At 51.9% G+C, this 57671-nt stretch carries 55 protein-coding genes and 2 tRNA genes (1 of these 57 cut by a window edge); 24 read left to right on the top strand and 33 right to left on the bottom strand.

The annotated features are described in order from the left end of the window. From prmA to BM091_RS05835, 24 genes are all read right to left on the bottom strand, one after another. On the bottom strand, nt 1–203 hold the 5' end (the start) of the coding sequence (prmA, locus tag BM091_RS05940) for a 50S ribosomal protein L11 methyltransferase (RefSeq protein WP_177193543.1). It extends 679 nt beyond the left edge of the window; only the first 203 of its 882 coding nucleotides appear in the window; it begins with the start codon at nt 201–203; its stop codon lies off the left edge, out of view. Next, nucleotides 187–807, bottom strand: coding sequence for a hypothetical protein (locus BM091_RS05935; protein ID WP_093394204.1), 621 nt, complete (start codon nt 805–807; stop codon nt 187–189). The genes prmA and BM091_RS05935 overlap by 17 nt, the downstream gene beginning before the upstream one ends. Before the next feature lie 112 nt (nt 808–919). Further along, nucleotides 920–995: transfer RNA gene (locus tag BM091_RS05930), tRNA-Phe, on the bottom strand. Nucleotides 996–1305: 310 nt separating this feature from the next. Then, nucleotides 1306–1524, bottom strand: coding sequence for a hypothetical protein (locus BM091_RS05925; protein ID WP_093394203.1), 219 nt, complete (start codon nt 1522–1524; stop codon nt 1306–1308). Then, nucleotides 1524–1829, bottom strand: coding sequence for a hypothetical protein (locus BM091_RS05920; protein WP_093394201.1), 306 nt, complete (start codon nt 1827–1829; stop codon nt 1524–1526). The genes BM091_RS05925 and BM091_RS05920 overlap by 1 nt, the downstream gene beginning before the upstream one ends. After that, entirely contained in the window at nt 1826–2431 is a 606-nt protein-coding gene (locus BM091_RS13725; RefSeq protein ID WP_143083108.1) for a hypothetical protein, read from the bottom strand. The genes BM091_RS05920 and BM091_RS13725 overlap by 4 nt, the downstream gene beginning before the upstream one ends. Nucleotides 2432–2580: 149 nt before the next feature. Further along, nucleotides 2581–2730, bottom strand: a complete 150-nt coding sequence (locus BM091_RS13885) for a hypothetical protein (protein WP_177193542.1) — start codon at nt 2728–2730, stop codon at nt 2581–2583. A gap of 144 nt (nt 2731–2874) precedes the next feature. Further along, on the bottom strand, nt 2875–3846 hold the full coding sequence (locus BM091_RS05910; RefSeq protein WP_143083107.1) for a hypothetical protein: 972 nt from the start codon (nt 3844–3846) through the stop codon (nt 2875–2877). A gap of 200 nt (nt 3847–4046) precedes the next feature. Next, nucleotides 4047–4286 (bottom strand): hypothetical protein, encoded by a 240-nt coding sequence (locus tag BM091_RS13720; RefSeq protein ID WP_143083106.1) that lies wholly within the window; start codon nt 4284–4286, stop codon nt 4047–4049. A gap of 716 nt (nt 4287–5002) precedes the next feature. Beyond that, on the bottom strand, nt 5003–5740 hold the full coding sequence (locus BM091_RS05900; RefSeq protein ID WP_093394196.1) for a carbohydrate-binding protein: 738 nt from the start codon (nt 5738–5740) through the stop codon (nt 5003–5005). Continuing rightward, nucleotides 5725–6804 carry a hypothetical protein gene (locus BM091_RS05895; protein ID WP_093394194.1) on the bottom strand — a complete coding sequence of 360 codons (1080 nt, stop codon included), beginning with the start codon at nt 6802–6804 and terminating at the stop codon, nt 5725–5727. The genes BM091_RS05900 and BM091_RS05895 overlap by 16 nt, the downstream gene beginning before the upstream one ends. Beyond that, on the bottom strand, nt 6801–7649 hold the full coding sequence (locus tag BM091_RS05890; protein ID WP_093394193.1) for a hypothetical protein: 849 nt from the start codon (nt 7647–7649) through the stop codon (nt 6801–6803). The genes BM091_RS05895 and BM091_RS05890 overlap by 4 nt, the downstream gene beginning before the upstream one ends. Beyond that, nucleotides 7649–11413 (bottom strand): hypothetical protein, encoded by a 3765-nt coding sequence (locus tag BM091_RS05885; RefSeq protein WP_093394191.1) that lies wholly within the window; start codon nt 11411–11413, stop codon nt 7649–7651. Before BM091_RS05885 ends, BM091_RS05890 begins: the two co-directional genes overlap by 1 nt. Before the next feature lie 2 nt (nt 11414–11415). Beyond that, on the bottom strand, nt 11416–11781 hold the full coding sequence (locus BM091_RS05880) for a hypothetical protein (protein WP_093394190.1): 366 nt from the start codon (nt 11779–11781) through the stop codon (nt 11416–11418). After that, on the bottom strand, nt 11781–15434 hold the full coding sequence (locus BM091_RS05875) for a phage tail tape measure protein (protein WP_093394188.1): 3654 nt from the start codon (nt 15432–15434) through the stop codon (nt 11781–11783). The genes BM091_RS05880 and BM091_RS05875 overlap by 1 nt, the downstream gene beginning before the upstream one ends. A gap of 1 nt (nt 15435) precedes the next feature. Continuing rightward, nucleotides 15436–16164 carry a phage tail tube protein gene (locus tag BM091_RS05870; protein WP_093394187.1) on the bottom strand — a complete coding sequence of 243 codons (729 nt, stop codon included), beginning with the start codon at nt 16162–16164 and terminating at the stop codon, nt 15436–15438. Nucleotides 16165–16176: 12 nt separating this feature from the next. Further along, entirely contained in the window at nt 16177–16599 is a 423-nt protein-coding gene (locus tag BM091_RS05865) for a phage protein Gp37 (RefSeq protein WP_093394185.1), read from the bottom strand. Beyond that, nucleotides 16599–17003, bottom strand: coding sequence for a gp436 family protein (locus tag BM091_RS05860; RefSeq protein WP_093394184.1), 405 nt, complete (start codon nt 17001–17003; stop codon nt 16599–16601). Before BM091_RS05860 ends, BM091_RS05865 begins: the two co-directional genes overlap by 1 nt. A 1-nt stretch (nt 17004) precedes the next feature. Further along, nucleotides 17005–17481, bottom strand: a complete 477-nt coding sequence (locus BM091_RS13880) for a cell wall hydrolase (RefSeq protein ID WP_177193541.1) — start codon at nt 17479–17481, stop codon at nt 17005–17007. Next, a complete protein-coding gene (locus tag BM091_RS13875) occupies nt 17460–17747 on the bottom strand; it encodes a hypothetical protein (RefSeq protein ID WP_177193540.1) in 288 nt (95 codons plus the stop codon). The genes BM091_RS13880 and BM091_RS13875 overlap by 22 nt, the downstream gene beginning before the upstream one ends. A gap of 62 nt (nt 17748–17809) precedes the next feature. Continuing rightward, nucleotides 17810–18082: a hypothetical protein gene (locus tag BM091_RS13870; protein ID WP_093394181.1), complete on the bottom strand. Its 273-nt coding sequence runs from the start codon at nt 18080–18082 to the stop codon at nt 17810–17812. Between the two features lie 11 nt (nt 18083–18093). Next, nucleotides 18094–18969: a Mu-like prophage major head subunit gpT family protein gene (locus BM091_RS05845; RefSeq protein ID WP_093394179.1), complete on the bottom strand. Its 876-nt coding sequence runs from the start codon at nt 18967–18969 to the stop codon at nt 18094–18096. 12 nt (nt 18970–18981) lie between these two features. Next, on the bottom strand, nt 18982–19398 hold the full coding sequence (locus tag BM091_RS05840; RefSeq protein WP_093394177.1) for a hypothetical protein: 417 nt from the start codon (nt 19396–19398) through the stop codon (nt 18982–18984). Nucleotides 19399–19410: 12 nt separating this feature from the next. Continuing rightward, on the bottom strand, nt 19411–20613 hold the full coding sequence (locus BM091_RS05835) for a phage protease (protein ID WP_177193539.1): 1203 nt from the start codon (nt 20611–20613) through the stop codon (nt 19411–19413). Nucleotides 20614–20772: 159 nt separating this feature from the next. On the opposite strand from BM091_RS05835, the gene BM091_RS05830 reads away from it, so the two are divergent. The 7 genes from BM091_RS05830 (at nt 20773) to BM091_RS14530 (ending at nt 26873) form a co-directional block, all read left to right on the top strand. Further along, nucleotides 20773–20985: a hypothetical protein gene (locus BM091_RS05830; protein WP_093394174.1), complete on the top strand. Its 213-nt coding sequence runs from the start codon at nt 20773–20775 to the stop codon at nt 20983–20985. Between the two features lie 5 nt (nt 20986–20990). Beyond that, on the top strand, nt 20991–21467 hold the full coding sequence (locus BM091_RS05825; RefSeq protein ID WP_093394172.1) for a DUF1804 family protein: 477 nt from the start codon (nt 20991–20993) through the stop codon (nt 21465–21467). Further along, nucleotides 21464–23026: a phage terminase large subunit gene (gene terL / locus BM091_RS05820; protein WP_093394171.1), complete on the top strand. Its 1563-nt coding sequence runs from the start codon at nt 21464–21466 to the stop codon at nt 23024–23026. Before BM091_RS05825 ends, terL begins: the two co-directional genes overlap by 4 nt. Continuing rightward, the gene (locus BM091_RS05815; RefSeq protein WP_093394170.1) at nt 23027–24622 is read left to right on the top strand and encodes a DUF935 domain-containing protein; all 1596 of its coding nucleotides are present in this window, start codon (nt 23027–23029) and stop codon (nt 24620–24622) included. Next, a complete protein-coding gene (locus BM091_RS05810) occupies nt 24606–25775 on the top strand; it encodes a phage minor head protein (RefSeq protein ID WP_093394168.1) in 1170 nt (389 codons plus the stop codon). Before BM091_RS05815 ends, BM091_RS05810 begins: the two co-directional genes overlap by 17 nt. Before the next feature lie 162 nt (nt 25776–25937). Beyond that, on the top strand, nt 25938–26414 hold the full coding sequence (locus BM091_RS05805; protein WP_093394167.1) for a phage virion morphogenesis protein: 477 nt from the start codon (nt 25938–25940) through the stop codon (nt 26412–26414). Nucleotides 26415–26546: 132 nt separating this feature from the next. Beyond that, on the top strand, nt 26547–26873 hold the full coding sequence (locus BM091_RS14530; RefSeq protein ID WP_143083103.1) for a S24 family peptidase: 327 nt from the start codon (nt 26547–26549) through the stop codon (nt 26871–26873). 240 nt (nt 26874–27113) lie between these two features. Here BM091_RS14530 and BM091_RS05795 read toward each other — a convergent pair whose 3' ends face one another. The 4 genes from BM091_RS05795 to BM091_RS05785 all read right to left on the bottom strand — a co-directional run bounded on the left by BM091_RS05795 (nt 27114) and on the right by BM091_RS05785 (nt 30227). Beyond that, nucleotides 27114–27695: an ABC transporter permease gene (locus tag BM091_RS05795; protein ID WP_218148816.1), complete on the bottom strand. Its 582-nt coding sequence runs from the start codon at nt 27693–27695 to the stop codon at nt 27114–27116. Between the two features lie 107 nt (nt 27696–27802). Continuing rightward, nucleotides 27803–27973 (bottom strand): hypothetical protein, encoded by a 171-nt coding sequence (locus BM091_RS14090; protein WP_218148815.1) that lies wholly within the window; start codon nt 27971–27973, stop codon nt 27803–27805. Between the two features lie 23 nt (nt 27974–27996). Beyond that, nucleotides 27997–29172: a quaternary amine ABC transporter ATP-binding protein gene (locus tag BM091_RS05790; RefSeq protein ID WP_093394164.1), complete on the bottom strand. Its 1176-nt coding sequence runs from the start codon at nt 29170–29172 to the stop codon at nt 27997–27999. 83 nt (nt 29173–29255) lie between these two features. Further along, nucleotides 29256–30227, bottom strand: coding sequence for a glycine betaine ABC transporter substrate-binding protein (locus tag BM091_RS05785; protein ID WP_093394162.1), 972 nt, complete (start codon nt 30225–30227; stop codon nt 29256–29258). Nucleotides 30228–31089: 862 nt separating this feature from the next. Between BM091_RS05785 and BM091_RS05780 the strand changes: the two genes are divergently transcribed. After that, a tRNA-Leu gene (locus BM091_RS05780) sits at nt 31090–31177 on the top strand. 75 nt (nt 31178–31252) lie between these two features. Continuing rightward, nucleotides 31253–31663, top strand: a complete 411-nt coding sequence (locus BM091_RS05775) for a hypothetical protein (protein WP_093394161.1) — start codon at nt 31253–31255, stop codon at nt 31661–31663. A gap of 49 nt (nt 31664–31712) precedes the next feature. Here BM091_RS05775 and ade read toward each other — a convergent pair whose 3' ends face one another. The 5 genes from ade to BM091_RS05750 all read right to left on the bottom strand — a co-directional run bounded on the left by ade (nt 31713) and on the right by BM091_RS05750 (nt 37669). Further along, the gene (gene ade, locus BM091_RS05770) at nt 31713–33446 is read right to left on the bottom strand and encodes an adenine deaminase (protein WP_093394159.1); all 1734 of its coding nucleotides are present in this window, start codon (nt 33444–33446) and stop codon (nt 31713–31715) included. A 71-nt stretch (nt 33447–33517) separates the two neighbouring features. Continuing rightward, nucleotides 33518–35398 (bottom strand): anaerobic carbon-monoxide dehydrogenase catalytic subunit, encoded by a 1881-nt coding sequence (gene cooS, locus BM091_RS05765; RefSeq protein ID WP_093394158.1) that lies wholly within the window; start codon nt 35396–35398, stop codon nt 33518–33520. Between the two features lie 108 nt (nt 35399–35506). Further along, nucleotides 35507–36007 carry a bifunctional nuclease family protein gene (locus BM091_RS05760; RefSeq protein ID WP_093394156.1) on the bottom strand — a complete coding sequence of 167 codons (501 nt, stop codon included), beginning with the start codon at nt 36005–36007 and terminating at the stop codon, nt 35507–35509. Between the two features lie 8 nt (nt 36008–36015). Further along, nucleotides 36016–37407: a tRNA (N6-isopentenyl adenosine(37)-C2)-methylthiotransferase MiaB gene (miaB, locus tag BM091_RS05755; protein ID WP_093394155.1), complete on the bottom strand. Its 1392-nt coding sequence runs from the start codon at nt 37405–37407 to the stop codon at nt 36016–36018. Further along, on the bottom strand, nt 37388–37669 hold the full coding sequence (locus tag BM091_RS05750; protein ID WP_093394153.1) for a DUF4911 domain-containing protein: 282 nt from the start codon (nt 37667–37669) through the stop codon (nt 37388–37390). The genes miaB and BM091_RS05750 overlap by 20 nt, the downstream gene beginning before the upstream one ends. 105 nt (nt 37670–37774) lie before the next feature. Here BM091_RS05750 and BM091_RS05745 point away from each other — a divergent pair, with 105 nt between their 5' ends. The 15 genes from BM091_RS05745 (at nt 37775) to BM091_RS05675 (ending at nt 56872) form a co-directional block, all read left to right on the top strand. After that, the gene (locus BM091_RS05745; RefSeq protein ID WP_093394152.1) at nt 37775–38911 is read left to right on the top strand and encodes a hypothetical protein; all 1137 of its coding nucleotides are present in this window, start codon (nt 37775–37777) and stop codon (nt 38909–38911) included. Nucleotides 38912–38914: 3 nt separating this feature from the next. Next, a complete protein-coding gene (locus tag BM091_RS05740) occupies nt 38915–39463 on the top strand; it encodes a CDP-alcohol phosphatidyltransferase family protein (protein WP_093394151.1) in 549 nt (182 codons plus the stop codon). Then, nucleotides 39460–40554 carry a tetraacyldisaccharide 4'-kinase gene (gene lpxK, locus BM091_RS05735; RefSeq protein WP_093394149.1) on the top strand — a complete coding sequence of 365 codons (1095 nt, stop codon included), beginning with the start codon at nt 39460–39462 and terminating at the stop codon, nt 40552–40554. The genes BM091_RS05740 and lpxK overlap by 4 nt, the downstream gene beginning before the upstream one ends. Beyond that, complete coding sequence (locus BM091_RS05730) at nt 40533–41822, top strand: DUF401 family protein (RefSeq protein ID WP_093394148.1); 1290 nt, start codon at nt 40533–40535, stop codon at nt 41820–41822. The genes lpxK and BM091_RS05730 overlap by 22 nt, the downstream gene beginning before the upstream one ends. A 97-nt stretch (nt 41823–41919) precedes the next feature. Next, on the top strand, nt 41920–42774 hold the full coding sequence (locus tag BM091_RS05725; protein ID WP_093394146.1) for a DUF2760 domain-containing protein: 855 nt from the start codon (nt 41920–41922) through the stop codon (nt 42772–42774). Then, nucleotides 42761–44596 (top strand): Hsp70 family protein, encoded by a 1836-nt coding sequence (locus tag BM091_RS05720; protein WP_093394145.1) that lies wholly within the window; start codon nt 42761–42763, stop codon nt 44594–44596. Before BM091_RS05725 ends, BM091_RS05720 begins: the two co-directional genes overlap by 14 nt. Then, nucleotides 44544–47429: an Hsp70 family protein gene (locus tag BM091_RS05715; RefSeq protein WP_143083102.1), complete on the top strand. Its 2886-nt coding sequence runs from the start codon at nt 44544–44546 to the stop codon at nt 47427–47429. Before BM091_RS05720 ends, BM091_RS05715 begins: the two co-directional genes overlap by 53 nt. Nucleotides 47430–47444: 15 nt before the next feature. Then, nucleotides 47445–47636: a CooT family nickel-binding protein gene (locus BM091_RS05710; protein ID WP_093394142.1), complete on the top strand. Its 192-nt coding sequence runs from the start codon at nt 47445–47447 to the stop codon at nt 47634–47636. A 64-nt stretch (nt 47637–47700) separates the two neighbouring features. Further along, nucleotides 47701–50058, top strand: coding sequence for a penicillin-binding protein 1A (locus BM091_RS05705; RefSeq protein ID WP_093394140.1), 2358 nt, complete (start codon nt 47701–47703; stop codon nt 50056–50058). 2 nt (nt 50059–50060) lie between these two features. Further along, a complete protein-coding gene (locus BM091_RS05700) occupies nt 50061–52043 on the top strand; it encodes an ATP-dependent DNA helicase (RefSeq protein ID WP_093394139.1) in 1983 nt (660 codons plus the stop codon). Further along, a complete protein-coding gene (locus BM091_RS05695) occupies nt 52040–52663 on the top strand; it encodes a hypothetical protein (RefSeq protein ID WP_093394138.1) in 624 nt (207 codons plus the stop codon). The genes BM091_RS05700 and BM091_RS05695 overlap by 4 nt, the downstream gene beginning before the upstream one ends. A 21-nt stretch (nt 52664–52684) precedes the next feature. Then, a complete protein-coding gene (locus tag BM091_RS05690) occupies nt 52685–53821 on the top strand; it encodes a glycosyltransferase (RefSeq protein WP_093394137.1) in 1137 nt (378 codons plus the stop codon). After that, the gene (locus tag BM091_RS05685; protein ID WP_093394136.1) at nt 53805–54494 is read left to right on the top strand and encodes a glycosyltransferase family 2 protein; all 690 of its coding nucleotides are present in this window, start codon (nt 53805–53807) and stop codon (nt 54492–54494) included. The genes BM091_RS05690 and BM091_RS05685 overlap by 17 nt, the downstream gene beginning before the upstream one ends. A 3-nt stretch (nt 54495–54497) precedes the next feature. Next, nucleotides 54498–54866, top strand: coding sequence for a DUF2304 domain-containing protein (locus BM091_RS05680; protein ID WP_093394135.1), 369 nt, complete (start codon nt 54498–54500; stop codon nt 54864–54866). Further along, nucleotides 54827–56872, top strand: a complete 2046-nt coding sequence (locus tag BM091_RS05675) for an STT3 domain-containing protein (protein ID WP_093394134.1) — start codon at nt 54827–54829, stop codon at nt 56870–56872. Before BM091_RS05680 ends, BM091_RS05675 begins: the two co-directional genes overlap by 40 nt. Nucleotides 56873–57671 lie beyond the last annotated feature (799 nt).

The following is a 57671-nucleotide window of genomic DNA, read 5'->3' as shown; positions in this document are numbered from 1 at the left end:
CCCAGGCTTTTTAAAGCAGCTTTCAGCCGGGAAAGTCCAATCGAATCATCTGACTCCTCGTAGACCCTTATAATCCTTCCTCTCTGCTCAGCGGGTTTTTGAAAGAAATCGGCAACGAAACCCGCCACCTCATCAACAGTGAGATCTCCGGAGTTCAATATGTCTATTTTTATTTCAAGCCAGGACCTATTCTTTCCGCCCATCTCGGTAAAATCTTCCTCTGGGAGCACCCACATTTGAAAAAGCCGAGTTGAAATTCCTGTAAAGGGAATGATAATCGCGGATTCTGTGCCATTTTTTTATGTAGCCTTCGGGAAGCTCATCAATGAGGTCAATTCCATCCCACTGAAAAGGGTTGGGGTAGGCATAGTAAGGGTATTCTTTGGGAACACCCCTTATAAAGACCACCTGAGGGATAATCCATTGGCGATGAGCCAGGTAAAGCCTATGCATGCCGTCATTTATAAGGACCACGACTCTTCCGTCCCTTTCAATTGATTCTTCCACAACCGGAGGGAGAAGCGTAATGGGATCAGTACTATCGTCAATCCAGATATTCAGATATCCGTTGAGCTGAAACATGTCATAACCGTGTTCTTGCAGAGCCCATTGGAGCTCCCGCACCTTTGTAAGTTCCTGTAAAAGTACGTAGCGTTGAGTGGGATAAATAGAGGAAGTCGATATTTTTTCCAGAGATATTGTGCAGCTTTCGTAAATCCGTACTTCGGGTCTTTTTAAGAGCGTAACCTTTCTGAGTCTGGTAATAAGCTCTTCAGCGCCGTGGTGTTCAATATGCCGTATTTTCACCCCAAGCCTCTAGCGATCGATGTTAAAAAAACAAAACCCGCTGTTTGCGGGTTTTGTTTCAGCCGGATGCCTTTTGGGCTTCCGGCGACCGTATTAGTTTGTCGGAAGTTCCTGGTGGCGGGGCCCAGAATCGAACTGGGGACACGAGGATTTTCAGTCCACTGCTCTACCGACTGAGCTACCCCGCCATGCGCAGATCTGTATAAGGCAACCCCGTGAGTTCTGTCAAGCGTTTTTGTAACGTGACACATAAAATGCGAAAATGTGACACGTAAAATGCAAAGCACTAAAGGTCGGGGGCGAGAGGGTTGGTCTGATCAAGTGGCAATGTGTTGCCAAATACACCGTAATATGACACGTAAAATGCGAAAAACCGTCACACCTCATCCCGTTTTCCTCGAATATCCGGGGAACGTGCGGGTTCACGTCGTAGCCGGTGACGTCGAAACCGGCTGTAACGTGACACGTAAAATGCAAAGCATAAAGGTCCTGAGGCGGTTACAAATCAACTGAATACACGGGGAGGGCAGGGACGACCTCGACGAGCCGATCATGAATAATAACATGGTCGCCTACCGACGCATCGCCGGCGACAACAACCTCACCACCGCCGTGCAGGCTCACAACGAGCCTACCGTCTCTCACATCCACAACCGTACCGTAGCCGACAAACGTCTTGCCGGATAGAACATCATGGAGTCTCCGGTATATATTCATCACCACACCTCGTCCGCCATCTGCGTTTCTATCATTGTGCCTGCGTACACACCCTGATCGTCGAACGCCATGCAGCACATAATGCCATCACCAGGAATTGCCGACGGAGGCAGCCGAAACACCCACGACCCGTCAGGTCTGGTGGGTATCACGTAGTAGAACCATCCGTACCTGCGTCCACAAATCTGATTGCGAGCGAATATGTGCACGTATGTCTGCACCGGTTGACCTTCTCGTGTCACAATGCCGCTGATTGTTTTTGCTTTATAGTCCGGATCGCGAAGCATTTTGAGTCCCAGCATCATACCATACCTCTCCAGTTGGACTCCTCGAGACCGATCAAAATCGGCACCGGAATGGCCCTCACCATCAGATACTGCTTGCCTTCTATCGTGACGACTCGGTAGAAATCATCCCACGTCGGCGTAGTCGCAAACGTACCTGGCGTCCATCCACAGAGAGCCTGTCCGGCCTCGATGCAGCAATGGGCAAGAAAGTGCCACCCTGGTACGTATCCCAGCGGGTGCTGGAACACTGCCTCCGTCTCGGTCCGCGCATATATGACAACGGGACTGACAACCATGTATCTCCCGCCCCACGGCGTCTCATGCGGGTATCGCAAATCATAGTCAGGTGATGAGTCCCTGAATTCTACAAGACTGTGTTTTACAAAGCTGACGCCTTGCGTCCACGGCTCCTCCAGCACATATCCTTCAAAGCCACGCCACGGGGAACTCGAATAATGACGCATCACATAACCGCTGTAGGTTCGGCAATTTCTAGCCCCGTAACTTGCAGTGTAGTAATTCCGAAACCCGATCATCGCATGCCATGTGACCGGGACGATGGGCTCGTAGTCTCCACACATGAGAATAATAGTGTTAGGCTCTCTATCTGCCCTCGTCATAGGAGATAGCCACACAAAGAACCTTGAATCAGCAACGACGGACCACGGCAGAGGATCTGACGTGCTATCGTACCAGTATGCCCACGGTTTTCTACGAACGGCTGTGCTCGATGTAGCCGCCGCTTCCCATTCGCTACTGCGCGGGATACTCACGTCACCGTCGCCACGTCCTGTGCCGGTGCAATTGCGGTACATCCACACATCCAGATTGTTTGTGACAACTTCAGACAGAGCAACGTAGCAGCCAGTGCCGCCATCATCGAGATTATTGCGGAAGACATACGTAGCAGTATCCTCATAGGCCAGCGTCCATCCCGCCGGAGGCTGCGATCCGTAGCCATCCACCAGGCATGCGCGCAACACATCGCGTATGGCTCCCTCATGGCCTTTATAGATTTGCGGCGCTCCGGTATCGGTGCTGGCAAAGAGTCTAGGTGCTGGCATTACGTCGCCTCCCGTAACATGCACGTGATTGTCTGTGTGATAACGAATGATTCATCCCAGACAGCGTTGATCTCTATGTCCCTCACGTAACCACGTCTGGACACACCGCCGTCGAGGACCTGTATGGTTTGCCCTGGCATACACAGCGGCATATCTGCTGAGAAGGGTGTTACGATCGTTGCTGTCGTCCAGACCCCGGACAGCGATATGTCCCGGATGGCCCTGGCACGGGCCGCCTGTACATCCGTGAGCAGGTCGTCATACACAGTCGGCAGGCGTGGTGTGCCGTCCGTACCCGTCACACGCGCATCCACGACGAGTCCACCTGGCTGTGTACACACGACGATCACGCCATTGCACAACGAGCCGAAAGACCTTCTGGCAGATAGCTCGTACATGACGCTGTCTGTGATTGTGACGTCCGGGTCTGCATCCCACAGGTGCCATCGTGCAATTGGCACTTCTGGTAACACATGCAGGATGGTCTCAGCCCTATCGGTCATCACGAATGCGCCCACAGCCTCAGCCAGCCTGCTGACGATACCTACCGGCGTACCGTGTAGGCTCGCGGCATAAGGCGGCAGGACCCAGTCAGACGCCTGCCAACTGAGTGTCCATTCTGTATACTGGAATTGTTCCGAGGCCATGACAGATGCCAGCGTCGATGATTCGTTTGCTACATAAACTTCTGATGCATATGGAGCCGCCAACAGTGCGCTCGGTGATCGTCCAGCTATGACATAGCCCTCACTGCCGAACTGTCGCCTGTCGGACCATTCCTCCACAATAAATCGCCACGTTGTGCCGCTCAGATTAAGCTCCACCTCGACAGGATCTGTCGAAGCTTCCGTGAGTAGTACGCCTGTCTTATCCGTCTCGGCGCTAAAGTTCCAGCAATAATCGTCAATAGATGTGCGCACCGAGACGCTGAACAGCCTGATTTCTGCGTTGTCCGACACTCGCCGTAGCATAGCATACCCCGTTATGATCAATGATCCGAAAATCACGTGTACGAAGCGCATCCAGCGCTTACGTATTACCCGCACCTGCTGCCCTGGTCGGGGTCTCATGGTACATATCAGATCGTAGAGCAACGGATCGAACCGAACCGTAATACCGCTGCCACCAATCAAGCGTGATTTCGACCTGCCCCTCCGGCCGTCACGGATGATCATGCCGCCAGTGTAACCTCCTCGTCGTTCAACGGGACAAACGGCGTCGCATCCTCATCGAATGCCAGTTCTATGTCATCGGCAGCAGGTGGAAAATATTGTCTCCAGCAATAGACCCGACCCTCACCTCCGCCCCACAGCGCCGCTATGTCACGGTGCATATACTGCAGTCGATCCAGCCAGTCGCGTAAACACCTGACGAGCGACTCCGAAGGATCGATCGAAGCGCGGACATCCATGTACCGCCGTGGTGGATATGTCCAGTGGTCATGTAGCACCCGACCGACGTACGACAGAATACGCTTGTGGCTCCGCCGATATGCTTCCACAACGTTCAGTCCAGACTGTCGTACTGCTTTGCCGACACAAATGATATCGGTCGTTGCGGTTGCGACGCGTATGTCGTGATCGACCGCCGGTATACTGTCCCAGCTCACAGAAGCGGTGTCCTGCACCGTATCACATGATCCATGCTGCAATGTGACAGACGGCTCCACCATCGTGGCGCCGGCGCTCGCAGATAGAATCGTTTTCTCACTGGCCCTCGCAGCATCGTATCGAATGACTATGCCGCTACGATTGCGACTCGGCAGGCGCCATTCGTCTTGTACGAGAACGCACTGTGCGACGTCCGCCGTCCTCCATCTGTGCCCTACGGTCATTATCGATGGAGATGAGTACAAATAAGCCAAGTCGTTGCGGCGGCCACGCCGTGCGTCCGTCGTGGATATCGGGGCTACGTCATATGCGACCACATTCTGGGAAACTGTCTTCCGGCGCCATCCGCCTTGCAACACTAACACGGATACATTGGATGCTGCGATAGATGAGACCGCCCTTGCACGATGCCCGCCCGGCACATCAAGGACAGTTTCGGTCTCTTGCACAGCCGGGATGGCCAGTGTGATGTCACGACCGTCTGCAGGAACAAGGGGCTTGTGCAGGTCGAACGTGATCATCGTATAATCCTTGCATCCTCCGTGTGGGTAAATGCCTGCACGAGACTCATGTGTTCCGCCAGCACGGTCTGCATCGTCGTGATGTCATAGACCAGCACAATGCGCGTGTGTGCGGGATCCAGAAATGCAATACTCTTGACCACAGCTGAAGCAACATTTGTGATTTCGCTGATGTCGGGGATGTTGAGCGTTACTGCATAACCGTCCTCTATGACTGACAGCAAGCCTGTGATGTCAATGCCGGCCACGGCCCAGTTACGAACTGCCTCCCATACCACTGTGCCGTCGTTTACCTGATTACCCTCCACTTCGGGCCAGACGGGTTCGCTGCTGCCAGATGTGCCTGCCTGGATGCATCGATAGACATAACCGTTATATGATGATGCTCTTACGAGATTGCCTACGTTGTACGTTACGGACGGCACCCATATTTGAGCCAGCATCGCGCTGTCATACGTAGCCGGGAACTCAACGCACTCCCAAGTAATGTCATTATCGATCACGGTCTGCCCAATGTCGGAGGGCCATGCCGGTTCGGACGATCCGGACGTACCAGGGCTAGTTGTGCGGTACACATACCCATTCCATGTGGCTGGCCTAACATACGCCATCGCAGGATAGGCCTCATTCGGCCGCCATTCTTCGGGTGGCGCCAGGATAGTGAGGTATGTCGCATCAGCCGCCACAGCATTGAGCATTTGCACCAGATAATATGGATTCAGCCTCTCTGCCATATCACCGTCTCCTTGATTGGCGTGATCCTATCGCATGCAACAGCGTTATATCTATATGTGTCATAGCTGACGACACATACCTCATTGCATCGTTCCTCAAAGAAAATTTCAAACACACCTGAGTCCGGGCTCGACATGCCGCCACCTACGTAACGACCCGTTGCGCGGTCGTACACGGCAACCCTGCGGCGTGCAGGGTTGTCTCCTACCCTCACGCGGCCAGCAATGCGGTACCTCTCTACCGTGCTGGTACCGACTACGATGGGGCTTGTGTCGATGAGACCTGACGTCGAGTGCTTAAACAGGGCCGGTACCACCAGGACCCATTGTTTGCCTAACAATCCTTCGCGATCTCGCACGGCTATCATATCCAGTCCATACACTGTGCCGACACGCATGCTGTCGCTGTCGCCCGGCAAGTGAGCATCCACCCAGGCCTTATTGTTCGTCACCAACGGGACATATATGCCTGGCAGAATGTCCCACACCCGGTACGGTGCTTCATTCAATGGTCTATACGCTATCTCATGCAGGCATATCTTCCCAAGCGCACATAAACCCTCAGGAAGGGCGAAGTCGGTAAATGCATGGAACCACAGTCCGCCATCAACGTTATCATTGTCAGCATAGAGCTGCATTCCTGTGGGACAGTGATAAAGCATAAAGCTTCCGTCTGCGGCCACCAGATTTAATGACTTTTGTGTTCCAAGAGGTTCAGGACCATATGTTGCTGCGCGGCCATAAGCCAGATAGCCCATGCAGAACGACGCAACAACAGAGAGGTTCGTCTGCAGGGTGCATACGATCACGAAAGACTCGTCGCCGACCACATACCATGTAGAGCCGGCCGGACTCCCCCACGGTGTGTTGTTATCATCCATCGTGTACGTAAACGGAGCACCCTGTGGCCGGAGGGAGATGTGTGATACATCTCGCTCTACTATCTCCCAGCCGTAGCTTGCCACCACAACATCCTCCAGCAGATCCCATACATCCTGTGGCTGCGTCTTATCACCTGCGATATTCCACTCTCCGCTGGTCACCTTCGCCTGCACCCAGCTCATTCGTCCATCCTATATTGCGTGGCATTGAAGACGGCCGCATGCAATCCGGCATCGCCAGTACATATTGTTATGAGATATGCTACGCCAGCATATGATCTGACGCTGTACGGAATGTCTCCGCATAACGTCTGCAACGTCTGCACCCTATGATACGGAGCCAGGAGTCCTGGCAGAAACCCGACGATGTTGTATTCATCGTCTTCCGTCACGAAACATCTGGAGCCGACAATCGGGCCATCTACAGTCGGCGTCCAGCTGGTGTACTCCAGAGAAGGCAGGCAGCCAACCCACCACATCCGCTCAACGCCGTCATCGTCGATGAACGACTCGTGAGCCATTCTGTACATGAGGCCGGTCTGCCTCTCATGCGTATCTCTGTACGCAGTACCCTTGCTACCGTGTCGCAGGCTGTACCCCCCCCACCAATTCAATACAGAGCGACGCGGGACGAAGGGATCGAAGTCGCCCACAAAGGACACACGCCTGAACTGCTCGTCCTGTGCACAGGACATAAACCAGACACTCGTATCGTCTGCGACGACGCACCAGTGGTGTGGCACGATATCAACCAGCGTTTGCCATGTTCCCGGACCCAGGATGCTGCCGTCACCGGGATCATATGCACTCACGATGCGACACGATACGTCGGCGTTCCCGTCGATGCGGAACTCCGCAACACACCTCGAACCACCACCCTGCATCATAGCGAGCACATCGCTCGTCCTTCGCAATACGACCCACCCGGCATCGGCCAGGCATGTCTGCAGGATATTCAAGACATACTGGGCGTTCGTAAGTGCACCGTGGATGGTCGTGTTATTGTTTGTATATATCTGCGCCGGCATCAGTTCGCATCACCTCGGATCTGTATCGTGACACTATCCTGCTGCCCATATTGAGCCCCGGGCAGGATGGTGCGTGCAACCCAGATTGGCGCGTGCGCAGCGCTGGTGTTGAACCGCAAGCAGTTTCCAGCTGCCCACCCCATACCCCAACCGCCTGATCGGATTATGAAATACGGCTGTGATGTTGCCGGGTTTATCGGTGCACAGTCGGATGCTGTGTTACCGTTAGCAATCACGCCGACCGTTTCGCCAGCCACGTAGAAGTCAGTGCTGGAGGTAAACACTATCGCCCACCTCTCCTCTATTGCCCCGTCATTCCACACTTCGATGGGGTAGTTGACTACATCGTAGTTGGCTGTAGTAGGGTCGCCTATTCTGGTATCAGACCATTCACCCGTCCAGGATTTTTGTGTGAACACATTGTGCACTGCGGCCTGCAGTGCGCCGGTCACCAATGCGCTGGAAACGTAGGTAGCATAAGCGGGGTAACTATGCCGCAGAGCAGGAGTGAATCGCAGCAGGCCAGTGATGTCAACTTGCGTCAACAACACCATATCTTCCCTGCGATGTATTGCCGTGAACGGTTGTACATAGATCGACAGGTCTGCACCGTCATTGAATGTCACGACGCCGTTGGCCTTATCCACCGTGTACAACGACAACGGCAGTACTGCATTCTCCTGGTCTCGGAGCTCGACGTAGTCTATGTCGCCCCGCGACAGCGTGACCTGGTCGCCCGGAGAGACGGTCGGCAGGACATCAGACAGGGAGTGATGTACTATGGCAATGTATCCCTCACGATAAATGGGCACCTTGCCGTCAGGCGGCAGTCTCGTAGGGTTTATACCGATCAAGTCAGCATCCAGCGGGATGTCTGTGTCCAATACGCATGAATATCGCAGGGTATCAGTATCTACTGCCTGAGGTCGCAGGACCCTATCGTTTACTTCGTCGACATTACCAACGTCATACCACACCTCATCTACATATGCCGACGCCGGCGACATCCATGTCCCGAATGCTATCGTGACAACGCCGGTGCTGTAGTTGACGAAACCGTAGGCGTTGGAGTGCACGATCCGACCATCTGTGCCGGCTGTGACGTTGATTTCCGTGCCGTCAAGCAGCGCAGCTACGATGTTGAGGGTGCCCGGCCTGAGCTTCCCCGGGATGCGGAAGATCAAGGACGTGGTGACCTGCTTGTCAGTGGTAGTGAGTGCCCAGATACTGACGCTGTTGCTCCGGCTGTTTATCGCCCAGGTATCCATCGTGATAGTGCCCGAAGACTTGTCGACCGTCCCGCACGCGATGAGAGACTTACCGTCATCGGCATACCGGTACACGGTGCCGAGACGGTCCCAATACGTCACTCCATCCAACGTAATCGACACCCCTCCCTCGACCAGTCGCCGTGAAAAGCCAGCATTCGCGTGCAAGACCAGGCTACCTCCGACGGTCTCCTCCACGTAATTCGCACCCTCCGTGGAGTAGTAGGACACCTTGACAGGATAGCCGAGGTCAGGCACGACAGGATACGTACGCTGTTCGACCTGTGTGTACGAATAACGTCGCGATGCTTCTTCGGTGAATAGGTGATTGCTGAACGTGATATAATGCTGATCCTCGTCCTCCCTCATTTGCCAATCATAATATCCCCCGACCTTTACATGCACATTGGTCTCCCAGTCGGGGGCGAACTGTATCGCGCCGGTGTTGTAATCGATCGATGCCGATACCGGCGTGCGCGCCATATCGGACAGGTTGCCGGCACCGTCGTCGCGCAGGTGTCTGAGCAGTCGTGCCGTGTTGAGCGCCGTAACGGCATATCCTCTCTCTACGGCCTCCTGGTCCATACCGTAATCTTGAGCGCCTACTCCACGTCTCCACCACCAATTCCACACCCACAGGCGGGGCCACTTCTCTGTTATAGTCCAAGCGTCGGTATACTCGTTTATTCCCGTGATCACAGCATTGCCGGCATACAGTATTCGCAACGAACCGGGCACAATGGGTTCTTCCACGTTGATATTCACATTTCCGTTTCCGTCCAACGTCAGCCCCGTGAATGTTTTGACGGTTGCAGACCCATAGTTGTACGCGAGATCAAAAGTAGTTCCTGGATCCGGCAGTTCGTCAGGCCATAGGGTGATCACACCCTCTGCATACTGTATCTCACCGGTACCGCCGGTTCCTGTCAGATTGCCGTGGCCGTCGTCTGTTAGTGTGTAATGATTCTCGCCGACTGTCCAAGAAATGCTGAATGTGCCCGGTGCAATGTCGCTGTGCCCGGCATAAATGATGAACTGAGCAACATCGTGGGCTTGCTGGCCTGCGGGTGGATTATCGGTGCTGACGACAGCACTGAACACATCCGACGCCACGCTCCAGTATGCAATGATCATAGATCCGACATCCGGCAACGCACCACATGTGATGGTAATCGTGCCGGTCTGATAATTGATCGTACCTCCACCAGCGCCTTCTACCAAAGGGATAAGTGCGCCATTGCAGTTATCGACGAGACGGTACCATCGCTCCTGGCTACGATAATCTACTATCACAGAGCCGACCGTCGGCGGCGGCTGCAACGTCATAACCCACGAGTATCCTTGATTGTTCGGCCCTACGATCCTGGCGTCTGTGTATCGTACCCAGGGACGCATAAAGCCTGGCGTGAATGTTATCGTGATTGACGACGTGCCGAGCGTGGGCACAGACGTGTAGGTGATCTTACCGTCAGCATAAGAGACGAACCCTTCCACCTGCCCGTTACGCATGAGATTGCCCAGACCGTCATCGGTCCATGTGTATGTAGACCGCGTGATGCGCAGTGTGCCGGGACTGATTATGCGACCGATGTCAAATGTCTTGCCCGAAACGATACTGTCAGATAATGTCAGTGTCACGCTACCATATGGGGCCTGGTCGGACACATCGTTTGCAAGATCCACATCAGCGAGTACGGTCTCTGACCGGTTCGTGGGCACCAACTGTGCGAATATCGAGTCCACCCGTATTTGTGTGTCGCCCTCTGCCGCGTCGGAGATCAAGCGCGAGATGCCGTAGTAATTGGTCCTGTCAGTTGCCACTGTCGAATAAATCCAGGATCGCAGATCTTGAGGATAAGTCGTTTCAACGACTTCGCCCCCAGTGTACGCATGCGAAAGCGGTGTGTATATCTCGCACGTTACGACACGTCGCCGAACTGTTACAGTGCCTTTATCCGTAGCGATCACAAATGTACGGACGACGTCATCCACGGATATCAACTTAACATATTCGTAGTGCAACACCTGGTCATTGACATCACGCTCCTCCAGGTACAGCACGGTCCCGAATTCCGGGGGGCTCGTCTGCTCAGGCTGGATAATCGTGATAGTCCGCATGCCATCTGGATGTGGCCCCCACAAGTACCCGATGTATCGCGGCCCCTGAACAATATACCCCTCGATACGATCAACAGCGTCAGCCCTCCTATCGCTCGGCGACCCGGTACTGAAAAGGAGACACTGCACTTTATCATCTGTAGGTGGCTCAGATATAATCACGTGAGACCCGTAGTAGGTCTCACGGCTATGCGTCATCACGGCCGGGAACACTTTGCGGAGATTGACGCGCCCGACGGTCGCCGCGATTCTATCGATATCAGGAAATATCGCATTAAGGGCACCATCAAGGATCTCCTCACCGGACATGCGACCACCGCCCTCATCGCTGTCATCCATCCGCTGTGATGCCATAAGTCGCACATCCAATACGTCCATAGCTACACCTCGACTGTGACAAATTTCAGTAAAACGTTATTCATCCACGGACCCGGGCCTATGCGGGATGCATATATCGGTTCGTCGTCATAGCGGAAACGTACGGTAAAAACCTGATCATCTATCTGCAGAGTCATATTCTGCCCTAGCTCGGCCAGCGCAATGAGCGCATCAAAGGTGCTCTCATCGATCCATGCGTAGTCCTCACCGCCTCGAAGAGTAATAGGCCTACCGGCCTGCCTCGTGGCCGAAAAGACTACGTATGCACCGCTGAGTGTGTATTTCCCTGTTTCTATTCTCGCCACCCAATACTGATCGACCCAATCCAGGTCGTCCGGCAATACTATGTCATTGAGGATGATCGCCATCAGCGTGCACTCCGCATATAGCGTTCTAACATAGGCAATATCTGCCTTCGGAAGATGGACTCCCAGAAAGCCTGATCTTTGAGCTTATCCATGCCGTCTGCACTGACCTGGATGTTGAATACGACCTCGCCGACGGCCGTCTGACGGGCTGCCGGTCGTTCCAAATCGCTGGGCTCAGGCTCACCCAGTCCTGTGCCACGTTGTCGTTGTTGTCGTTGCCATTCCCTGAACTTTTCCAGGTCACTGACTACGATAGCAGATCTACTTCTCTTTTCTTCTTCCTCCTGTCTTCTGCGTTCTTCCTCTTCTTCACGTCTGCGTTCTTCCTCCTCTTTTCGCCTTCTTTCCTCCTCCTCTCTCCGTCTCTCTTCTTCCTCCTCTCTCCGTCTCTCTTCTTCCTCCTCTCTCCGCCTCTCTTCTTCTTCTCGCTCTCGTTCACGATCCTGTTCGCGATCCCGCTCTCGTTCCCGTTCCTCCCCACCTGTCCCCACTCTCGGAGGAGGCTCCATGTAGTCCGGTGCTGTCGGTTGATAAGGGCCAAGTATGGACGCCCCGGCCATGCTCCCTGTGGTCATAGCGTGCCAATACATATACATAGCCGCAAGCGCATTGAGGGCAGACGTCGCCGCCGTCTCCATCAAACCAACCTGGCCTGCTACCTTTCTGAAGGCCTGTGCCGAAACATCGGCGTTGGCCTGGGATGCTTGCATCATCTGCTCGTAGAGACGCATGATGCCGTCTTGCTCGGCCTGAGTGCGGAGCATCTCGAGCGTAACTTTTGCCTGCTCCTCACTTACGGCACCGGCGGCCTTGACAGCCCGCTCGGCATAGATGGCGAAGGCTTCAACGAGTTCCCGCGTTGTAGCTTTCCCGGAGTCTCTGAGCTGCTTGTAGGCATAGTATGCCTCATCAGCCGAGCGCTGCAGTTCCTTCGCGCTGGTGATGCCCAGCGTCCTGTATGCCTCGCTTACTTCGTCGACGGCATCCTCCACGTCACGAACCCGTCGTTCTATCCGTCTGAGTGCAGCATCGATCTGCTCGGCCGAGACAATGCCATCGTTACCCAGTGCACGTATCGCTGACCGCAGTCTCTCGAGCTCCTGCCGTGTGTGCGCCTGGCTGGCCAGGCGTTCAAACCCGGCGACGATCTCATCTGCCGATGCCCTCCCGCTATGTGCCAGCTCAATGAGTAGCTGTAATAGGTCACCAAACTGTGATCTGACACCAGTAGCGACCTCCTCGACATCCACTCCCAGGCGCCTGAACGACTCGGCCACGGCTGCGTCGACGACCTTGCCGAGCTGTTCAGCTCCATCCGTCACGTATTGCAGGTGCGTTGTGGCCGTGGAGATGAATGCAGCCAAACCTTTGTCTGTCACGCCCTGAAAGGCATTGTTCAAATACTGTTGTATGTCGGCACCAGCCTTTTCGGCTGCCAGGTTGAGCTCGTCAAACCCCGCGGCCACGGCAGCGAGAGACTCCTGCGTGAAACGACCGGATGTCGCTACGGCCGCAAATAATGACTGAAATTGTGACGCCGCATTTTGAGCTCGCTGAGCTGAATCTGTGATTTGCTGCACCGTCGCGGATGCGGCCGCACCGACCGTCTCTGCCGCACCTTGTCCGACACCTGCAATGCTGCTAGCAGCAGCCTCCGCGGCAGCTGCTGTGTCTGAAACCGCTCGACGTGCAGCGTCTGCCGATCTCTGCATCGCCTGCTCTGCGGCATGCGCGGATTCCTGGGCTCCCTCTGCCGCCTCTCTGTGCAGATCGTCGAAGATGGCCCGCATTTCGGCCATCCGCTTCTCATGGCGCTGGTACACCTGTTCAATCGTATCGCTGGTAAATACTGCTTTAAGGCTCTCCCACCCTGTGCGCAGGTACTCCCATGCCGTGAGCAGGCCCTCCACCATGTACACGCCAGCCTGTCGCACAACAGTAAACTTTTCCGAGAGCCACTCTCCGATCTCCCACCCTGCGATCCAGGCACCGAAGACAGAGAACGCCAGACGCAACTTGCTCACATTGGCGATCGCGGCCCCAATCGGTGCGTTCATCGCCGCGATTTCTCCTGCGATCTGTGACCCGAGCCCTGTGGTGACGGCTCGCAGTGCAAGGAATGCTGCACGCAGACCTGCAATGGATGCCGCCAGAGTGCCAGCAATAGTGGCGAGCTGTGTCAGAGTCGGATACTTGGCGGTGAAATCGGCCACAGCATGCGTGATGTCAGCCAACCCTGAAGCGATCTTCGTAACCGCCGGCAGAAATGTCGTACCAATGTTGATCGCGATTTCTCGCAGAGAGTTCCACAGCAGCTGGATCTGCGCCTCCGTCGTCTGTACGCGCTGTCTGAACTCCTGTTGCATTGCATTGGTCGTTTTCTGCCGATCATTTACGAGCCCGAGGGCCTTCTCGTAGGAGTGCAACGATCCTACCAGCAGTGAGATGTCATCCTGATATTCCAGGCCAAAGAGCTTGGTAATAACTTCCGCCTTACTTCGGCTGTCGAGACGATCAAGCGTCTGTAAGAACTCCAGAAGAGCCTGCTGTGGATCCTGCCTGATTCGCTCAGCGAGTTGTCTCGCATCTATACCGAGCCTATTAAGGGCCGCTTGAAACTCCTTCGACGCCACATTCGCCGTTTGCAGCTTTGTGAGCAACGCATTGATAGCAGTAGCAGCTACCTCCGGGGGTCTGCCGAGCGCAATCAGCGCATCAGCAAGGGCTGCAGCTTGTTGAGCTGTGAGGCCGAACTGCTTGGCATTGCCGCCTATTCGTGTCAGGGCTTCGACGATCTGCTGCTCCGATGCAGCGGTGTTGTTGCCAAGCACGTTGATGGCGTCGGCAAGGGTACGCGCCTCATCCAAAGTTAACCCGAATACGTTTTGCAGTTTGGCGATGGCGGTCGCTGCATCCTCGGCGCTCATGTTGAACGCCGTGGACATCTCGGCAACCATCCGGACAAATTCAGCTATGTTGTCAGACTGGATGCCAAGCTGACCGGCAATTTCACCGATTTTAGCGAGCTCGGTCGCTGACATGGGGACAGTGCGCGTGAGCTCAAGAATCTGCTGCGCAAGAACCTGTAGCTGCTCGCCAGTGACCCCTGTCGTCTTGGCCACGCCTGCCATCGCGCTCTCAAAGTCGATGGCAGCTTTGACCATGTAACCCACGCCGGCGCCTGCCCCCGCTAATGCGGCCAGCTCGGCTTTGGCAGCCGACAGGGCATCGGCCACACCCAGGGCGCTCGACTTGAGCTGACGTATGCGCTTGTCAGCCTCCAGCGTTGCGACAGCGAGCTCATGCTGCGATAGCGTCCCGGACTTTTTCAGCGTCTGAAGGGCATCTTCGACTTCTCGTATTCGTTTCTTCAATTCATCCGCCGGGACGAGTCCGAGGATGTCCCTGGCCTGAGCGACACGGTGCAGCGATGCATACGTATGCAGGAGTTCGCGAGTCTCACGGTCGACGTCGTCCGTGATCTTGCCCGTTCGGATGAGCTCGTCAGCGAGTTCCTCGAACGCACGTATTTCCGTATCGCTCTTCCCGAGGTCTGAGAGGAGCTTGCGGAACTCTTGCTGAAAAGCCCGCAGTGCCGTAGAGGCGCTGCGGGTGTCGGCTGCTACCCGTATATGAAGCGTATGATCAGCCATATTATTCTACAGGCAGCACAATATAGGGCTCCGTATAACCAGGTGCCGTCAGAAGCAGCCCTTCTAGCTCCAGTTTTGTGAAGTCGTCCGATAGAAAGTCCACTGGCGACTTGGGACTAAGCTTGGCCCACGGAGCTTCTATAATGCAGTCTTTGCCCGTCACACGATTTTTTCCATCGAATTTGATCGCACATTCGATCTCTGCAACACGCGATGCACGTATGATCCTGTTTGACAGCGGTGCATAGGTATAGGAAACCTTCAGAGTTTCTCCCTCAGTGATCGAGCCGCCTGGCAGGCAATAGATCATTCCAAGACGCGGGTTGATCTTATAGTCAATGTCCAGCACATAGGTCGTCGTCCCGTTCTGGTCAGTCACGACCACATCGGATATGTTTCTATGCTCCAGATCGATCCAGTATTCTAATGCAGCCACCACTACCTCGTCACTTACCGTGCCGGAGTCCGTATCTGTATCCACCAACCCTCGCAGGGCTATCGCAAGCGTCTCGACATCTATGTCATCCCAGACCATAGATATCTTGGCTGGACGAGGTAGCGCCAGTCGATCCAGCGCCTGTCCATACGTGTCGCGAGCTTTTGAATACCGCACTTTTACTTCTGAGTCTGTCTCGTCGATGATGAACGACGGTGCATTCGCGACCCTGACATATTTCTTATTCATGTCACGGTCTATAAGGATCGTCCCCTCACCGATAAAACCTGCCATCTTCTAACCTCCTTATCTTGTCTTAACCAGCTTTATTTCATATTCCGCAGCGCATACGACAATCTGCTTTGCAGCAGACAATATGAACTCTCTGCTGCATTGCGCAGTGCCAAGCCCCTCGAGATACCGCATGTGCAGTATCTCTCTGACCCTGTCCATGATGCCGTATGCGCCACGCCGTGCATCCACCTCATCCCTTAAACTTCTGTCACAGACCAGAATTGAGACCGAAACCGTGACATAATCAGCCCTGTTTGCGGTTTCGAACCTCGATCCGTTCCAAACAACAAAAACCGCCGGCAGTCGTTGCACCTGCCGCCTCACATCCTCTGCGCCCAGTTTCTCTGCGTAGCTTTCGAGGGTAAGCACCCCCTCCGATTTCAAAGTTTCCAGAGCGGCCAGGAAAGCATTTTCGATGTCAATAATGTTAAACATCAGAAGTCCCTCATCGCACTGCTCGTGAAGCGCCGCTTTTCAGAAACATAAGCAACGCTGCCCCCTGAAGCCTCTCCAATTGTGATCCGGCCAGATGCAATGCGATCGAGCAGCTTCAGAGCGTTTTGCTGCCTCAACACCCTGTTCTCCGGAACTGCATCGCCGCGCCTGCTGTAGAGGTTATAAATCGCTAGGTCCACCGCCAACTGACGGATGACGGTCGGAACCGGATCGAAGGGCACCGAATATCGCCCGGCACAATATGAATCTATGAGGGAACACGCATCAGATATTGCGCTTTCGACTACTGCCGTATCTATCGTCTCCGATCCTTCATCATCTGTTAGCTCGACGAGCTCATGCTCGTCGAGCATGTGTCGTATGTCGTCAATTGTACAGTACATCTCAGGCCTCACCCAGAAATATGTGTTTGCCGATGTGGGCCCTCTCCGTGAGGCGATGAGCCCAATCCGGGCAGAGCTCGGAGAAGTACAGGCGTTTTGTGAGGTAGTGTGTCGCACCGTTTGTCGGGTCGCAAAGCAGGCCGGCCATGACGCCCACCGCCACCCACCAGCACTGCCGCACCCCCCTGAGCCTGCGGAACATCTCGTCCCACCGATCCACGACTTGCTCGCAAATCGGACGATTCGGGTCATAGGGGTTCCAGCACGAAAACTGGAAGGGTTGTAAAACAACCTCCCGTGGTGTCATGTTTCGCGTGGCGGATCGGTTTCGTATGACGAAGGCCACCGCAACCTGGCCCTCCAGCGACTCGCCTCGGGCTTCGCCATATATCGTTGCGGCCATGTAGCGAGCATCTTCGCTCACGTACCAGTCCCTTATAGCGAAGCCCATGTCTTTCAATTCTGCTCGGCCTTCCACTTCTGGACTGACATTTCGATTGCAAGGTTTATAAGGTCCGCTGCCACCATCCACTGGGCCTGCATTGTGCGCTCTCTGATCAACTGCGCTGCTCTGACTCGTTTTTCTTCTCCGCTCAAGTTTTGATCCCCCATTACTCGCACCGCTTCCAGGGCGATCGGGAGCAATCGCTCCAGCTCTGACGCGATCCCCCTTGCGAACAAGGCCCGCAAAAAATCGCCCAATGCGCCCAAGCACCGAAGCAACCATGCTCGTATTCTCCCCATAGATTTCCTCCCGGCAGGTCACGCCGAAATAGGCTCCCCTCACCTCATATTGCTCAGTGCCCTCATCTATCGCCACCAGTGGATACCCGCCCGGCGCGCAGCACCACCGGTCGCCTCGTACGGAAGCGCAGCAGGATGTTGCCGCAAGCAGCAAGACCGAGAGCAAGAGCATCGATCTCCTCGCCCGTGACGGGCAGTTCGTGCCAGAGCTTCGCAAGGACGTCGAAACAGAGCACGAGCACGTTGAACCAGATCGTTTTGCTTGTGTACCAGCGCTTGTGCTGGGTGATATCATGGCCCACATCGAAGATTTCCTTAATGATCCGGAGCCACATCTCATGCCTCATCAATCCAGCCAGGGCACGACCAGCAGATCCGCCGTGCCTCGCCAGACATTTGTTGACCCGTTAATTTGTTCGCTGCTCAAAATCTCTCTCGCAGCCGCTTCATTCGACGGACCGACAACAAGCAAACTTGGTCGAATGTCCAGCGGCACGCCCTCCTCGTTCTTGTAGGACTGCATTGCCGCCCTGGCCGCCTTGTAGTTATCGACTGTAAGATCAGCTTTACTTCCGAAGGCCTGCTGCCAGAAGCCGTACCCGGCGTTTCCGCGGTAGTCCACGCCGTAGAGAAATTCTCTTCGTGTAAAAACGTTGTAGTCGTCAGGGCTGTCCATTGCCTGGAATTCCGGCTCTCTGCGTATCTGCACGATGAGCGGCTTCAGCGGCTTCGTGACGTCGAGCAGGAACCAGGGATTTCCCGTGCCATCCTGGAAGTTCGAATAGGTGGTCTTCCCGATCTTGTGCTGATCGCTGAAGAATGGCTTGCCGTCATAGCACTTCTCTGTGAACCCGTTCTTCAACAGCCCGAAAACCAGCATGTCCGGGTGCTTCTTCGCAGAGTCTGCAAGCTGCTCGATCATGGGCACATAAACGCCCAGGTTGTCGTCTTCAATGTCGTCGCGATCGATACCCACCGTGCTTTCAAAGTTCTTATTCTTGATCGAGTAGTCGTAAGCCGCGAGGTTCCGCACCTGACGCTCGCCGATCCATTCCCGCAGCATCGGAAATGAGCCGAGCCACTTGTAGTCGTTTTGCTTTGTCGTCGAAGGTACTCTAGTCGCAATCCGTTCCCAAAATGTTTCTGTTATCTCAAGCCTCTGCTTGAAGATCGTCTTGAAGTTTACGTATATCGCCTGCAGCGTTTGCTGATTGATGACCATCCGCCCCCCTCCTTAGTTCGTAAATTCTACCCAGACGCCTTCGTCATCGACGTCGAAGACCTTGCCCGCCACGGAGCGTGTCCCCGTGCCGTCCGTCTTTGCCACCGTCTCGTCATCAACGACGTAGCATTGTGAGCCGATATCCGTCCTGGTGATTGCGTCTGTGTCTGCCGAGTTTCCGTAGCGAAAGATGCCGCGACGGACCCTTACCGTCACATCTCCGTTCTGACCGCCCGAGTTGTCCACGTATTCCTCTGCCCTCCCGACAGCGACCAGGCCCGTTGCAGTGCTCCCCGGCTCGGCATAGCCGTTTTTCAGCACCACCAGCCCCCCGGCATAAATAGTTTTGCCAGCGGCAACCGGGAATTCTCGTAGAAATGAATAGCTCGGCACCACCTGTGGAGTGTCTCTATCTGCCGTTAAAGCCATTTATTCCCCTCCTTAGCTGGCTGCGTGTTTTGCTACATCTTCGGGCTTCAGCCCGAGCATCCTGCAGACCTGAAGTGTTGCATCGTCAAGCCCGTGATTGTTGTCGTCCTGAGAATCTCTGGCCTGCGGCACGGAGAGCTTTCTGAAGTCATAAGGGCTTGAGTTTATGAGCTCTTCGAGAAGCTCCTTTGAATTCAGCCCGAGCTTGATTGCCGTCTCCTTCTGGGCCGGAGCGAGTTTTCCGTCTGCAATTGCCTTCTCAACCAATTCGTTTATTTCCCTCTCAAGCTCCTTCTTCTTAAACTCTTCAAGCTCCCCTTTTAGCTTGTTAATCTCAAGCAACGCCTGATCTCGCTCCGTCTTCACCGCATTGAGCTCCCTTTCCAGCGTTTCGTTTCGCTCTTTTAGAGCGTTTATTTCTCTCTTCAGATCATCATTCATTGTGCCCTCCTTTTTGTTCAGTGCCGGAATGGCCGGAATGTTTGGAATATTCGTGAGCCCGACGCTCTCGAGCTCAAGAATCCGCGTCCCCTGACTCCAGAACGCAGGCGATAGATACCTGTATTCCCTGCTCTCCACCGCCTGTTTGCCTGCCTCGGTCAGCTCAAGCAGGGCATATATGCCGTCCTCCTGCACTTCAAAAGAATCGGCCAGGAACCAGCCGGCCGCCCTTCCGTCTGATGGGTAGTCGTAAGTCCTGTGGTCAAAATCCAGCACTATATCCACGCCGTTAGCCTTTATCTGCTCAACAATCCGCTCTGCGTCGTCTCTTTCAAGAATCCAGTACCTGCCGTCTCTCCCGCGAACTTCGCCCAGAGGCAGCACCATCACCGGTCTGCCCGGCTCATAAGCATTGAACTCCAGGCTACCGCACCTGTTCTTCTCTTTCTCTGCGTCAAGCATCTCCAGCAGCTTCCCGGAGGCCTCGAATATGTCCTCATGGCCGTGCTGAGCCGATCTTGAGCGAATCGCCCGGAGAGCCGAGCGGTACAGCTTCCCGCCCTTCCCGAAAGGGTATTTGTAATGTGCTTTGGTTTCAGCATCTGCCTCCGGGTCAACTCCCAAAAACCACTTCCCGTACCGCTCCCAATCCGGCGGATCGCCGAGCAGTTTGTTTTCGTCCTCCGTTGTGAATGACCATTTTGACGACTGATCTACCTTCCCTGCCTCAATGAGGCTCCTGGCATGCGAATAGGCCTTGCGGTTCAGACGCATACTCTCCTCCTTGTTGTGCTGATTATAGCCCTGTGCAAAGCAACAACATTGTGAGCCTGCACAGGATGAGACACTTTCTGCACAAGCATTCGTTTTTCCTGAACAAACATCGCTGACGCTGTTATATGCTAAAACGAGACAGGCAAGGAGGGAGGCATCATGCATGAATGCAAGTATGACAACGTGCTCGGACGAATCGAGGCAAAACTAGAAGCCATGCACGAAGACATCGGTGAGCTGAAGATAGACATGCGGGAAATCCGTGGTCGCGTCCGATACCTGGAAGGCAAGAGCCTGCTCATGGGTGCGCTCGGAGCAGGACTGTCAATAACAGCGGCAAAGCTTAAAGCCGTGATTGAACTCCTGAAATAGGGATCATGGGATCGAAAGCACAGATTGCCCGGGAACTCTACACGAAAGACGGGCGCTCAATAGCGGACATTGCCCACACGCTCAACGTGAGCACTCGGACCGTTTACCGATGGAAAAAGCTCGACCTTAAACGCGGCATCGACTGGGAGCGCCTCCGCATCGAGCACGACCTGGACGAAGAGACCTACCGCAAGAAACAACGGGCATTCCTGATGGCCATCTTCGAAACGCTGGACCGGGATCGTGACCTCATCCACGCATGCGACCCCGAAAAGCGCCTCGAAATCATCGAAAAATACACTGCCATCTATCACAAACTGATGAACGCTGCTAGAAAAGCAGAACCAGAACTCGCCCAGGTCGAAGTCATTCGAAAGACTGTCGACACCATAGCTACATTAGCAGCCGAAAAGGGACGGAAGGATATCGTCGAATTTCTCATCGACGAACTGGAGGAGATCAAGCGGAGGGTCGCACAGTGAGGCTACAGAGACGGCTCCTCAACGAGAAATTCGATCTGCTCAAGCAGAAGCTGAAACAGCTTGAGGCTCTCTCGGACGCGGAGCGTGAAGAACGGATACTCCGGGCAAAACATGATTTCGCCTTCTTCGCCAGGACTTACTTCCCCCACCTGCTTGAGGCTCCGCCAAGCGCATTTCATCGTTTTTTCTTTGAAAGGGCTCAGAACATCAAAGCAGGCGATCGGATCCTCATTGCCGCCCCTCGCGGGAATGCAAAAACGACACTTGCAAGAGTTTTTCTTGTCTGGTGTATCGTGTCGGAGAGAATTCACTTCGCCATTCTCATATCCGACACAATAGACCAGGCAAAGAACTCCCTTGAGGCCATAAAAATCGAGCTTGAAGAAAACCCCCGACTTTCAAAAGACTTTCCCGATGCCACCGGGCCTGGACATACCTGGCAGGCAGAGGAAATTGTCACTAAAAACAGGATCAAGATTAAAATCTACGGCTCGGGCAAGAGAATCAGGGGCGCAAATTATAGAGGCTATCGTCCTGAGCTGATCATTTTAGACGACCTGGAAAACGACGAAAACGTCCGCACAAAAGAACAGCGTGACAAGCTCCAGAACTGGTTCGAGCGGTCCATTTTGTTTCTCGGACCACCTGACGGCTCCGCCGCATATCTCTACATCGGCACGATCCTGCACTACGATTCCCTGATGATGCGTCTCAAAAAACGGTCCGACTTTGAGTTTCACAAGTTCAAGGCATTGATCAGTCTCCCGAAACGCATGGACCTGTGGGAGAGATGGGAGCGCATCTGGCGTGAGGACAAAGAGGCAGCACGCAAATTCTACGAAACACGACGTGAAAAAATGGATAGCGGCGCAGAGGTGCTCTGGCCCGAGGTGCAACCGCTTTACGACCTCATGTGCTACCGTGCCGCATCCCCGACTACATTTTCGGCCGAAATGCAAAACGAGCCGCTCGATGAAGAGCAGGCTGTGTTTAAGAATTTCTCATTTTACGTGTCACAACGCACCAAAAACCTCGTCTGCTACGGCGCCGTCGACCCGGCGCTCGGAAAGCGTCGCGGTGACTTCACGGCCATAATCGTCGTCGGGCGCGAGCCGAAGACCGGGAAGATCTACGTGCTCGAGGCCGACATCGGCCGCTACGATCCCGTGAAGACGATCGACAGGATCATCCGCTTGCAGCGGAAATACCGCTGTGTCGGGTGGGGCATCGAGGCCGTGGCCTTCCAGGAGCTCTTCAAGACGATTCTGATCGAAAAATCCCTCGAGGCCGGCACGCCCGTCCCGGCCGTGGGCATCAAGAACCGAACGGCCAAGGAGATCCGCATAGAATCCCTCGCGCCACACATCGAAAACGGCGTCATCCTCTTCGACTCACGGCAGACGACACTCCTCGACCAGCTCCGCTTCTACCCCCTTGCCGACCATGACGACGGCCCGGATGCCCTTGAGATGGCCTTCCGCCTCGCCTACACCGCAGCGCCAATGGAATTTAGAGCAACACGACACGGCCCATCGTGGCACACACGGAGAGGGTTTTAAATGCGAACACCAACGCTGTACGATTTCGCCGGGAACCCGATCAAGAAATCGTCGCTGACGAAAGAACAGGGCGCGCCGGAGATATCCGGCGTCAGGACCTACGGCGAGCTGATGCCGGCGGGAACGCCATCCCCGGCAAGACTCGCCGCGATACTCAAGGCGGCATCGGCAGGCGATATCTTCGCCCAGGCACAGCTCTTCGACGACATGGAAGAGCGGGACGTGCATATATTTTCTGAGATGTCAACCCGGAGGCGAGCCATCACCGGGCTGAAATACGAAATTCTCCCCGCTGACGACTCAAAACAGGCCCTGAAAATCGCAGAGTTCGTCAGCGCAGTGCTGCACTCTCTTCAGGACAGGCAGAACGACATCGCAGAATGCACATCCGTCCCGGCGCTGGTCTTTGCCCTGAGCGATGCTATAGGAAAGGGCCTGTCCTGCACCGAGATTATCTGGGACATATCTGGCGGCCAGTACGTTCCGGCCTCCATCGTCCACAGGCCGCTTCAGTTCTTTCAGTTCCACCCAAAGCGGCCGTCAGAGCTCAGACTCCGTGATGGATCATACGAAGGAGAAGAGCTCATTTCAGGCAAGTGGATGATTCATTTTCACCCATCTCGAAGCGGCTCGCCCTACCGGGCGCCGCTCTACCGGGTTCTCGCCTGGCTCTTCGTTTTTCGAAATTACACATTACGGGCCTGGGTGCAGTTCATCGAGAGCTTCGGCATACCCATCCGCATAGGCCGATACCCCCTGGGATCAAGCGAAGCCGACCAGAAGCTCCTGCTTCAGGCCGTGTCGAACATTGCGGCCGACGCCGCCGTGATCCTCCCGGAGGGCATGGATGTGGACATCATCAACGTTGCCAGGTCTGCAGCCGGGAACCCGCAAATGGCTTTTCAGGAATGGTCGGAAAAGCAGATCAGCAAGGCCATCCTGGGCACATATATGACCGGAGAAACAGGCGGAAGTTACGCAAAGGCCCAGGTGCTGAATGAGGTGAGGCTCGACATCCTTGAGTCTGACGCGTCCCTTATAGAGGCAACAATAAACAATCAGCTCATACGCCCGATCGTACAGCTCAACTTCGGTCCCGATGCCCCCGTGCCCTACCTTCAGTTCGAAATCCCCAGGCCGGATGAGCGGGAAAAGGACGTGAAAGTCCTTGAAACCCTTGTCAAGTCTGGATTCACGGACATCCCGCTCTGGTGGATACGTGAGCGCTTCGGCATACCTGCACCCGAGCAGGGCGATGTGACGCTCCGTGACCTCCTGGCCGGCTCGCTCCCGCAGCCGGGACGCCAGCTCCAGCGGAAACAGACAAACCGATCAGACGACAAAATACAGGCCCAGCAGGCCGAAATCGACGCACTGATTAAACGCCTCGGTGAGGCGGAAGAGATAGGCGAGGCCATGCGGACCCTGCTTGAGCCCGTCATGCAGCTCATTAACGATGCTGACTCCTTTGACGAGCTCGGCGAGCGGATCGCAACGGCTTACCCGGAAATGAACGGAGCAGAAATCGAGCGTATTCTTCAGAAGGCAATTTTCTTGAGCGAACTCTGGGGACGAATAAATGGCGATACTGCTTGATGCCTTCAAGCTGGAGCCGGAAGAAGCTGTCAAGTTCTTCCGCCAGAAGGGCTTTGAAATCACCTTCTCCTGGCAGGATCTCTGGCAGGAGGCTCACGCTAAGGCCTTCACTGTGGCCGGCGTAATGAAAATGGACATCCTCATGGATATCCGCGACGCCGTCGACAGGGCCATATCGGAAGGCAAGACCTTCCAGGAATTCAAAAAAGAAATCGAGCCCATCCTGCAGCGCAAGGGCTGGTGGGGCCATGACCCCGTAACCGACAAGTGGATGGGCACGCTCTGGAGACTCAGAACCATATTTGCCACGAACATCCTGTCCGCCTACCAGGCCGGCCGCTACTGGCAGATGGCGGCCGTGGCCGCCCGAAGACCCTACTGGCAATATCTCGCCGTCCTCGACCGCAAGACGCGGCCATCCCATGCGAGGCTTCACGGAAGGATATTCCCTGCCAATGACCCCTTCTGGGACCACTTCTATCCGCCGAACGGATGGAACTGCCGCTGCCACGTCCGGAGCCTCTCTCGAAGAGAACTCGAACGCTACGACCTGGAAGACCGCGTCGAATCTTCCGAAGGCAGGCTCACCACGAAGACCGTCCCTCTCAGCAAGCGCCGTGGATCAACGACGGAGGTCGTGGAATTCGACGGCATAAGCCCCGATCCGGGATTCAGCTCTAATCCCGGCAAGACGGTGTGGAGGCCTAATCTGGACGAATACGAACGAGAGATCGCAGAGCGCTATGTCACAGAATCCCTGGAGGGGCCAGACTTTGAGAGATTTTTCTTCGGCAAATCACGGGGCAATTTCCCCGTTGCCATATTTGCTGAAGAGTACAAAAAGGCAATCGAAGCGAAGAGCCAAGTTGTGCTTCTAAGTGACGAAAGCCTTGCAAAGAATATTAAACGCCATCCGGAACTTAAAATCGACGATTATCGCAGCCTGCCACAAATCATAGGCGATGCTCATCTTGTTGTGCAAGATGGAGAGCGCACTCTTGTCTTCTACAAGCGGGGGAATAAGATATATTACGCAGTTGTGAAGGCTACAAAGAGCCGCCGAACACTGTTTCTCACATCATTCAGGCTTGCTTCGCACAGCGACGTAGAGTCGATACGCAAGAAGGGACGGATAATTTTAGACAGATTATGATAAAAAAGGGAAGCCCCGGCCTTCCCGGAGAATCTGTGTGGTGGACCCCCTCGCCCCACCGTTTTTTGCGTGCCGGGGACACGCTCAGCATATCGCCGGGGGATTTTACCACAGACCCATAATAACTATAATTTGCTGAGCGGGAAAATCAAGGAGCAAGGAATGATAACGCTAGAAGTCGATGACAGGGAAGTAAAGGACCTGCTGGCAAAATTGCAGGCCAGAATGCACAACCTCCGACCCGTCATGGAGGAAATCGGCGAGCTTATCGTCTCTTCCGTGATCGAAAACTTCGAGCGGGAGGGCCGATATGCCGAAGAAGGCTCGTGGAAAGGTGGATCGAAAAGATGGAAGCGCCTGAGCCCCGTGACAGAGGAACTCAGGCGCAGAAGAGGCCACTGGCCCGGAAAGATCCTCACAGAAAGCGGCAGGCTAAGAAGCTCCATTCATTACTCTGCAGGCTCGAACGAGGTAACCGTTGGCACCAACGTCGTCTACGCCGCCATCCACCAGTTCGGCGGTAAAGCCGGCAGGGGTCATAAAGTCGAAATCCCCGCCCGTCCCTACCTGGTCGTCCAGGATGAGGATCTGGAAGCAATCGAGGAAATCATAATCGACTACCTGATCAATCTTGATTGACTTTGGCAAGGTACAAGGGAAGGCCAACCTACCAATACCTGCGTGACATTACCAAAATCTTGTGCTATAATTGGAGGTGAGAGGTGAAAAGAGCGATGGTTGTTCGAGTGACCCAAACAGAATTTGAACTTGATGACGGCAGGGTATATCAGCATCCTGTTGCTTTGGACTACGTTCCTACGGTCGAGGAGTTTCAGAGCATCTATGACTACTGGGCTACCATGTTTGAGCAAGAATTCCTCAAGGCTGGAAATAAAAAACGGAAAAATCTATCTGGTCAGGTTGCCAGATGGCGCCATATCCGTGAAACGAGTGGTCCTTCTCAAAGAAAACCAACGCCTCCTTTGCCAATCCGACAACCCAATTTACGAACCCTTCGAATTCAACATCGACCCAGCAAAAGGCATAAAGTGGTACATCCTCGGCCGCATCCGCTGGGTAGGACGAGAAATAGACTAATCCCACCCATGAAACCGGGATCAATGTTTAGTAACGTTAAACACCAGACCCCATTCGTTTTTCGCATTTTAAGTGTCAAATTTTGCATTTTAAATGTCAAAAACCGCCAAAAAACCGCAATTTTTCGCATATTACCACTTGGCAATATACTATCATTAACATGTTGAAATCACTTCACAATCGCCACAAAAAACCGCCTGCACATCTTTCGCATTTTGCGTGTCACATCACAGTTTTTGTTTATTGTCTAAAAATAGCTTTCTGCTGACGCCTTGTGATACCCTGCAGAATGCGATCCAATATCATGGCTATGAACAAAATCCCAAGGCCCGATTCAACGCCAACCGCCAGATTCACCCGTTGTATACTGTACAGAATCTTATACCCCAGTCCACCTGCTCCTATCATGGCGGCAACCACCACCATGGAAAGGGCCATCATCACCGTCTGGTTTACACCGGTCATTATGGCGGGAAGAGCAAGGGGCAACTGTATTTTTACAAGCAACTGCCATGAAGTTGATCCAAAAGCCCTGCCGGCCTCTACGACTTCCGGATCAACCTGCCTGATTCCAAGATTCGTTAGCCGCACCATAGGCGGCAATGAAAAGACCACCGTGGCAAGAACGCCCGGCACATTACCAATGCCAAACAACATTATGGCGGGAATAAGATACACAAAGCTGGGTATCGTCTGCATACCATCAAGGATGGGCCTTATAAAAGCATCGAAGCGATCACTTCTGGCCGCCAATATGCCCAGAGGAAGCCCAAGAACCACGGATATAAAAACCGAGGTAGTAACAAGGGCAATCGTGCTCATCCCTTCAGACCACAGCCCGAATGATCCCAGAAGAAAAAGGCTTGCAGCCGAAAAAAAAGCCGTTTTTCGCCCTGACAGAAACCATGCTATCGCAAAGACCGCCAGAATTACAACAGGATAAGGAATAGCATTAAAAAATAATCAATCTGGGCAAGCACCACTGCAATTGATTTGGTCACACCATCGAATGCAGACTCGCAATGGTCGGTAATCCAGGTTATTACAATTTCTATCCATCGACCCAAAGGAATCCTTACGGGAAACTGGCTGTTACTCATATTTATTGGACACTCCTTATCATTTATGATGCCAGGGTTTCAAGAAGACGCTCTCTCGAAACGACGCCTACCAGGCGCTTATTTTCATCGATTACGGCTATAGGAACCGAAGTCCTGGCCGCTACGTCTATAAGCTTCTCCAGAAAGGTATTCTGATCCTGCACGGGAAAATCCCGTGACAGATAATCCAGTACAGAGTTACCATTACCCTGTATAACGGACCTATAGTCAACTACACCACATATCCGCCTGTGTGAATCGACAACGTAGGCATGCCATATTCCCTCGGCATTCATTTTGTTGATAACCTGTTCCCCTGTCTGGTCATCTCTTACAGCCCACTTAGACGGGGGATCCATAATGTCCCGAGCCGTCACGAATTGTGCTTTGGGAAGATCTCGCACAAAATCGGATATGTATTTGGTCTTCGGTTTCAACACTATCTCTGCAGGTGTCCCGATCTGCTCAAAAGCACCGGCTCTCATTATAGCAATTCTCGTTGCAATCCTCAGCGCTTCGTGAAGATCATGGGTAACAAAAACAATGGTTTTCTGAACAACCTTAAGGAGTTTGACGAACTCTTCTTGCATCTGCCTTCTAATCAACGGGTCCAGGGCACTAAAGGCCTCATCCATCAGGAGAATCTCAGGATCGGGTGCAAGTGCTCTGGCAAGTCCCATTCTTTGCTGCATTCCTCCACTCAGTTCGTGGGGATATTGCCTCTCCCACCCCTTTAAACCCACTAACTCAAGAACTTCGGCGGCTCTGGCATACCGCGTCCGTTTATCTACTCCCTGAATCTCCAGACCGTAGGCCACATTATCAATAACCCTTCTATGTGGAAGAAGTGCAAAGTGCTGAAAAACCATTGCAATTTTGCGTCGCCTTATGTCGAGAAGCGTTTTTTGTGAAACGTCCGTAATGTCCTCACCATCTATATACACGCGCCCTCTGGTAGGCTCATGAAGCCTGTTAATACATCTCAAAAGGGTTGACTTTCCGCTACCGGAAAGTCCCATGATAACGAATATTTCTCCAGAGGTTACCGAAAATGACACATCCCTGACGCCTACCACACAGCCGGTCTTTTTGAGCAACTCAGTTTTGGACAGATCTCTGTATTGGTCCCAATTGTCAATAACCCGGTTCCCATTCTGACCGAATATCTTCCAGACACCTGAACATCTAATACGTTCCATAAATACCCTGACCCTTAATTACCCAAGAAATCAATTAACAATGTCCAGGGCAGGTATATAACACCTGCCCCTGGAAAGGTGGTTTACTTCACTCCGGCAAGCCACTTTCCTACGATTTCAGGATGAGACTCTACCCACTCTCTGGCAACGACTTCTGCCGGTTTTGCAGGATTTCCCGGCACATCCTCAAGTTCTGCGATCAGCTTGCTCTCCTCCTCCATCGGGATAAAAAAGTTTTTAAAAAACTTATACGCTTTGGGATTTTTCTTCTTTAGATGGACACCATAGCCCACGTAAACACTGGCCGGCTTCCATCCGCACGCAACATAGCTTTCTTCGGGTTTGCCGGGGATAAATTTCCATTTTGCCGGATCATAGTCAGGCAATTTAACCCAGGTAAGGTCGTAAACAGCCCATATCCATTCTGGGGCCCAGTAATAAAAAAGTATGGGCTTTTTCTTTCTCATTGCTTCCTTCAATTGCGCCTGGAAAACCCATACTTCCAGAACCAGTGGATCAAAGTACTTCTCCAGGCCCAGATCTCTTATTTGCACCCTTGTAATCTGAGTTGACTGCCATCCTCCGGCTCCACACCAAATATCACCTTTGCCATCACCATTTATGTCAAATATCTTTGCATGGGGTATCAGATCTTTGTATGTTTTGATGTTGTATTTTTCTGCAACCCATGTGGGTACAACCCATCCCTGAGGTGCATTGTCAAACAAAAGACTTGCTTCAACAGTCTTTCTCTCTTCCACATACTTCTTCCAGTAGGCCTCTTCATTGGGCATCCATATCTCGGCTTTCACGTCCACAGATCCGTCGCCCTTATCCATAGCAGCCCATGTAGCCGGCTGAGCCAGTGGAAGTATCTTGGCCGGTATTCCCAGCTTCTCTTCCAGTACGTACTTCATGATGTTGGACAGGGCAATCGAAGCAGACCAGGTTTGCTGAGCAATAACAACAGGTTCTTCAGCTTTAGCACTATTTGGACCGAAAACCACTGTCAAAAACGCAAGCGCAACTGCCACAAAGCCAAGAAACCTTTTCATAACCTTACCTCCTTTCTGGTTTTTATAATTGATCTTACTCTTAACCGATGAAAATCCTTCTAAAATCGCCGGAGTTTCCGGGCACCACCATCACAAAAATCAACTCCAAAGCGAGAACTCAGATTCAGGCACGCAAACTATCCCGCCATTTCAAATAGGAAACACGGCAACTTCAGTGAATTTCGAGGCAAACTAGGTCAGGGATAATAATGGGGACGTAGCAAAACTTGCCTGCGGCTCGTTGTTTTGGCTCTGTTTTCTACTCGCCTGATCTTATCTGTATAATGTTGAGAACTAACTGTAAAATCCATTTCCTCACCGTTTCAAAACTATTTCAATAATTCCTTAACATAATATCCATAAACTTGCAATTACTTGAAAAACAAGTCGAGATAGCGTTACCCGATAGTGCTCCGGTGGAAGAAATCATCCCCTGCTTGTGTGGTTCCAGGAAAACCGGGCACATAGGTAGCTCGGTAGGCGTTTCGATGAGTTCATCCCGACTTCTTTTTTCAAAGTATTCTTTTGAGAATACCGACCGTTGAAGCCACAGATCCGTTTGCTAAAGACATTCCATCTCACATACCCCAACCCGCATAAAAACGTCGCATGACCAAAGGCATAGCTCGTAGACAAAAAACCTCCCGCATGACCATTTGACGGTCGAGCTCGCTTTTCAAAACGGCCAGTCCTCCCGCTTTTTCTTTACGTTTTTCACATTGCAAGATGGACTGCCTAAGTTCCCCGGGCAAACCACATCCAAGATATCTCCGCCTCCCATTTTCGTCACATCGAATTTTTCGAAGCAACCCAAAAATTACTTGAAAACCGACGAAAATTGTGGTTAATAAACCGGTGAAGTGCCGAAGTGGTGGAATTTGGTAGACACGCCATCTTGAGGGGGTGGTGGGGGTAACCCCGTGCCGGTTCGAGTCCGGCCTTCGGCACCATCTTTTTTTAAGAGCCTGATCCTATCCTTTTAGATCCGGATCTTGGGCTTTCCTCGATTCATGGTGGTTTTATCGATGAAAAGGCAATGGGATTTGTCCTGGTCGGAGGATGGCGTCGTTATCCTTCTTAAACCCGGCCAACAGAATAAAGTTCAGCTAACCTCCGTCATTAAAACACCGGAGGATTTCAGGGCGGAGATAGACCGGCTGACGGAGGAAGTGAGAGAACTTCTGGAACGGGGTCTTGAGCAATTCAGAGCCAGGCAGGCGAGTCAATCCCAAAGAGTTCTTTCACCGGAAGAAATATGGATTTCCATCAGGACCATGACGGACGAAGAGATGATCAATTACTTTAACAAACTTGAAGAGAGCGTTCGTCGTAGCGTAGCCGATTATGTCTTTTCACACGTAAGCACCTTTTCCGGTAAAGGTCTGCTTTTTGCGCAACTCTACGACCACAATTCGGCAATGCTGTTAAACGATTGACTGCACGAGTCCGGCCATAGCCGATTTGATCCAAGGCCCATCGAAGTTTCTAATCAACCCACAGGGGAACAAAGTTAAAATTCTTCACATCAACAATCCCCTTATCGGTTATCTTAAGCTCCGGAATTACCGGAAGTGCTATAAAAGACAGGGCCATGAACGGATTTTCCATGGATGTACCCAGGGCTCCCGCCCGTTCTCGAAGATCTGCGAGTTTTTTCGCAACGTGCTCTACAGAACTGGGGGTCATGAGCCCCCCTACGGGCAACTCAAGCACCAAAACCTCGCCGGAATCTGATGCCACGGCAATACCACCTCCGGCACGACGTACCGCATCGGCCGCGTATGCCATGGCTTCATCGGAGACGCCGGCCACAATAAGGTTGTGACTATCATGGGCAATCGTAGATGCCAGGGCGCCCATCTTAAGCCCAAGTCCTTTACAAAAGCCCAGAGAAGGCCTGCTACCCCGAATGTATCTGTTCCAGACTGCAATTTTTATGATGTCCCTCTCGGGGTCACTCACGGCTTCTCCGTCTTCAATCTGTGCCTCCTCAACCAGAGAGTCCGTCAATATGCTTCCTTCCTTCAATCCAATCACCCGGATGTATCTTCCTTTTGCCGGTATTTTAAAATCCTCCGGCCCTATTTTTTCGATTTCCATGGGGCTCCCGGGCAGATCGATTTCAGCAGATTCCTCTTTTGTAAGTCTGCCATCGCCAAAGACCTCCACGCCTCTTTTGAAAACCCTTTGAGGCATCCAGGGGTTCAGGGAAGGGCTTACGGAAAAGTCAGCAATAGATCCGGGAACCAGGGCTCCTCGGTCGCCGAACCCGAAATACAGAGCCGGAGTCAGTGATGCCATGGCCAGGGCCCTTATCGGATCAATGCCTTTTTCCATGGCCCTGTTGATCTGAACGGTGAGATGACCTCTTGTCACTAGATCGTCAGGGTGACGGTCGTCGCTTACAAACATGCATCTCGGCCAGGTGTTCTCGTTAACCATGCCGATAAGTTTATCAAGATCTCTGGATTGGCTTCCTTCACGGATCATGATCCACATACCGGCGGCAAGTTTTTCTATCGCTTCCTCTGGGCCGGTACACTCATGATCCGAGGTTACTCCGGAGAAAACATAGGCGTTCAGATCTTTGCCCAGAACGAGAGGAGCATGGCCGTCAATAAGGGTATCACCGAAAAGAAGAATCTTATCCCAGACATCTCGGGTCCCGGCAATTACGCCGGGGAAGTTCATCAATTCTCCAAGCCCGAGCACTCTGGTATGGTTTTTATACCGCCAGAGGTCAACGCCGTTTAAAACTGCCCCGGAGGTTTCAAGAGGCGATGCGGGAACACAGCTCGGAAGCATCATATAATAATCTACCAGTTTTACGGATTCTGCGCACCTGAGAAAGTAATCAAGCCCTTTTTCTCCGAGAACATTTGCTATTTCATGGGGATCAGCAACAACGGTTGTGGTTCCCCAGGGAATCACGGCTTCCGCAAACCTATCGGGCGTAAGCAGTGAGCTTTCTATGTGTATATGGCCTTCGATAAAACCCGCACAAACGAAAGCCCCCTTGAGATCGATATTCTCGTGGGCTTCGTAGTTTCCCCACCCGACAATAATCCCTTTATGAACGGCAAAGTCGGTTTCGTGCACGAGTCCGGTAAGAGGATGTGCGATGCGTGCATTACGAAAGCACAGCTCTGCCGGAGAATCGCCCCGGGCAACACTGAGGAATTCCATTAAAGCGTCATAAGCGAGCCCTTTCAGCCTCATTTCAGATCGCCTCCGGAACGGACACTAAAAAGGGCAACCGGTATGGCCCGGTTGCCCCGGTATCGAAGAGATCAGGACAGCCCAAGAGCCTTCCGTTTGGAATTTACGTGTGCAATTATCAGATCGGCTGCCCTTTCGGGATCGGACTCCACGGCAAAGGTCGCTCCCACAACTTCCTTTAATCCCGAAGTGAGCAGACCCACAATGTTTCTGCTACCCATTATCGGCGGGGTGACGCCTAGAACCGTATAAATTCCCGAAGCAACAGCATAGCAGGCAATAGCTACGGCCTTTTCCGAGTACCATTCAGGGGCCGCGGCGGCAATGGGCAGATCAGATATATCCACACCGAGCGAATTTGCCAGGGCCGCAGCAAGAACCAGGATTCGGATGTTATCCACGCAGCTTCCCACGTGCAGTACGGGCGGTATGGATAGCGTCTCACATACTTTCCTGAGACCGGGACCGGCCTTTTCTGCGGCTTTAAGCTGTTTTAATCCTGCCTTACCATGAGCAACGGCGGCGCAACCCGTGTCAACGACCAAAATATCGTTCGCAATAAGGCGACCGGTAAGGGTCACATGGCCAAAATCATGACGAATCCTGGGATTATTACATCCGACAACGCCAACGGCCCCCTTTATAAGGCCGTTTTTCACGGCATCGAGCAGTGGATCAAGAGAATTGCCCATTGCTTCGAGTAAGGCTTCCACACTGAAGCCGCTTATGATTTTCACCGGCTCGACGGGAATATAAACCCTTTCCGCAATCCTGTTGGGAAAGTTTTCGACCGCTTCTTTTACAAGCTGATAGGCAAGTTCCCGCGCTCCTTCCGGATGAAACTCTCTGTGCTCCATGTGAGGAAACCTGGCCTTTTCAGAGGTGGATATCATCCTGGTGTGGTAACATCTGGCAAGATCTCCAAGGGCGGGCATTATGCATTGATAATCCACTATCATCATTTCAACGGCCCCGGTTGCCAGAACCAGTTCCGTCATGAGATGGTTCCCGGCCATTGGTATGCCGCGGCGCATAAGGATCTCGTTACCCGTACAGCAAAGACCTGCCAGGTTTATCCCCGAAGCACCCTTTTTTCTGGCGAGCTCCAGAAGACTTTCATCCTGGGAGGCCTGAGCTATCATTTCGGAAACAAGAGGGTTGTGGCCGTGAAGAACGATATTGACCTGATCTTTTTTAAGAACCCCGAGGTTTACACTGCTTTCAACGGGTTTCGGGACCCCGAAAAGCACATCTGAAATTTCCGTTGCAATCATGGAGCCTCCCCATCCGTCGGCAAGAGCGGTTCTCAGGCCATGGAGAAGCAGGCTCTTCCAGTCGTTATCGACTCCCATGTGTGTTCTGTGCATCATTTCGACGACTTCTCTGTCAATCCCCCGGGGTACTATGTTCAGCTTTTGCCAGAGGGCCAGGCGTTTTTCGGGTACTCTTTTAACAAAAGAAACAGCCTTCTTACGGGTCCCGAAATCCTCTTCAAGCCTTTCCGCTACTGCTCCGGCAAGGGACAGAAGATCACCGTGGTCATCGGCGTTAATGCCCAGTTCCGCTGCAAGCCTCCTCAGTTTGGCCTCATCCCTGATCGTATATCCCGGTGCTTTACCTTCGGAAACGGCCTTCAGGATTTCCAGAAGATCACGGCCATGATCGGAATGAGATGCGGCGCCGGCTGCTATCATCCTGCACAGGTTCCTCGCCACGATTATGTCGGCATCGGCCCCGCAAACTCCCTTCTGAGCCCCCTCCCCGAAGGGGTCGATCCTGCAGGGTCCCATAACACAATTTCTGCAACTGAGCCCCAACTCACAAAAGCCGCAGTGAGGAAGCTGAGCTTCATATCTGTCCCACGCAGTTTCAATCCCCTCTTTTGCCATTCTGGCAAGCATTAAGCGGCCGTCTTCGGTGATGGTACGGCTGGCGGGTTCCTTCAGGCCCATTGCTCCCTCCTCCTCTGAAGGGTTTACTCAACTGCAAACACAAAACCGCTACCGGCATTTCAATGCCGACTTATTTTTTAAGAGCAAAACTGCTCCGTTCCGCGGCAGTTACATCTTATACTTGCCGAATTCCTCAGGATCCATGTCTTCGAGAAGTTCTGCGAGCTTTTCCTTATCATTCGGCGTGACGACAGGGATACGCTCGTCCTGGAGACTTTGAGAAGACTTCCGGAAGACTTTGTCACGGACGAAGATCGGGGATTGAGTTCGAAGGGCGAGGGCTATTGCGTCGCTGGGTCTTGCGTCAATCGTACTCTCCACACCCCCCAGATTCAGGTGAATCAGAGCATAATAGGTGTTGTCCCTGAGATCGCAGACCTCGATCTTTTCGACTCTGACGTTAAGATGATCCAGTATGTTCTTCATAAGATCATGGGTCATCGGGCGCGGGAATTCGATATTTTCGAGTTTCATCGCGATTGCCGTAGCTTCCATGATACCTATCCAGATGGGAAGGACCCTGTCTCCGTTCTTTTCCCGAAGGATTACGATGGGCGTGTTTGTCTGGGGATCCATGACAAGTTCTGAAACCATCATTTCATAAATCATGGTCTCTCCTAATAAACGGTGTTGGTTACCCTATTGTTGTCTATAAGCTCACCCTTTAATGAATGAGCATATCCTTCAACAATCCTGACGGCAACGATCTTTCCTACCAGTTCCTCGGGGCCATCGAAATTAACAATCCTGCCGTGAGGGGTTCGTCCCGTAAGCTGGGTACCACCGGCTTTACTCCTGCCCTCAACAAGAACCTCTCTTACGAGACCCTCTTCGGCTTTATTTTTTTGCAAGGTTATTTCCGCCTGCCTTTGCTGTAACTCTACAAGCCATCGGGTTTTGGTTTCGTCATCGACTTTCGGTTCCATACGAGAAGCAACGGTGAAGGGTCGATCGGAGTATCGGAAAGAGAATAACCCGTCGAACCGGACTGTTTCAATGACCTTCATGGTTTCTCTGAAGTCGGCTTCGGTCTCTCCCGGAAATCCCACCATTACGTCCGCACTTATTGCGATATCGGGCCGATAGGACCTAAGTCTGTCTATTTTGCCAAGATATTCCCTCTGGGTATACTTGCGATTCATAAGGCGCAAAATCCGATCAGAACCTGCCTGGAAGGGAAGATGAATCTGGGGACAGAGGGTTTCCAGGTCTCTGAAACAGGCCATGAGATCTTCCGTAAGATCCTTGGGATGAGACGTGGTGAAACGAACTCGGAGTATCCCAAGCTCTCCGGCCACGTGGTTGATTTGTCTGAGAAGATCGGCAAAGGTGACCGGAGGATTGAGGGTCTTACCATAGGAGTTAACATTCTGACCCAGCAGGAGGACTTCTCTCGCCCCTTTCCTCGCCAGGGCCTCGATTTCATTGATAATATCTTCTACCGGTCTGCTCCTTTCTCTCCCTCTTACATAAGGCACAATGCAGTAGGTGCAGAAGTTATTACATCCCTGCATGATCGTCACAGGAGCAACTACTTCAGTATTCCATGATGGATCCGACGGGTTAAGCCATTCCATACCACAGGATTTTTCTTCTTCGGGAAAGCTACTCACTTTTTGTCGCGTTTCAGCAACAAACTGTACGAGCCTCGGGAAGTCGGCCAGCCCCCTCGTGCCCACGACGATATCGACATGAGGAAAACGTTCAAAGATTCTTTCACGAACCTGTTCGGCCACGCATCCACCCACGGCGACAATTGAGTGAGGTGATTTTTTCTTCAGGTTCTTCAGGCGACCCAGCAGGGAATAGAGCTTCTGTTCCGCCTTTTCTCTCACCGAGCAGGTGTTTATAAAAATGACATCCGCCCTCGAAGGATCATCAACGAGCTCGTAGCCCTCCAGGCTCAGCATCCTTTGAACACGCAACGAATCATACTCATTCATCTGGCACCCAAAGGTGTGCACATAGAGGCGTCCTTTAGTCTGTAACTCAGCACAGGGAGTTCTCATCGGAACCTGCAGGCCTCCTCTCCAGCGTCTCAATATTTTCCTCGCCCGCAAAGGGTTGCAACCCCAGCGAATCTTTTTCACAGGTAATTAACGCATCCATAACATCTTCCTGCCCCGGGGAAATCTGAAGCATAATAAGGCCACGAGAGCGATCAATGGTAGTGACCACTGCCACTCCTTCATAAGCCTCGAGAATGAAACTCAAATAGTGAATTTTTTCAGGTTTTATGTAGTAATACCTGATTGTAGATTGCTTCACCATAAGGCCCGGCCAATTCTGTAACCTTTTGATTTTTTATCGGGACGATTTATGGTATCAGAGAACGCTTAATTCAAAAAGAGTCAATGTTGCTTTGAGGAGCAAACCATGAGAAGGTACCGGGCGGTCTGGGCTCTTGTTTTAGTTCTGGGGCTTTCTCTTGCCGACGTTTCCTCCGGTGAGCTTCAGAAGTTTTACGCCCAGGGGGTGGCGCCTTATGCTGAAGGGGACGCCGGCGTAAGAGATCGAGCTGTTAGTGACTTCAAGCAGCAGGTACTCTTACAGGCCATTATGGAGATAATCGGACCGGAGTCGGTCAAAGAAAACGAAACGCTAATCAACGAAAGTATTTTGTCATCTCCTGACAGGTTCATAAATGCCTACAGGATCATTTCCGAGACCGTTACCGGCGGGCTTTTCAGGATAAGCGGTGAGGCCGAAATATCCCGCCAGCTACTTGAAGACGAACTAAAGGCTCTGGGTATTGCCGGGCCTTCCACTGCCGGCACATCAGAGAGCGAATACGAGGCAATACCTGCACGGACTATCTTATGGGAAGACCGGTCGTCCTGTGAAAATTACGGTAATGAGTTCGCCATGATGCTGATGGACTTTCTGGCTCAGAAGGGATGGTCGATAAACCAGGCAAGCGAGACGACCGCTACGGCGAAGAGTCACTTCCGGTGGGTGATCAACAGCGAGCTTACCTGTCCTGAAAATCTGGACGGTTCTTACATAGTCGGGACTGTTGAGATAAGAGATGGAGCAACGGGTTCCATAGAAGCGGTTATATCGGAAAGGGTTCAGAAAGAGGCAGAGAGCCCAATACTTGAGGGTCTTATCTCTCTTGCCGAAATCATGAAACCCCAGCTGGTCAGAATACTCGAAAACGGTAAAGCGACCACCCACGCCGAAAGCCTGCCCAAAAGAGAAGAAATGCCTTTGACGAATTCGACCTGGGAGATAACAGTCCCGGATCATCCATGCCTTGTCAGATGGGGACAACTGGAAAAGGCTCTGATCGATATAAATCTAACTTTCCGGGTTTCAAAAATGACCATCGGGGCCGGGGGATGCAGGGTTTTTGTGGAAGGGTTGCCTTCTTCATTTCCGGAATATTTGTATGAGCTTGAGGAAAAGAAAACGGTGGCTTTAAAGATCGACTATCTGGATCCTTCGGCACGGACCTTAAGGATTCGGATCTTCGACACTTTCCAGACGGGATCTGCCAGCAGGAATCAGTAATTCATGACCGTTCCGAATATTCTGACCATTCTGCGCATTCTCCTTACGCCCCTTCTGGTCTGGCTTCTTATGGGAAGCCGCCTGGAAGCAGCCCTTATCGTTTTCTTTGTTGCCGGCATTACAGACGGACTGGACGGGTTCATTGCCCGGGCCTTTCATCAGAAGTCCCGACTTGGAGCATTCCTGGATCCAGTTGCGGACAAGCTCTTGCTGGTAAGCTCTTTTGTCCTACTTGCCAGGATTCATCTGATTCCCACCTGGCTTGCCATAATCACCGTAAGCCGTGACGTAATAATATTGCTCGGAGTATTCCTCTTTATGCTGAACAACATATCCTTTGAGATACGGCCTTCCATCCTGAGCAAGCTCACCACTCTATCTCAGATAGTGACCGCTCTGGTGGTTATGAGCTCCAGGATTTATCCCGATTCCAGGGCAATGCACAAAGGTCTTTTTATATTGACCGCCGCCCTTACCGTTGCAAGTGGTCTGCATTATATCTACAGAGGGTTCAGCATCTGGGAGGCACATAGGATAGAAGAAGGCCTATGAGATGGCACGAACTCATCGAAAAGCTGTGGTATTCCGACTTCCCGGTCACTCCGCTAAAGGGAATCCTGAGCATTCCCTGGAAGGTATTGTCAGATGCCACCGCGACAAGAGCATCCTCAAAGGCCCTGCGAGTTCCTTCCGTCGTTGTCAGCACAGGAAATCTCGTATCCGGAGGTACCGGAAAAACTCCATTCACCATATGGCTGGCAAAAAAGCTTCATCATCTGGGAATCAGGGTTTCGATTGTTGCACGTTCCTTTGGAAATCAGTGCAGTCTCACACATCAGGTTGAAAGTCCAGGGAGGGAGCACTCCGCGTACGATATATCGGGAGACGAGCCGCTTCTGATGAGGAATTCCCTGGGGGATATTCCCGTCTGGGTGAGCAACCGGAAGTGGTATGCAGTCTTGATGGCTTACATTCACCATTCGCCCGATGTTATCCTGATAGACGACGGGTTTCAGCACCGAAGGATAATCAAAGATATGGAATTGCTTTTGTTTGATGCAGGAGACCTCTGGGGAAACGGAATCCTTCACCCCTTCGGACCCTTACGCGAACCTCTCCATCATCTGGCAGGAGCGGATGTCGTGGTGATAACCGGAATAGAGGAAGAAAGATTTGCTCCGGCCGAGATGGCACTGAGAAGATGGGCCGGTATGGAGAAGCCTTTCGTAAAAGTGATCAGAAAGATTAAGGGAATCAGATTGGGGGGAAGGATTCTGGAGCCGTCTTCATTCAAGAATGTGCCGATCTGCGCTTTCTGTGGAATTGCCCGCCCTGCCCGTTTTTTTCGACTGCTGGAACTCAGCGGTTTTAATCTGAAAAAAACCCTATCCTTTCCCGATCATTATCGCTATAGAAACGAGGACTTACACAAAATACTTGAGAAAAGCAGGAGAGCAGGCAAAATGCTTATCATCTGCACGGAGAAAGATTACTACAAGCTTCCACTTCTCTGGAAGGATGTCGTGGGAGTGGCAATAATGGATATGGAGTTAGTCACACCGGTTGAAGTGGTGATGCAATGCGTCGTTGAACCAATTGTCCATGCCGTAGAGGAACGAAAATGCACATTCCGGCTCTTTTAAAGATAGGCTTCGTTTTTGCGGCGGCACTTCTTGCCATAAGAAAAGACATCGCCCTGGGGCATATATTTATGGGTTCTTCCGTTCTGCTTGGCTTTATTTTCGGCATGACGCCTTTGCAACTTCTGAACGGGATTTATCATGCTCTGACTCATCCCAAAACTCTTGCACTGGCCTGTGTGGTTTCTATGATTCTCGTTTTAAGCCACAGCATGGAAAAGGCCCGCGAGATGGAAAGGCTCCTCGACTCTTTCCAGGGCCTGGTCAGGAATCCACGCCTCAACCTGGTCATATTTCCTGCCCTGATAGGGTTATTACCCATGCCAGGTGGGGCAATTTTTTCGGCTCCGATGGTGAAAAACATCGGCAGCAGGCTTGGTCTCACGGGAGCTCAGCTGAGTTATATAAATTACTGGTTCAGACACATCTGGGAATACTGGTGGCCCCTGTATCCCGGAATTCTCCTGACCACAACTCTTTCGGGTATTGACCTCTGGAAGTTTATTTTTTGCACCTTCCCGCTTACGGTGGTGGCCATTCTGTCGGGATACTTACCTCTGGGAAAGGTCATCGTATCGGGGCGGTCGGAAAATCATCCATCACATCCTCCCATAAAACCCTTCCTGAAAGGGCTAATACCGATAGCAATTGTGATAATAGGAGGTCTCGGGCTTGGAAGTGTTCTTTCGATCTTCTGGCCTTCCACATGGGCACCGGTTTCAAAGGAATTGGGCCTGATATCGGCTTTAACGGTATCGGTAGTGTATGTGTGGGTAAAAAACGGCTTTACTCTGCGAGAGTGCCTTTCTGTTATCGTTCAGAAGCAACTGGTGAAAATGTTCTACATGGTCTGTTCCATATTGATTTTTAAAACGATACTCGAAGAAAGTCATGCTGCAGGGCAGATAACGGACGAACTTCTATCGCTCGGCATCCCTCTCATGCCGGTTTGCATTATACTTCCTTTCCTTATGGGGCTTATCACCGGAATCACCATTGCTTTTGTGGGGACCAGCTTTCCCATACTCATCGTTCTGATAAAGTCCGCCAATCAGGCAAACTTCATGCTGCCTTACCTGATGCTTGCACTTGCTTCCGGCTTCATCGGGGTACTCGTGTCCCCGGTTCACCTCTGCCTCCTGCTCTCCAACGAATACTTCCATACAGCCCTCCAGCCCGTTTACAGGTATGTGGCCGTTCCGTGCACAATTCTCTTCGCAAGTATGGTCGCCTATTTCGGCCTTTTAAGATATTTCCTGCCACCGTCTTAAGCGGCAAAATTCCTTAAAAGCCTTGTCATACTTGACCAAGTCGCTTAAATGACAAAACCGTTAAGAAACAAGACGAAAAAGACACAGGAGGCAATTTATGAAACACAGAAAAATCTGGATTTTTCAGGCTCTGATCATAAGTCTTCTTTTTAACGGGATGGCAACCGCTGCCCTTTTCTGGCCCTTGAGGGAGGCTCTGGGCATTATGAAAGCCTACGTTAAGCCTTTGCTGGAAAACCAGGAACTTAAAAGTCAGCTTCCTGAATCGCTCCTCCAGTTTGTCAACAACATGCGGGATTTCACCGACATGATAACCCAATATTCACCTGTGTTCCTTTTCGGAGTAATGGGCACAACTACCCTGCTCCTGTGGATTGCTCTTTCCGTTGCGGGTGCAAGGCGTATCGGGAAAGCTGTTGAAGAAGCCACAAGGGGCCGGCCTGAGGCAAGACCGGTTTCCGAAGGGGCCGAAGAAAGAAAGCCTCCGGCGGTTCCCGGCGAATATGACGAAAGAAAGCGCCTTATGCCCGCCGTCCAGTTACTTGCCCTGCTCCAGAGGGAAGGTCGTTTCGTCGATTTCATCCAGGAAGATCTTACTCCTTATGACGATGCCCAGATAGGTGCTGCGGTAAGGGCACTCCACGAGGACTGGAGAAGGCTCTTTAGAGAGCATGTTCATCTTGAAACAATTTACAGAGAAGCTGAGGGATCTGAGGTTACCGTTGCCGAGGGGTTTGATTCTGCCGCAGTTCGCTTAACCGGGAGGGTTATCGGATCGCCACCCTTCCACGGCATCTTACGCCATCGGGGCTGGCGTCTCATTAAGCTCGACCTCCCTCAGGTCTCAGATCCCGAACGGACGGAGTGGATTATCGCTCCGGCCGAAGTGGAGGTAGAAGACCGAACCGTGGAAAGACCACAATCAGGGGAGGTTAACGTTGAAAAATCCTAAATACGTTATCGGGATCGACCTTGGAACGACCAACTGTGTCGTGGCCTATGCACCGCTAGAGGATAAGAAACCGGAAATAAAGATCTTCAACGTACTGCAAATTACCGCACCAAACGAGATGCGTGCATTGCCCCAGCTACCGTCCTTTGTTTATCTGCTGGGCGGTCACGACATAAACCCATCAAGTGTTCGTCTTCCCTGGCAGGAATCACCACGCAATGTAGTCGGGCATTTTGCCCGAAAAAGGGGCTCCGAGGTACCTCATCGGCTGGTTTCATCGGCAAAGTCATGGCTTTGCCACAGCGGAGTGGATCGAACGAAGCCGATACTTCCCTGGGGAAGTCCCGAAGAAGTCGAAAAAATTTCCCCTGTCGTTGCTTCCTCACTACTTCTGGCCCACCTGCGGGATGCCTGGAACCATTCCATGGCCTCTGAAGATCCATCGTCCCGATTCGAATACCAGGACATCTACATCACCGTGCCCGCTTCTTTCGACGCCGTGGCAAGAGAACTTACCGTTAAGGCTGCAAAGATGGCAGGTCTGGAAGAGTTTACACTTCTGGAAGAACCGCAGGCAGCGTTTTACGCCTGGATTGACGCCCATGGAGAAAACTGGAGAAACAAGGTTAAGGTGGGGGACTGCATTCTGGTTTGCGATATAGGAGGCGGAACAACCGATTTCAGCCTGATAGAGGTTGCAGAAGAAGATGGTACCCTCACGCTTAAGAGGGTTGCCGTTGGTGAGCACATACTTCTGGGCGGGGACAACATGGATCTGGCTCTTGCCTACGCCCTGCGACAGAAAATCGCTTCCCGTCTGGATGACTGGCAATTCCGTGCATTGTGGTATCAGGCAAGGGCTGCAAAGGAAAGGTTACTTTCCAGACCCGAGGCCAGATCAGAACCCGTGGTTATTTTCGGCAGGGGAACGGGCATTGTAGGGGGAACGATAAAAACGGAGCTTCACAAAGAGGAAGTGGAAAAAATTCTGGTAGACGGATTCTTCCCCAAATGCTCATTTGAAGAAGCCCCCGTCAGAACTGCCCGAATAGGCGTTCGTGAAATGGGGCTTCCTTACGAAGAAGACCCCGGAGTAACCAGGCATCTGGCATCCTTCCTCAGGCGTCACATAGATCGAGTTGCCGGGTTCCCGACGGCCGTTTTGTTCAACGGCGGCGTGATGAAGGCAGAGGTTCTAAGGTCACGTGTGGTTGATACGATGCGAGAATGGAGCGGAGGAGAAATCCGGGAGCTCGCCTACAGTGATCTGGATCTAGCAGTGGCAAGAGGAGCCGCTTATTACGGGTTGGTAAGGCGGGGTGCAGGCATTCGCATAAGAGCCGGTGCATCCAGATCTTACTACATAGCTATTGAACGGGCTATGCCTGCAGTTCCGGGAGTACCGACACCTACGAAGGCTCTTTGTGTTGTACCTTTCGGCATGGAGGAAGGAACCTCTGCGGAAATCCGCGAAAAAGAATTCGGCCTCGTGGTGGGGCAACCTGCCGTATTTCGGCTTTTTTCTTCGACATCCCGTCAGGTAGACAGGATCGGTGAAATGATAGAGGACTGGGAAGGAGCCATGGAGCCCACGGCCATAATGGAAACGATCCTGCCTGCCTCTGAGGAAGAGGAAGGCGGAACCGTCGTACCGGTATGGCTCGAAAGTGCCATGACGGAGATTGGCACCCTGGAACTCAGGTGTGTGGACGTACTTCGTCCGGAACGCAAGTGGAAGCTTGAATTTAACCTTAAGGAAAGAGCATCCGGTGAAGCCAGTGAAACATCTTCCGTGGGACACAACGAGTATGAACGGGTCTGAAAGGGAATTCAGACACAAGTACATACTGGGAATTGATCTGGGAACCACCAATTCGGCAGTAAGTTTTGCAGACCTCACCGCTGAAAGGCCTGAGCCGTCTCTCTTCCCGGTTCTTCAGATCGTTGCACCGGGAGAGGTTGCAGAAAGGTCTTTGTTACCTTCCTTTCTGTACCTTCCGGGACCATACGAACTCCAGCCGGACGACCTCAGGTTGCCCTGGAATGAAAGTCCCGAGTATGTAGTGGGAGAATTCGCAAGGGAGCAGGGAGCCCTCGTTCCAGACCGCATGGTTTCTTCCGCCAAATCCTGGCTTTGTCATAGCCGTGTTAACAGAAAAGACCCAATTCTTCCCTGGGGCGTAACGGCTCCGGACATCTGCAAGGTTTCCCCGGTGGAAGCCAGTGCACGATACCTTGAACACATAAGGAACGCATGGAATTACGGGAAGGGGCGTCTGGACCCGGAAGCGCTCTTCGAAGAACAGTTCATCATTCTTACGGTACCGGCATCTTTTGATGAAGTGGCCCGCGAGCTTACCGTAGAAGCGGCCAGAATGGCCGGAATGCGCCAGTTTACGCTTTTAGAAGAGCCGCTCGCAGCCTTTTACTCATGGATCCACCGCCACAAGGACGAATGGCAATCTCTCATGAAGCCCGGCGACGTGATCCTTGTGTGCGACGTAGGAGGCGGCACCACGGATTTTACGATCATAACGGTCAAAACAGGAGAGAAAGGCCTCCGGTTTGAAAGGCTTGCCGTGGGCGAGCACTTGCTTCTCGGCGGAGATAACATGGATCTTACCCTGGGGAGATACGTAGAAGCAGAGATTTTCAAAAAAACCGGAAGCCTGGATGCCAAGCAGTGGAATCAGCTGTGTCACAGGTGCCGCAGCGCCAAGGAAGTACTTCTGGGCAGTGGAGACGTAAGAGAGATCAGGGTCACCGTGGTTGGAAGGGGTACCAGATTGATCGGAGGTTCTTTCAGCGCCACCCTTACAAAAGAAGTGGTGGAAAAACTCATTGTGGAAGGTTTTTTCCCGGTAGTATCTCTTGACGATCGCCCCGGCTCCGAAGGGCGAACCGGCCTCACGGAATGGGGTCTGCCCTATGTTCAGGATCCGGCGATAACCAGACATCTGGCTTCATTCTGGTGCAGATTTGAAAACCTGGTCAAAGAGGAAACCGGGCGTGACCGACCCTACCCCGATTTTATCCTCTTTAACGGCGGAGCCGTTACATCGCCAATTCTCCGAAATCGCATAAAAGAGATTGTCGGTAAATGGTTCGAAGATCGAGCGGGTAAAAAAGGCTGGAAACCGCAAGAACTGGACAATCCCAGACCAGATCTGGCGGTGGCTTTCGGAGCGGCCTATTACGGGCTCGTTCGTTACGGAATAGGAGTAAAGGTCGGGGCAGGAAGCCCGAGATCCTACTACATCGAGATCGATCGCACACCGGAGCTCGAGGAGACTCAACGAAGAGTCCTCTGTGTTATTCCCAGAGGTACCGAAGAAGGTTTTGAAGTGGAACTGAAAGAGCCCGGGTTCGAGGTCGTCACTAACAGGCCGGTGGCCTTTCGGCTTCTCAGTTCGGCAACCCGCATCGGGGATCAACTCGGGGACGTTGTGGTGCTGGACGAAGAAGAATCGACCTTACTGCCACCTATCCGTACGGTTCTTCGTTTTGGTAAAAAAGGAGTCACAAAAAACATCCCGGTAGGGCTCACCCTTCGTTTTACCGAGGTTGGGACTCTGGAGCTCTGGTGCAAATCTATGGTAACCCCTCATGTCTGGCAACTTCAATTTGACGTACGACAGGGCAGTGATTCCCAGGTGGCTTCAAACCACCTGGAAGAGACACTCGACGAAGCCGTTATCGAAGCCGGAATTAACGCAATCAGAAACGTTTTTACTCCGGCCGAAGAAAGCAGTCCGTCTCCCGATGAACTGGTTAAGGTGCTCACGGATATTTTTGAAATCCCCCGAGAAAGGTGGTCCCTTGCCCTGATACGCAAGATATCCGACTTCATGCTGGAAATGGCCGAGGGCCGAAAACGTACCTTCCATCATGAAGCCCGATGGCTCAATCTACTGGGATTCTGTATGCGTCCGGGATACGGGCATCCTCTTGACGAATGGAGAATGAAACAGATATGGAAGATCTATCCGGCAGGCCTGACCTTTCCGAGGCAACCTCAGTGCCGCGTGGAGTGGTGGATATTCTGGCGTAGGGTCTCCGGCGGGCTGACCTCGGGACAGCAATTACACATATTTCAGAACATTCGACCCATTATTACGGGTGAAAACCGCTCAAAAGCGAAAAAACCCAGGGATGCCCGCATATTATCTCCACAGGAACTGCTCGAAATAAAAATGGCCGCCGCCAGTCTTGAACGCCTGCCCGTTGACGTAAAGATAGAACTGGGACGTAATCTTTTAAAGGGAGTTCTATCCTCACGAAAGCCAAGGCCTCAGGACCTCTGGTCTCTGGGGAAAATAGGCGCCCGGGTGCCTCTTTACGGACCCCTTGATAGAGTGGTGCCTCCGGAAGTAGTGATGGAGTGGGTTGATCAAATGATTGTCCGTTTTTCCGATGCAATTGATGATAAGCTGGCTCAATGCCTCGTTCATCTTGCCCGATACACGGGAGACAGGGGAAGAGATTTACCGGAAGAGGAACGAAAAAGGCTTTATGAATTGTTGCTTAAAAGGATCTCTCAGGATAAGCTTAAACCGCTTATCGAGCTCAGATCTGAAGGGCTTAGTGATGAAGAAAAAGAGTGGTCCTTCGGTGAGTCGCTGCCGGTCGGACTGGTCCTTGCCCAACAGAGTTAAAGGAGAGGTGCCGAAATGTGTGAAGCCAATGCCTATTTGATAAGAGGAAATAGCGAAGAGCTTTTCATGGAAGCGGTAGATATTGTGGAAAACGAAGGTGGTTTTCTCAAGATGCGGAATATCTTCGGTGAACAGAAGAGGATAAAAGGCGTCATCCGAAGGATGGCCCTTGTGGAGCATAAAATCCTTATAGAAGAAACTGAATGAACTACCGGGTCTTCGCAAGAAATCCGGTCTGAAAGGGCTCCTTAAGAGAGCCCGGCGGAAGACGATGAATCCGATATGTCCTGTAAGCGGGCGGAAGAAGCCCGAAGGATTTGTTCTACCCTTGTTACTGTGGATGCTCGTTACGGGATGTATCCTGGTATGTGCTCTGATAGCAGTTTTTTTAGCTCACATCGAAAAAAACCTGCCGTCGATAGATTCTCTTAAAAACTACCGTCCCCCCGTTGTGACCACGGTCTATGCACGAGACGGATCCGTAATCGGCGAGTTTAATCTAGAGAGAAGGTATCTGGTTCCTTTTGAGCAGGTACCGGGTCACGTCAAGCAGGCTTTTCTGGCCGCAGAGGACGCGCGTTTTTACGAACATCCCGGTGTGGATATATGGAGTGTAGTCCGTGCGGCAGTGGTAAACTTAAAGGCCGGAGCAATCGTTCAGGGAGGCAGTACGATCACCCAGCAGGTTGTTAAAGCCCTTCTGCTCAGCCCCGAAAGGACATGGGAAAGAAAAATACGAGAGGCCATTCTTGCTTACAAGATCGATAAATTTTTAACCAAAGACCAGATCTTCTACATTTATCTCAACCAGGTATATTTCGGTGCCGGAGCCTACGGAGTTGAAGCGGCGGCGAGAACCTACTTCGACAAACACGTCAGGGATCTCACGGTAGCCGAAGCTGCGCTCCTGGCGGGTCTGCCCAAAGCCCCTTCGAAATTCAATCCCTTCGAAAATATGGATGCGGCAAAACGGAGGCAGCACTATGTACTGAAAAGAATGGTAGAAGAAGGGTTTATAAGCTCCGAAGAAGCCGAAAAAGCAATCAGGGAACCTTTGAATTTGTCGAGCAAGAAACATCATTACTTACCCAATTACTTCACGGAAGAGGTTAGAAAATACCTGCTGGAAAAGTTCGGAGAGAAGATCACTTATCAGGGTGGACTCGGAATTTACACGACGATGGATCCCGTGGCCCAGAAAATAGCCGAGGCCGTGCTTGTGGAGGGTTTGAAAACCTACGACAGACGTCACGGTTTCCGGGGGCCTGTGGCAACAGGGCTGAGTGAACGAGAATATCTGGAAAACTATGCTTCGGGTACCGAGGAAGCAGGTTCTGATGCCCTTTTGTTTGCCCGCGTTCGAGGCGCCGACGCGAAGACGGAAACCTTTTTCCTGCAGGTTGGCAGGAAAACAAAAGCCTGGCTCCCGAAGCCGGGATGGAAATGGACGGGTAAGTCTTTCAGCGCCATGAAAAAAATCCTCACCGAAGGTTCCGTCGTGGAAGTGAAGCCCCTGAAGAAGCTCGCCGAAGATGAATGGATCGTTTCTCTGGAGCAGACCCCTGAAGTAGAAGGCGCGATAATATGTGCCGATCCCCGCACGGGCGAAGTACTCTGCATGGTAGGGGGTAAGGATTTCAGATCAAGCCAATTCAATCGTGTTACCCAGATGAAAAGACAACCCGGCTCGGCCTTCAAGCCCATCGTTTACGCCGCAGCCATTGATAAAGGTTTTACGGAGGCCTCGATTGTTATGGACACTCCTCTGGTAAAACCCGGTTCCGGTCCGGATGATCTATGGAAGCCGGGAAACTTCGACGGGAAATTCCTCGGTCCGATGATTCTCAGAGATGCGGTAGCCTTGTCCAGAAACGTTGTTGCGGTCAAGGTGTTGAACGCTGTGGGGGTGAAGACCGTAATAGAACTCGCAAGGAAACTGGGCATAAGCTCCGAACTGACCCCCACGCTTTCTCTGGCCCTCGGCGCATCGGGGCTATCTCCCTGGGAACTGGCTCAGGCTTATGCCGTTTTTGCCAACGGCGGAGAAAAAAGGGATTTTTACCTGATCGAGCGCATCGTGGATTCCGAAGGAAACACGCTTTTTGAACACACTCCGAGGTCTGAAAGAATACTGTCACCCGAGACGGCTTACATAGTGACGGATCTTTTACGAGCCGTAGTACAAAAAGGGACCGGGAGATATGCATCCCGTCTGGGTCGTCCTGCGGCAGGCAAGACAGGGACAACCAATGAGTTTCGTGATGCCTGGTTTGTGGGATATACACCCGATATGCTGGCGGCCGTTTGGGTTGGCTTCGACGATTTCAGGCGATCTCTGGGGAGAAACGAAACGGGCGGCAGGGTTGCCTGTCCCGTGTGGACTCATTTCATGCAAAAGTGGTACGAAGCAACGGGAAGCCCTCCCAGAGACTTTCCGATCCCTTCGGACATCGTATTCGCCAAGGTGGACCTTGAGAGGGGCACCCGGGCTACCCCCGAAAGCACCAGGATAGAATTTCTACCTTTCAAAAAAGACCACCTGCCGCCTTCTGCGGACTCGCTGTTCTTATCCTCTGAACCGGAAACTCCCGCATCTGAGCAGTCAATTTATAAAACGGGGCTCTTTTAAATATGCAAGAGGAAGCAATCAGGAATTTTTTCTCTCCCGATGGCCCTCTTTCTCAATCCCTCGACAGGTACGAGGAAAGACCCGCACAGGCTCAGATGGCCCAGGTCGTTTTCGATACCCTTAAGAAAGGAACGCTCTCAATAATTGAAGCCGGTACAGGCATCGGCAAGACCCTGGCGTACCTGGTGCCGGCGCTGATTCTCGGGAAAAAAATCGTCGTATCGACTGCAACAAAGAACCTGCAGGATCAGATCCTGGAAAAGGATCTACCTTTCCTCAAGAAAAGATTTTTTCCTCAGATAAAATATACCGTTCTCAAGGGAAGACAGAACTACCTGTGCAAACGTCAATTGCTACATCTTAACCTTCAGGGCGGCCTCAATTCCCCCGAAGACGTTTCCCTGTTAAAAAGGGTCATGTCATGGGCCAGGAAGACATCATCGGGAGATCTAACGGAAATCGGAGAGACGAATTCCCATCCACTTCTTTCATCTCTGGTAGCAATCCCGGAAAGGTGTCACGGCAGAAACTGCCAATTCTTTCATTCCTGCTACGTAATCGAAGCCCGTAATCGGGCATCCGGAGCGGATCTGATAGTGGTAAACCATCATCTGCTCTGCACAGACCTGATCTTAAAACAACAGGATCTGGGCGATATCATACCGGATGTCGATGCCGTCATCATAGACGAAGCCCATCACTTTCCCGAGGTCCTGAGACAGGTTTTCGGCTTACATTACAGCTTCTGGAACTGGAAGCGGCTTTCATCGGAGCTCAGGCTTCTGGCGGCTGAGGCCATCGACGAGGACCTTCTCGACCGTCAAGTCTCCCGGATTGACGCCCTTCACCAGAAAATTATCTCGGCCCTGTTGCAATCCGGGCCTGTTCATCCCGACGATTCTTCAAAGTCAATAAAACGCAGAAACCTGGAAGCACTTTTTTCCCGGAACGCCGAAATATCGACTTATTTTCAGGAGCTTATAGACCGGTACGAGGATTTCCAATCAATTTTTGGCGGAACAGAAGAGGAAAATTTCCTTCACCTGAAAGAAAGGATCTCCGAATACGGATCAGTAATCCGGCAAATTTGCACACTGGATCATGAGGACCATGTATACTGGGCGGAATGGGACAGAAGCTCCTTTGCCATACGCTCCATGCCGATCACTGCAGAAAGGGCTTTTCAATCGGTCTTTTGTCTCCATTACCCCTGTGTGGTTATGACATCGGCAACCCTGGCCACGGCAAAAAACGGCAACGAAAGTTTTGATTTTTTTCTTGAAAGCCTGGGTCTGCCAGCATCGACCCCCTGCTATAAATTTGCCTCCCCTTATGAGTACGACCGTCAGATGGTAATCTACGTTCCACCGTCTTCCTTTCCCTTACCGGGAGATCCGAATTTCACAGATGCCGTCGCTGACATTGCCTGCGAGGTACTTCGAATATCCTCCGGTAGAGCCCTTTTCCTTTTCACAAACTACAGAAATATGGAAGTGGTGGGGACCATTCTCAGGCAACGGCTCGACTATCCAATTCTAATACAGGGTGAAAAATCCAGAGGCGAGCTTCTGGCCGAATTCCGGGAGAACATAAGCTCTATTTTGCTTGCTACGAGGTCATTCTGGGAAGGAATCGACGTTCCCGGTGAAAGTCTAACCCTCCTTTTAATCGATAAGCTTCCTTTTGCAACCCCCGAAGATCCCGTAATCCAGGGCGAATCCTTCTATTACGGGAAAAAGGGAAAGAACTACTTCATGGATTTTCAGGTTCCCAGAACCGTGCTCGTACTGCGGCAGGGAATTGGAAGGTTGATAAGATCCAGCAGAGACACCGGAATGGTTGCCATTTTTGACGTACGGCTACGGACTTCCTCTTACGGCCGGATTTTCCTCGAAAGCCTCCCTCCTTGCCCCGTTGTGGACTCCCTGGATTCGCTGAAAAAACAGTGGGAAACTATCAAAAGAGGAGATTGGGGAAGGTCATGAAGGTCAAAATACTTAGCCTGTTAGCGTTGATAACGTTTTCCGGCAGCTTTGCCTTTGCTCTGGGCAACGCAAGCAGAATTCCCATGAGTATTGCTCACTTCAAGCTGGGAGAACCGATAGACAAGTACGCGGCGAGCATCAATGCGGGTTTTCCTTTCCACGATGCCGACTACCCTTATTTGACCCATTACGAAATTCTCCCTTTCGAAGGCTTTTCCGGTGGCTTCGTTGCAACGGGAAACTGCACGGGTTCGAGTAAGATAGTAAGAATTAAGCTGAAATACGCCGATTCCTCCGAAGAGTTTTTTCAGAGGATAAAAAAGGAACTGGAAAAGCGTTACGGAAAGCCACAGGTTTATCGTGGCGACCCTTTTCACGTATTCGTTTCCTGGAAGTGGAGGTTTGAGGACAAAAAGGGCAAGGTGGTCAGCATGATACTTGAGCATTACAGCGGAAGAGGGGAAGAATACGCTTCAGGAACTGCCATAAAGCTTAATTACATATCGGAAATACGCAGGGAGGAATCGTGCTTTAAGAAACACAGGATCGGAATCGCACCCGATGGGAGCGGTAAAAAAAGCACAAAAGCTCTGGACATCGATTATTTTCTCCCTTATTGATGGCTAAGCCGGGATAACAAATTGAAAGAACTGAAGATTTTACATATAGGCAAATATTACCCGCCCGCCGAAGGGGGCATTGAACATTTTCTTTATGACCTGGTCATGTGGCAGGTAAAGCATTTCCCCGCTCGTGTGGGCGTTCTGGTCCATGACCACAAAAAAGGAAGCAGAGACACCCTTACACGCTCCGGCAATGACCATTTCGTTTACAGGGCAGGCGTTGTAGGGTCTCTTGCATACGCGCCTGTTTCTCCTTCCTTCCCGGTAGCATTGGCACGAATTTTAAAAAGCTACAGACCGGAGGTGCTACATGTTCACATGCCCAATCTTTCCGCACTATGGGTTTTAGCACTCAGGCCACAGGTCCCCCTGGTTCTCCACTGGCACTCAGATGTGGTACCAACACCTTACGACAGGACCCTGAGAAAATTTTACACTTTTTACCGTATCTTCGAAAAACGTCTTCTAAAGAAGGCAGCCCTTATAATAGCAACATCTCCTCCTTACCTGGAAACCAGCCCAGCCCTCAGAAAGTTTCGGAACAGGTGTCGGGTAATCCCACTGGGCATCAACCCTGCTCGACTTGATGCAACACACGGCAAAACCGGCAGAGAACAGTTTTTCGTACTTTCCGTAGGAAGGTTTACATACTATAAGGGTTTTCAGTACCTTATTGAGGCAATGCAGTATGTCAATGGGGCTTTTCTCACCATAGTCGGAGATGGAGTACTTCGAAAGGAGCATAAAAAATACGTCGAAAAACTGGGATTGGTGGACAGGGTGAGTTTACCGGGAAGGATCTCAAACAGGGAACTGGCCAATATGCTTTACAGTTGTGACGTCTTCTGCCTTCCCTCTATCGAAAGAACTGAGGCTTTCGGGCTCGTTTTGCTTGAAGCCATGAGTTTTTCCAAGCCCCTCATTACGACCATCATTGAAGGATCCGGCGTAACCTGGGTAAATCAGAACAACGTAACCGGTGTTCACGTTCCTCCTCGTGATGCCATAGCCCTGGCCGGAGCCATTCAATTCTTCAGAGAAAATCCGGATCTCGCAAAGAGCTATGGAGAAAACGGTAAGAGGCGTTTTAACAGTATGTTTCATATTTCCAGAGTAGCGTGTGAAATATGGAAGCTCTATGAAGAAGTCTGCTGAGGTGCTCGTAGTTATTCCTGCGAGGAATGAAGCGCAAACTATAGGTACGGTGGTTTCGGAAATCCGTGCCCGACATGGATTTAATGTGCTGGTTGTTGACGACGGCAGCACTGATGGAACGGCCGAAGTGGCAAAGTCTGCAGGCGCAAGGGTAATATCACTGGTCTATCCTCTGGGCACATGGGGAGCAATACAAACCGGCTTCAGGTTTGCCAGATTACACGATTTTAAAGTTGTGATAACGATGGATGCAGATGGTCAGCATCTGCCCGATTACCTGGAAGCACTACTTGGCCCCATAAATCTCGGAGAAGCCGACGTATGCATAGGAACTTGCCCGGAGCGCCTTAGCCTGCTCCGCAAAATGGCTTTATCCATATTTCGTTCCCTGGCGGGCGTAACCTTTCAGGACATAACATCAGGTATGAGGGCCTACGGGAAAAAAGCCGTATCCATTCTGACCGGTGAAGAGGCAAACCTTTTTGATTACCAGGACCTCGGGGTTTTGCTCTTTTTGACTTCCAGAGGTTGCAGAATTACGGAAGTTCCCGTTTGTATGTCCCACCGGCCATCCGGAAAATCCAGAATTTTCTACTCATGGTTTGCAGTTATGCGTTATGTTACGTACTCGTTTTTGCTATCCCTGGGGAAAAGTAAGCGGTGGAGGTTCTGAGGAGTGGTTTACTACAAGATACTGACGGCCGCAATTGGGCTGTTATTTCTGGCGATTATAATTCAGATGATCCGTCGTGATTATCTTCATCCCAATTACAGTATCTGGTGGCTTTTTACAGGAATCTGCATATCCCTTCTGGGAATATTCCCCGAGTTGGCCGACTTCGTGGCACCTTTCCTGGGCATCAGATACCCCCCTATTCTGGTAATGATCATCGGCCTGGTCGTGATATTTTTTAAATCCCTTATTTCGGACATCGAGAGAACAAAAAATCGCGCAATACTGAGAAAGCTCACCCAGGAGGTATCAATACTGAAAGAGGAGCTGGCATGTTTGAAACAGCAAATGGAGGACTCAGACAGGCGGTAGTTATAACGCTGGTTGCCGTCTGCGTCTCCATAGCCCTGCGATGCGTTCACGTAAAGACCTGGAATCAGAGGGCTTCGCTTTATTATTACGACGGCAATAAACCCCTCGTAACGACCATGGACGGCTACTATTATCTCAGGCTTTCGCGAGAATATGCCAGGGGAGACTTCGGATCAAAGGATGATTTGAGCCCTATCGGTAAGAAACCACAACCCTTTTCGCTGCTTCCCCTACTGAGCGCTTCCGTTCATAAAGTTTCGAAAATCCCGATAGAAAAAATCGCCTTTTTCCTGCCCGTTATTTTGAGTAGCCTCATGGCTCTAATATACGTAGCATGGGGGATGGTTCTGGGTGGGCCATTTCTTGCTCTGGCTTCAAGCATCGTAGGTGGAAGCGTATATTACTGGTATACGAGAACGTGTCTGGGAAGATTTGACACCGACGCTCTAATCCCCGTTTTCACGTACGGCATACCCTATCTAGTTTATAAGTACACAAAGGCCGACACTTTTCGGGCAGCAGCACCGTGGGGGGCTACGGCGATTCTCTGCGGGATTGCCTTTTGTTTATGGTGGTTACCGGCATTCTACGCATCCCCTGTGCTTATTATAGGCACATACGCCATAAGTATTTTCGCCTATAATCGATCCAAAACAGAAAGAATCCTGAAATTATGTGTTCTGACGGCAGGGTGCATAACGTCCATTCTCGTAATACTTTCATACATTGGCCTATTACCCCAGTTCAAAGTTTTTCGGCCTCTCATCGGTTTGCTTTCCCTCGTAACACATTCGGCGGAACCTGCTGAACCGTCCATATCGGCATCCATAAGCGAACTGGCACCGCTCTCATTGGCTTACTTCAAGACCTACGTCGCTGGTAGTTGGGCCTTTTTTGTCTTTTCTACTTCTGGATTCCTGATGCTTCTATTATCCAGGAAAAAGGAGCTAATCTTTCTGACCATCCCACTTCTGGCGGGCTTTATGAGTTTTTTTTCCAGACGGTTTTTAATATTTTTGATTCCGCTATTTGCCTTAAGCCTGGGTTACTTCCTGCACACATCCGGAAGCTATTTGAGGCGGAGATACGGACCGGCTTCTGCAGGAGTATTTGCAATTCTCGCTATTGCCATCACGGCTTTTTCTGTCGGAAAAAGGGCTTACACAACTTTCATCCCTCCCAGATTAACGGCTCATCACGTAGCCATTGCGAAAGCCGTGAATAACGGACACCTGCCTTCAGAGCTCGTTTGGAGCTGGTGGGACTACGGTTATTTCCTGGAATATTTTACCGAAAAACGAGTTCTCATAGACGGCGGATCTCAGGGAGGAATCAGGCCCTTTGTTGCGGCTTATCCTTTCGTCCAGGAAAATCCCGCAGTCGCGGCGCGATGGATCAGATTTTTTGCTCATCACGGCCCCGCCGGGATTCATAAAATCAACAGGTACACGGGGGGCACGGAAAAGACCGTAAAGCTCCTGGAAAAGATCTTTAGCAGCCCCCAGAACCTTCCCCATTTACTGGTCATCCACAGTTTTCCCCAAAAACTGGACTGGAAGAAGTACTTCTTTCCGGAATCCGGAAAGGTCTATATTTTCCTCCCCTTTGAAATGATTCCCGCAACCTACTGGTGGTATTACTACGGAACCTGGGGTCTTAAGCTAAACGGCGGAGATCCTGCACAGGCTCTCATCCTGCCACCCGGTACCGTTATCGACGGGCACAGAGGGGTTGTCTTTGTAAACCAGAAACAACTCCCCCTTGCGAGCCTCTATATTTTCAGGGACAGGCCAGAACCCACACTGTACCTGGACAGATATTTCCGCAGTTCAGGTCTTCTCGCCATAATAGGAAAAAGAGGATCCTATATTATGACCTCTAACCTAAAGGACTCGATTTTCTTCAAACTGCTCTTCACCCCCTACTCGGTTCCCTATTTCAGGTCGATAAAGTATATTCCCGAGTACGGGGGAATCTGGGAGGTCCTCGATGGCCCGAGAGGCTAATCTGAGCCCCTTCGAAAAATGCGCACCTGGAAAATGTGCTTATTTCTTACCTGGAATTAACAGAAGAAAGGAGGTGAAGGCTTGAGGAAAAGTTATAAAAGCAGATAATGCTTTTCACCGAGTTGATAAAGCCTCTTTTTTTGGATTCTCGTGGAAAGAAAAAGAGAGGTAGGTTCAGGAAGTATTCCGAGGAGTTCATACCGGCTTTGTTTTTTATCAGCTTCAGGACTTAAGGGTCGAAGCCGCTGATCTGTTTGGTAAAGATGTCCCGGTCCTCTCCACTCTGCACTACCGCTTTATGTTTCTTACCTTTGCAAAGATACCAAACCCGTTATGCTCGCCTCAATTGTGCGTAAAATAGAACTATCGCCACCCCCCGAAATCCGTTTTTCGAAAAGGCTCCGGAAGGTATCGAAATGTCCGGGGTTGTACTGTGTTAGAACTTTCGATGGGTCCTTCCAAAACAGGGGAAGTCTGAGACCAGGTGTCAGGAACCAGGAATGCCGGAATGGGTTTTAGAAACGGAATAACGGAGAAGGTCACCTTTTGTTCGGGAATTGCCCGATTTTGCAACGGTGGAATGAGGGTTTGCGGAGGTTTACCGAATTAGGCAGACCCAGTAATTTCAGGTAGTTATCTTCTTTTCGGGGCTGTTTTAGTTAGGACTAAAATCATCGGGACGCCTTTTTTGGGGGAGGTTTACCGAAAAGCACTTGACGGCTTAATGATTTCGTGTATTTATAAGGACGCAGTCGGAAAGCTTGACCCGATTCGAGGGGATTGCGACATACCAATTGTT

Origin of the sequence: Thermodesulforhabdus norvegica (genome assembly GCF_900114975.1) — a bacterium.
Taxonomy (GTDB): Bacteria; Desulfobacterota; Syntrophobacteria; order Syntrophobacterales; family Thermodesulforhabdaceae; genus Thermodesulforhabdus; species Thermodesulforhabdus norvegica.
This window is presented reverse-complemented; position numbering and strand designations above follow the sequence as displayed.

Excerpts from the sequence above, each read along its gene's own strand:
- BM091_RS05925 (WP_093394203.1), bottom strand. The coding sequence starts at position 1,524 with ATGAATATATACCGGAGACTCCATGATGTTCTATCCGGCAAGACGTTT.
- BM091_RS05920 (WP_093394201.1), bottom strand. The coding sequence starts at position 1,829 with ATGATGCTGGGACTCAAAATGCTTCGCGATCCGGACTATAAAGCAAAA.
- BM091_RS13725 (WP_143083108.1), bottom strand. The coding sequence starts at position 2,431 with ATGACGAGGGCAGATAGAGAGCCTAACACTATTATTCTCATGTGTGGA.
- BM091_RS13885 (WP_177193542.1), bottom strand. The coding sequence starts at position 2,730 with ATGAGGATACTGCTACGTATGTCTTCCGCAATAATCTCGATGATGGCG.
- BM091_RS05910 (WP_143083107.1), bottom strand. The coding sequence starts at position 3,846 with ATGCTACGGCGAGTGTCGGACAACGCAGAAATCAGGCTGTTCAGCGTC.
- BM091_RS13720 (WP_143083106.1), bottom strand. The coding sequence starts at position 4,286 with ATGGATGTCCGCGCTTCGATCGATCCTTCGGAGTCGCTCGTCAGGTGT.
- BM091_RS05900 (WP_093394196.1), bottom strand. The coding sequence starts at position 5,740 with ATGGCAGAGAGGCTGAATCCATATTATCTGGTGCAAATGCTCAATGCT.
- BM091_RS05895 (WP_093394194.1), bottom strand. The coding sequence starts at position 6,804 with ATGAGCTGGGTGCAGGCGAAGGTGACCAGCGGAGAGTGGAATATCGCA.
- BM091_RS05890 (WP_093394193.1), bottom strand. The coding sequence starts at position 7,649 with ATGCCGGCGCAGATATATACAAACAATAACACGACCATCCACGGTGCA.
- BM091_RS05885 (WP_093394191.1), bottom strand. The coding sequence starts at position 11,413 with ATGGACGTATTGGATGTGCGACTTATGGCATCACAGCGGATGGATGAC.
- BM091_RS05880 (WP_093394190.1), bottom strand. The coding sequence starts at position 11,781 with ATGGCGATCATCCTCAATGACATAGTATTGCCGGACGACCTGGATTGG.
- BM091_RS05875 (WP_093394188.1), bottom strand. The coding sequence starts at position 15,434 with ATGGCTGATCATACGCTTCATATACGGGTAGCAGCCGACACCCGCAGC.
- BM091_RS05870 (WP_093394187.1), bottom strand. The coding sequence starts at position 16,164 with ATGGCAGGTTTTATCGGTGAGGGGACGATCCTTATAGACCGTGACATG.
- BM091_RS05865 (WP_093394185.1), bottom strand. The coding sequence starts at position 16,599 with ATGTTTAACATTATTGACATCGAAAATGCTTTCCTGGCCGCTCTGGAA.
- BM091_RS05860 (WP_093394184.1), bottom strand. The coding sequence starts at position 17,003 with ATGTACTGTACAATTGACGACATACGACACATGCTCGACGAGCATGAG.
- BM091_RS13875 (WP_177193540.1), bottom strand. The coding sequence starts at position 17,747 with ATGGGGAGAATACGAGCATGGTTGCTTCGGTGCTTGGGCGCATTGGGC.
- BM091_RS13870 (WP_093394181.1), bottom strand. The coding sequence starts at position 18,082 with ATGTGGCTCCGGATCATTAAGGAAATCTTCGATGTGGGCCATGATATC.
- BM091_RS05845 (WP_093394179.1), bottom strand. The coding sequence starts at position 18,969 with ATGGTCATCAATCAGCAAACGCTGCAGGCGATATACGTAAACTTCAAG.
- BM091_RS05840 (WP_093394177.1), bottom strand. The coding sequence starts at position 19,398 with ATGGCTTTAACGGCAGATAGAGACACTCCACAGGTGGTGCCGAGCTAT.
- BM091_RS05835 (WP_177193539.1), bottom strand. The coding sequence starts at position 20,613 with ATGCGTCTGAACCGCAAGGCCTATTCGCATGCCAGGAGCCTCATTGAG.
- BM091_RS05830 (WP_093394174.1), top strand. The coding sequence starts at position 20,773 with ATGCATGAATGCAAGTATGACAACGTGCTCGGACGAATCGAGGCAAAA.
- BM091_RS05825 (WP_093394172.1), top strand. The coding sequence starts at position 20,991 with ATGGGATCGAAAGCACAGATTGCCCGGGAACTCTACACGAAAGACGGG.
- BM091_RS05815 (WP_093394170.1), top strand. The coding sequence starts at position 23,027 with ATGCGAACACCAACGCTGTACGATTTCGCCGGGAACCCGATCAAGAAA.
- BM091_RS05810 (WP_093394168.1), top strand. The coding sequence starts at position 24,606 with ATGGCGATACTGCTTGATGCCTTCAAGCTGGAGCCGGAAGAAGCTGTC.
- BM091_RS05805 (WP_093394167.1), top strand. The coding sequence starts at position 25,938 with ATGATAACGCTAGAAGTCGATGACAGGGAAGTAAAGGACCTGCTGGCA.
- BM091_RS14530 (WP_143083103.1), top strand. The coding sequence starts at position 26,547 with ATGACGGCAGGGTATATCAGCATCCTGTTGCTTTGGACTACGTTCCTA.
- BM091_RS05795 (WP_218148816.1), bottom strand. The coding sequence starts at position 27,695 with ATGAGCACGATTGCCCTTGTTACTACCTCGGTTTTTATATCCGTGGTT.
- BM091_RS14090 (WP_218148815.1), bottom strand. The coding sequence starts at position 27,973 with ATGAGTAACAGCCAGTTTCCCGTAAGGATTCCTTTGGGTCGATGGATA.
- BM091_RS05790 (WP_093394164.1), bottom strand. The coding sequence starts at position 29,172 with ATGGAACGTATTAGATGTTCAGGTGTCTGGAAGATATTCGGTCAGAAT.
- BM091_RS05785 (WP_093394162.1), bottom strand. The coding sequence starts at position 30,227 with ATGAAAAGGTTTCTTGGCTTTGTGGCAGTTGCGCTTGCGTTTTTGACA.
- BM091_RS05775 (WP_093394161.1), top strand. The coding sequence starts at position 31,253 with ATGAAAAGGCAATGGGATTTGTCCTGGTCGGAGGATGGCGTCGTTATC.
- ade (WP_093394159.1), bottom strand. The coding sequence starts at position 33,446 with ATGAGGCTGAAAGGGCTCGCTTATGACGCTTTAATGGAATTCCTCAGT.
- cooS (WP_093394158.1), bottom strand. The coding sequence starts at position 35,398 with ATGGGCCTGAAGGAACCCGCCAGCCGTACCATCACCGAAGACGGCCGC.
- BM091_RS05760 (WP_093394156.1), bottom strand. The coding sequence starts at position 36,007 with ATGATTTATGAAATGATGGTTTCAGAACTTGTCATGGATCCCCAGACA.
- miaB (WP_093394155.1), bottom strand. The coding sequence starts at position 37,407 with ATGAGAACTCCCTGTGCTGAGTTACAGACTAAAGGACGCCTCTATGTG.
- BM091_RS05750 (WP_093394153.1), bottom strand. The coding sequence starts at position 37,669 with ATGGTGAAGCAATCTACAATCAGGTATTACTACATAAAACCTGAAAAA.
- BM091_RS05745 (WP_093394152.1), top strand. The coding sequence starts at position 37,775 with ATGAGAAGGTACCGGGCGGTCTGGGCTCTTGTTTTAGTTCTGGGGCTT.
- BM091_RS05740 (WP_093394151.1), top strand. The coding sequence starts at position 38,915 with ATGACCGTTCCGAATATTCTGACCATTCTGCGCATTCTCCTTACGCCC.
- lpxK (WP_093394149.1), top strand. The coding sequence starts at position 39,460 with ATGAGATGGCACGAACTCATCGAAAAGCTGTGGTATTCCGACTTCCCG.
- BM091_RS05730 (WP_093394148.1), top strand. The coding sequence starts at position 40,533 with ATGCACATTCCGGCTCTTTTAAAGATAGGCTTCGTTTTTGCGGCGGCA.
- BM091_RS05725 (WP_093394146.1), top strand. The coding sequence starts at position 41,920 with ATGAAACACAGAAAAATCTGGATTTTTCAGGCTCTGATCATAAGTCTT.
- BM091_RS05710 (WP_093394142.1), top strand. The coding sequence starts at position 47,445 with ATGTGTGAAGCCAATGCCTATTTGATAAGAGGAAATAGCGAAGAGCTT.
- BM091_RS05705 (WP_093394140.1), top strand. The coding sequence starts at position 47,701 with ATGAATCCGATATGTCCTGTAAGCGGGCGGAAGAAGCCCGAAGGATTT.
- BM091_RS05700 (WP_093394139.1), top strand. The coding sequence starts at position 50,061 with ATGCAAGAGGAAGCAATCAGGAATTTTTTCTCTCCCGATGGCCCTCTT.
- BM091_RS05695 (WP_093394138.1), top strand. The coding sequence starts at position 52,040 with ATGAAGGTCAAAATACTTAGCCTGTTAGCGTTGATAACGTTTTCCGGC.
- BM091_RS05685 (WP_093394136.1), top strand. The coding sequence starts at position 53,805 with ATGAAGAAGTCTGCTGAGGTGCTCGTAGTTATTCCTGCGAGGAATGAA.
- BM091_RS05675 (WP_093394134.1), top strand. The coding sequence starts at position 54,827 with ATGTTTGAAACAGCAAATGGAGGACTCAGACAGGCGGTAGTTATAACG.